Source organism: Sphingomonas tagetis, from assembly GCF_024211275.1.
Taxonomy (GTDB): Bacteria; Pseudomonadota; Alphaproteobacteria; order Sphingomonadales; family Sphingomonadaceae; genus Sphingomonas; species Sphingomonas tagetis.
This window is the reverse complement of record NZ_JAMLDX010000002.1, coordinates 1-53805: the sequence shown is the minus strand read 5'-3', so window position 1 is coordinate 53805 and position 53805 is coordinate 1. Positions and strand designations below refer to the sequence as shown.

63 protein-coding genes and 1 tRNA gene (1 of these 64 only partly in view) are annotated in these 53805 nt (G+C 68.0%); 37 read left to right on the top strand and 27 right to left on the bottom strand.

All coding sequences use genetic code 11. The features are described 5' to 3' along the window. The 10 genes from M9978_RS02935 to tatC form a co-directional block, all read left to right on the top strand. Positions 1 to 123, top strand: the final stretch of a protein-coding gene (locus M9978_RS02935) for an NAD(P)H-dependent flavin oxidoreductase (protein WP_254291367.1). It extends 1281 nt beyond the left edge of the window; only the last 123 of its 1404 coding nucleotides appear in the window; its start codon lies off the left edge, out of view; the stop codon is at positions 121 to 123. 88 nt (positions 124 to 211) lie between these two features. Beyond that, entirely contained in the window at positions 212 to 1129 is a 918-nt protein-coding gene (gene rarD / locus M9978_RS02930) for an EamA family transporter RarD (RefSeq protein WP_254291366.1), read from the top strand. Between the two features lie 55 nt (positions 1130 to 1184). Beyond that, positions 1185 to 2912, top strand: coding sequence for an arginine--tRNA ligase (gene argS / locus M9978_RS02925; RefSeq protein ID WP_254291365.1), 1728 nt, complete (start codon positions 1185 to 1187; stop codon positions 2910 to 2912). Next, positions 2912 to 3631, top strand: a complete 720-nt coding sequence (locus tag M9978_RS02920) for an SPOR domain-containing protein (protein ID WP_254291364.1) — start codon at positions 2912 to 2914, stop codon at positions 3629 to 3631. Before argS ends, M9978_RS02920 begins: the two co-directional genes overlap by 1 nt. Before the next feature lie 38 nt (positions 3632 to 3669). Then, positions 3670 to 4671, top strand: coding sequence for a glycoside hydrolase family 3 N-terminal domain-containing protein (locus tag M9978_RS02915; RefSeq protein WP_254291363.1), 1002 nt, complete (start codon positions 3670 to 3672; stop codon positions 4669 to 4671). 124 nt (positions 4672 to 4795) lie between these two features. Continuing rightward, complete coding sequence (locus M9978_RS02910; RefSeq protein WP_254291362.1) at positions 4796 to 5530, top strand: segregation and condensation protein A; 735 nt, start codon at positions 4796 to 4798, stop codon at positions 5528 to 5530. After that, positions 5527 to 6120, top strand: coding sequence for an SMC-Scp complex subunit ScpB (gene scpB, locus M9978_RS02905; protein WP_254291361.1), 594 nt, complete (start codon positions 5527 to 5529; stop codon positions 6118 to 6120). Before M9978_RS02910 ends, scpB begins: the two co-directional genes overlap by 4 nt. A gap of 28 nt (positions 6121 to 6148) precedes the next feature. Then, positions 6149 to 6385 carry a twin-arginine translocase TatA/TatE family subunit gene (locus tag M9978_RS02900; RefSeq protein WP_254291360.1) on the top strand — a complete coding sequence of 79 codons (237 nt, stop codon included), beginning with the start codon at positions 6149 to 6151 and terminating at the stop codon, positions 6383 to 6385. 47 nt (positions 6386 to 6432) lie between these two features. Further along, the gene (gene tatB, locus M9978_RS02895) at positions 6433 to 6849 is read left to right on the top strand and encodes a Sec-independent protein translocase protein TatB (RefSeq protein WP_254291359.1); all 417 of its coding nucleotides are present in this window, start codon (positions 6433 to 6435) and stop codon (positions 6847 to 6849) included. After that, positions 6843 to 7625, top strand: coding sequence for a twin-arginine translocase subunit TatC (tatC, locus tag M9978_RS02890; RefSeq protein WP_436977164.1), 783 nt, complete (start codon positions 6843 to 6845; stop codon positions 7623 to 7625). The genes tatB and tatC overlap by 7 nt, the downstream gene beginning before the upstream one ends. Positions 7626 to 7629: 4 nt before the next feature. Here the strand turns inward: tatC and M9978_RS02885 are convergent, their stop codons facing one another. Together M9978_RS02885 and pyk are read right to left on the bottom strand one after the other, a co-directional pair. After that, positions 7630 to 7758: an entericidin A/B family lipoprotein gene (locus tag M9978_RS02885; RefSeq protein WP_254291357.1), complete on the bottom strand. Its 129-nt coding sequence runs from the start codon at positions 7756 to 7758 to the stop codon at positions 7630 to 7632. A gap of 70 nt (positions 7759 to 7828) precedes the next feature. Further along, positions 7829 to 9283 carry a pyruvate kinase gene (pyk, locus tag M9978_RS02880; RefSeq protein ID WP_254291356.1) on the bottom strand — a complete coding sequence of 485 codons (1455 nt, stop codon included), beginning with the start codon at positions 9281 to 9283 and terminating at the stop codon, positions 7829 to 7831. Positions 9284 to 9357: 74 nt separating this feature from the next. Here pyk and M9978_RS02875 point away from each other — a divergent pair, with 74 nt between their 5' ends. The 3 genes from M9978_RS02875 to M9978_RS02865 all read left to right on the top strand — a co-directional run bounded on the left by M9978_RS02875 (position 9358) and on the right by M9978_RS02865 (position 12279). Next, complete coding sequence (locus tag M9978_RS02875; protein WP_254291355.1) at positions 9358 to 9732, top strand: DUF1244 domain-containing protein; 375 nt, start codon at positions 9358 to 9360, stop codon at positions 9730 to 9732. Between the two features lie 54 nt (positions 9733 to 9786). Then, on the top strand, positions 9787 to 11115 hold the full coding sequence (locus M9978_RS02870; protein WP_254291354.1) for a metal-dependent hydrolase family protein: 1329 nt from the start codon (positions 9787 to 9789) through the stop codon (positions 11113 to 11115). Between the two features lie 486 nt (positions 11116 to 11601). Continuing rightward, positions 11602 to 12279 (top strand): energy transducer TonB, encoded by a 678-nt coding sequence (locus M9978_RS02865; RefSeq protein WP_254291353.1) that lies wholly within the window; start codon positions 11602 to 11604, stop codon positions 12277 to 12279. Positions 12280 to 12294: 15 nt separating this feature from the next. On the opposite strand, the gene aroB is transcribed toward M9978_RS02865, so the two are convergent. After that, positions 12295 to 13383 (bottom strand): 3-dehydroquinate synthase, encoded by a 1089-nt coding sequence (gene aroB / locus M9978_RS02860; protein ID WP_254291352.1) that lies wholly within the window; start codon positions 13381 to 13383, stop codon positions 12295 to 12297. Beyond that, the gene (locus M9978_RS02855) at positions 13380 to 13883 is read right to left on the bottom strand and encodes a shikimate kinase (RefSeq protein WP_254291351.1); all 504 of its coding nucleotides are present in this window, start codon (positions 13881 to 13883) and stop codon (positions 13380 to 13382) included. Before M9978_RS02855 ends, aroB begins: the two co-directional genes overlap by 4 nt. A 117-nt stretch (positions 13884 to 14000) precedes the next feature. Between M9978_RS02855 and M9978_RS02850 the strand changes: the two genes are divergently transcribed. From M9978_RS02850 to M9978_RS02835, 4 genes are read left to right on the top strand one after another with little or no spacing between them, the layout of a single operon-like run. Then, complete coding sequence (locus tag M9978_RS02850) at positions 14001 to 14138, top strand: hypothetical protein (RefSeq protein WP_254291350.1); 138 nt, start codon at positions 14001 to 14003, stop codon at positions 14136 to 14138. A gap of 25 nt (positions 14139 to 14163) precedes the next feature. Beyond that, positions 14164 to 15933 carry a hypothetical protein gene (locus tag M9978_RS02845; protein ID WP_254291349.1) on the top strand — a complete coding sequence of 590 codons (1770 nt, stop codon included), beginning with the start codon at positions 14164 to 14166 and terminating at the stop codon, positions 15931 to 15933. Beyond that, on the top strand, positions 15930 to 16850 hold the full coding sequence (locus tag M9978_RS02840; protein WP_302053768.1) for a tyrosine-type recombinase/integrase: 921 nt from the start codon (positions 15930 to 15932) through the stop codon (positions 16848 to 16850). Before M9978_RS02845 ends, M9978_RS02840 begins: the two co-directional genes overlap by 4 nt. A 9-nt stretch (positions 16851 to 16859) precedes the next feature. Then, complete coding sequence (locus tag M9978_RS02835) at positions 16860 to 17807, top strand: acetyl-CoA carboxylase carboxyltransferase subunit alpha (protein ID WP_254291348.1); 948 nt, start codon at positions 16860 to 16862, stop codon at positions 17805 to 17807. A 62-nt stretch (positions 17808 to 17869) separates the two neighbouring features. Here the strand turns inward: M9978_RS02835 and M9978_RS02830 are convergent, their stop codons facing one another. From M9978_RS02830 to M9978_RS02820, 3 genes are all read right to left on the bottom strand, one after another. Then, complete coding sequence (locus M9978_RS02830) at positions 17870 to 18031, bottom strand: Flp family type IVb pilin (RefSeq protein WP_254291347.1); 162 nt, start codon at positions 18029 to 18031, stop codon at positions 17870 to 17872. A 193-nt stretch (positions 18032 to 18224) separates the two neighbouring features. Continuing rightward, positions 18225 to 18392, bottom strand: a complete 168-nt coding sequence (locus M9978_RS02825; protein ID WP_254291346.1) for a Flp family type IVb pilin — start codon at positions 18390 to 18392, stop codon at positions 18225 to 18227. Between the two features lie 261 nt (positions 18393 to 18653). After that, a complete protein-coding gene (locus tag M9978_RS02820) occupies positions 18654 to 18836 on the bottom strand; it encodes a Flp family type IVb pilin (RefSeq protein WP_254291345.1) in 183 nt (60 codons plus the stop codon). A gap of 61 nt (positions 18837 to 18897) precedes the next feature. On the opposite strand from M9978_RS02820, the gene M9978_RS02815 reads away from it, so the two are divergent. After that, complete coding sequence (locus M9978_RS02815) at positions 18898 to 19320, top strand: (deoxy)nucleoside triphosphate pyrophosphohydrolase (RefSeq protein WP_254291344.1); 423 nt, start codon at positions 18898 to 18900, stop codon at positions 19318 to 19320. On the opposite strand, the gene M9978_RS02810 is transcribed toward M9978_RS02815, so the two are convergent. Further along, on the bottom strand, positions 19317 to 20153 hold the full coding sequence (locus tag M9978_RS02810) for a class I SAM-dependent methyltransferase (RefSeq protein WP_254291343.1): 837 nt from the start codon (positions 20151 to 20153) through the stop codon (positions 19317 to 19319). The genes M9978_RS02815 and M9978_RS02810 overlap by 4 nt on opposite strands. A 310-nt stretch (positions 20154 to 20463) precedes the next feature. On the opposite strand from M9978_RS02810, the gene M9978_RS02805 reads away from it, so the two are divergent. From M9978_RS02805 to M9978_RS02785, 5 genes are all read left to right on the top strand, one after another. Further along, positions 20464 to 21201 (top strand): ComF family protein, encoded by a 738-nt coding sequence (locus M9978_RS02805; RefSeq protein ID WP_254291342.1) that lies wholly within the window; start codon positions 20464 to 20466, stop codon positions 21199 to 21201. Between the two features lie 35 nt (positions 21202 to 21236). After that, positions 21237 to 21491: a glutaredoxin 3 gene (gene grxC / locus M9978_RS02800; protein ID WP_254291341.1), complete on the top strand. Its 255-nt coding sequence runs from the start codon at positions 21237 to 21239 to the stop codon at positions 21489 to 21491. Then, positions 21491 to 22318 carry a carbon-nitrogen hydrolase family protein gene (locus M9978_RS02795; protein WP_254291340.1) on the top strand — a complete coding sequence of 276 codons (828 nt, stop codon included), beginning with the start codon at positions 21491 to 21493 and terminating at the stop codon, positions 22316 to 22318. The genes grxC and M9978_RS02795 overlap by 1 nt, the downstream gene beginning before the upstream one ends. Further along, entirely contained in the window at positions 22315 to 22752 is a 438-nt protein-coding gene (locus tag M9978_RS02790; protein ID WP_254291339.1) for a DUF1178 family protein, read from the top strand. The genes M9978_RS02795 and M9978_RS02790 overlap by 4 nt, the downstream gene beginning before the upstream one ends. Before the next feature lie 33 nt (positions 22753 to 22785). Then, a tRNA-Arg gene (locus M9978_RS02785) sits at positions 22786 to 22859 on the top strand. 183 nt (positions 22860 to 23042) lie between these two features. On the opposite strand, the gene M9978_RS02780 is transcribed toward M9978_RS02785, so the two are convergent. After that, positions 23043 to 23432, bottom strand: coding sequence for a glycine zipper 2TM domain-containing protein (locus tag M9978_RS02780; protein ID WP_254291338.1), 390 nt, complete (start codon positions 23430 to 23432; stop codon positions 23043 to 23045). Positions 23433 to 23804: 372 nt separating this feature from the next. On the opposite strand from M9978_RS02780, the gene M9978_RS02775 reads away from it, so the two are divergent. Continuing rightward, positions 23805 to 24776: an esterase-like activity of phytase family protein gene (locus tag M9978_RS02775; protein ID WP_254291337.1), complete on the top strand. Its 972-nt coding sequence runs from the start codon at positions 23805 to 23807 to the stop codon at positions 24774 to 24776. A gap of 110 nt (positions 24777 to 24886) precedes the next feature. On the opposite strand, the gene rpmB is transcribed toward M9978_RS02775, so the two are convergent. After that, positions 24887 to 25180: a 50S ribosomal protein L28 gene (rpmB, locus tag M9978_RS02770; protein ID WP_254291336.1), complete on the bottom strand. Its 294-nt coding sequence runs from the start codon at positions 25178 to 25180 to the stop codon at positions 24887 to 24889. A 155-nt stretch (positions 25181 to 25335) separates the two neighbouring features. On the opposite strand from rpmB, the gene M9978_RS02765 reads away from it, so the two are divergent. From M9978_RS02765 to M9978_RS02755, 3 genes are all read left to right on the top strand, one after another. Next, positions 25336 to 25611, top strand: coding sequence for a hypothetical protein (locus M9978_RS02765; protein ID WP_254291335.1), 276 nt, complete (start codon positions 25336 to 25338; stop codon positions 25609 to 25611). A 62-nt stretch (positions 25612 to 25673) separates the two neighbouring features. Continuing rightward, positions 25674 to 26102, top strand: coding sequence for a nucleoside deaminase (locus M9978_RS02760; protein WP_254291795.1), 429 nt, complete (start codon positions 25674 to 25676; stop codon positions 26100 to 26102). 46 nt (positions 26103 to 26148) lie between these two features. Next, a complete protein-coding gene (locus M9978_RS02755; protein WP_254291334.1) occupies positions 26149 to 27453 on the top strand; it encodes a hemolysin family protein in 1305 nt (434 codons plus the stop codon). Positions 27454 to 27623: 170 nt separating this feature from the next. On the opposite strand, the gene M9978_RS02750 is transcribed toward M9978_RS02755, so the two are convergent. After that, positions 27624 to 29426 carry a vWA domain-containing protein gene (locus M9978_RS02750; RefSeq protein WP_302053766.1) on the bottom strand — a complete coding sequence of 601 codons (1803 nt, stop codon included), beginning with the start codon at positions 29424 to 29426 and terminating at the stop codon, positions 27624 to 27626. A 107-nt stretch (positions 29427 to 29533) separates the two neighbouring features. Next, entirely contained in the window at positions 29534 to 30418 is an 885-nt protein-coding gene (gene phhA, locus M9978_RS02745) for a phenylalanine 4-monooxygenase (protein ID WP_254291332.1), read from the bottom strand. Positions 30419 to 30528: 110 nt separating this feature from the next. Here phhA and M9978_RS02740 point away from each other — a divergent pair, with 110 nt between their 5' ends. Next, positions 30529 to 31275 carry an alpha/beta fold hydrolase gene (locus tag M9978_RS02740; RefSeq protein WP_254291331.1) on the top strand — a complete coding sequence of 249 codons (747 nt, stop codon included), beginning with the start codon at positions 30529 to 30531 and terminating at the stop codon, positions 31273 to 31275. Here M9978_RS02740 and M9978_RS02735 read toward each other — a convergent pair. After that, the gene (locus M9978_RS02735; protein WP_254291330.1) at positions 31245 to 31532 is read right to left on the bottom strand and encodes a hypothetical protein; all 288 of its coding nucleotides are present in this window, start codon (positions 31530 to 31532) and stop codon (positions 31245 to 31247) included. The two genes, M9978_RS02740 and M9978_RS02735, sit on opposite strands and share 31 nt — an antisense overlap. Positions 31533 to 31553: 21 nt before the next feature. Next, complete coding sequence (locus M9978_RS02730) at positions 31554 to 32597, bottom strand: glycerophosphodiester phosphodiesterase (protein WP_436977162.1); 1044 nt, start codon at positions 32595 to 32597, stop codon at positions 31554 to 31556. Between the two features lie 63 nt (positions 32598 to 32660). On the opposite strand from M9978_RS02730, the gene M9978_RS02725 reads away from it, so the two are divergent. The 3 genes from M9978_RS02725 to M9978_RS02715 are packed head-to-tail and all read left to right on the top strand — an operon-like array spanning position 32661 to position 35020. Beyond that, on the top strand, positions 32661 to 33587 hold the full coding sequence (locus tag M9978_RS02725; RefSeq protein ID WP_254291329.1) for an XdhC family protein: 927 nt from the start codon (positions 32661 to 32663) through the stop codon (positions 33585 to 33587). Beyond that, a complete protein-coding gene (locus tag M9978_RS02720) occupies positions 33584 to 34156 on the top strand; it encodes a nucleotidyltransferase family protein (protein ID WP_254291328.1) in 573 nt (190 codons plus the stop codon). Before M9978_RS02725 ends, M9978_RS02720 begins: the two co-directional genes overlap by 4 nt. A gap of 6 nt (positions 34157 to 34162) precedes the next feature. Then, positions 34163 to 35020, top strand: coding sequence for an EamA family transporter (locus M9978_RS02715; RefSeq protein ID WP_254291327.1), 858 nt, complete (start codon positions 34163 to 34165; stop codon positions 35018 to 35020). Here the strand turns inward: M9978_RS02715 and M9978_RS02710 are convergent, their stop codons facing one another. Genes M9978_RS02710 through M9978_RS02695 form a run of 4 tightly spaced genes read right to left on the bottom strand, consistent with a single transcriptional unit; the run spans position 35021 to position 39783 of the window. Continuing rightward, complete coding sequence (locus M9978_RS02710; protein ID WP_254291326.1) at positions 35021 to 36229, bottom strand: ABC transporter permease; 1209 nt, start codon at positions 36227 to 36229, stop codon at positions 35021 to 35023. Next, complete coding sequence (locus M9978_RS02705; RefSeq protein ID WP_254291791.1) at positions 36229 to 36939, bottom strand: ABC transporter ATP-binding protein; 711 nt, start codon at positions 36937 to 36939, stop codon at positions 36229 to 36231. The genes M9978_RS02710 and M9978_RS02705 overlap by 1 nt, the downstream gene beginning before the upstream one ends. A gap of 4 nt (positions 36940 to 36943) precedes the next feature. Beyond that, positions 36944 to 38350 (bottom strand): efflux RND transporter periplasmic adaptor subunit, encoded by a 1407-nt coding sequence (locus tag M9978_RS02700; RefSeq protein ID WP_254291325.1) that lies wholly within the window; start codon positions 38348 to 38350, stop codon positions 36944 to 36946. Then, positions 38350 to 39783 carry an efflux transporter outer membrane subunit gene (locus M9978_RS02695; RefSeq protein WP_254291324.1) on the bottom strand — a complete coding sequence of 478 codons (1434 nt, stop codon included), beginning with the start codon at positions 39781 to 39783 and terminating at the stop codon, positions 38350 to 38352. The genes M9978_RS02700 and M9978_RS02695 overlap by 1 nt, the downstream gene beginning before the upstream one ends. A gap of 181 nt (positions 39784 to 39964) precedes the next feature. Here M9978_RS02695 and acs point away from each other — a divergent pair, with 181 nt between their 5' ends. Both acs and M9978_RS02685 read left to right on the top strand, forming a co-directional pair. Beyond that, positions 39965 to 41902: an acetate--CoA ligase gene (acs, locus tag M9978_RS02690; RefSeq protein WP_254291323.1), complete on the top strand. Its 1938-nt coding sequence runs from the start codon at positions 39965 to 39967 to the stop codon at positions 41900 to 41902. A gap of 60 nt (positions 41903 to 41962) precedes the next feature. Beyond that, a complete protein-coding gene (locus tag M9978_RS02685; protein WP_254291322.1) occupies positions 41963 to 43996 on the top strand; it encodes a M13 family metallopeptidase in 2034 nt (677 codons plus the stop codon). A gap of 95 nt (positions 43997 to 44091) precedes the next feature. Here the strand turns inward: M9978_RS02685 and M9978_RS02680 are convergent, their stop codons facing one another. Next, complete coding sequence (locus tag M9978_RS02680) at positions 44092 to 45690, bottom strand: peptide MFS transporter (RefSeq protein WP_254291321.1); 1599 nt, start codon at positions 45688 to 45690, stop codon at positions 44092 to 44094. Positions 45691 to 45872: 182 nt separating this feature from the next. On the opposite strand from M9978_RS02680, the gene M9978_RS02675 reads away from it, so the two are divergent. Both M9978_RS02675 and M9978_RS02670 read left to right on the top strand, forming a co-directional pair. Next, on the top strand, positions 45873 to 46469 hold the full coding sequence (locus tag M9978_RS02675) for a nitroreductase family protein (protein WP_254291320.1): 597 nt from the start codon (positions 45873 to 45875) through the stop codon (positions 46467 to 46469). A gap of 52 nt (positions 46470 to 46521) precedes the next feature. Continuing rightward, positions 46522 to 46878: a GntR family transcriptional regulator gene (locus M9978_RS02670; protein WP_254291319.1), complete on the top strand. Its 357-nt coding sequence runs from the start codon at positions 46522 to 46524 to the stop codon at positions 46876 to 46878. On the opposite strand, the gene M9978_RS02665 is transcribed toward M9978_RS02670, so the two are convergent. Beyond that, complete coding sequence (locus tag M9978_RS02665; protein ID WP_254291318.1) at positions 46875 to 47366, bottom strand: hypothetical protein; 492 nt, start codon at positions 47364 to 47366, stop codon at positions 46875 to 46877. The two genes, M9978_RS02670 and M9978_RS02665, sit on opposite strands and share 4 nt — an antisense overlap. Positions 47367 to 47390: 24 nt before the next feature. Here M9978_RS02665 and M9978_RS02660 point away from each other — a divergent pair, with 24 nt between their 5' ends. Both M9978_RS02660 and M9978_RS02655 read left to right on the top strand, forming a co-directional pair. After that, a complete protein-coding gene (locus M9978_RS02660) occupies positions 47391 to 48335 on the top strand; it encodes an L-threonylcarbamoyladenylate synthase (protein WP_254291317.1) in 945 nt (314 codons plus the stop codon). A 55-nt stretch (positions 48336 to 48390) separates the two neighbouring features. Beyond that, positions 48391 to 48957: a hypothetical protein gene (locus M9978_RS02655; protein ID WP_367305036.1), complete on the top strand. Its 567-nt coding sequence runs from the start codon at positions 48391 to 48393 to the stop codon at positions 48955 to 48957. On the opposite strand, the gene M9978_RS02650 is transcribed toward M9978_RS02655, so the two are convergent. The 7 genes from M9978_RS02650 to M9978_RS02620 all read right to left on the bottom strand — a co-directional run. After that, entirely contained in the window at positions 48943 to 49632 is a 690-nt protein-coding gene (locus tag M9978_RS02650) for an ATP12 family chaperone protein (RefSeq protein WP_254291315.1), read from the bottom strand. The two genes, M9978_RS02655 and M9978_RS02650, sit on opposite strands and share 15 nt — an antisense overlap. Before the next feature lie 16 nt (positions 49633 to 49648). Further along, positions 49649 to 49867 carry a hypothetical protein gene (locus tag M9978_RS02645; RefSeq protein WP_254291314.1) on the bottom strand — a complete coding sequence of 73 codons (219 nt, stop codon included), beginning with the start codon at positions 49865 to 49867 and terminating at the stop codon, positions 49649 to 49651. Next, on the bottom strand, positions 49864 to 50523 hold the full coding sequence (locus M9978_RS02640; protein ID WP_254291313.1) for an HAD-IA family hydrolase: 660 nt from the start codon (positions 50521 to 50523) through the stop codon (positions 49864 to 49866). The genes M9978_RS02645 and M9978_RS02640 overlap by 4 nt, the downstream gene beginning before the upstream one ends. Positions 50524 to 50686: 163 nt before the next feature. Further along, on the bottom strand, positions 50687 to 51823 hold the full coding sequence (locus M9978_RS02635; protein WP_254291312.1) for an RluA family pseudouridine synthase: 1137 nt from the start codon (positions 51821 to 51823) through the stop codon (positions 50687 to 50689). Continuing rightward, positions 51820 to 52197: a fluoride efflux transporter CrcB gene (gene crcB, locus M9978_RS02630; RefSeq protein ID WP_254291311.1), complete on the bottom strand. Its 378-nt coding sequence runs from the start codon at positions 52195 to 52197 to the stop codon at positions 51820 to 51822. Before crcB ends, M9978_RS02635 begins: the two co-directional genes overlap by 4 nt. A 94-nt stretch (positions 52198 to 52291) precedes the next feature. Continuing rightward, entirely contained in the window at positions 52292 to 53041 is a 750-nt protein-coding gene (locus M9978_RS02625; protein WP_254291310.1) for a hypothetical protein, read from the bottom strand. 59 nt (positions 53042 to 53100) lie between these two features. Continuing rightward, positions 53101 to 53805, bottom strand: a 705-nt coding sequence (locus tag M9978_RS02620) for a DUF885 domain-containing protein (protein WP_254291309.1), incomplete at its 5' end; no start/stop codon positions are given.

The following is a 53805-nucleotide window of genomic DNA, read 5'->3' as shown; positions in this document are numbered from 1 at the left end:
ACCGACCAGAATCTGATGTTCGCGGGCCATGCCGCCTATAATTTCAAGCGCGATCCCTTCTATTCCAACGGGTTCGTGCCGAGCGTGAAGCAGCTGGTGGATCGCATTCTCACCGGCGACTGAGCGGAAGTTTCATCGGCGACAGCTTTGCTTCGCGGCGCGATAGGCGGCTTACCTTGTTGCGCCGCAGCATCGACCCTATTTGCCCGGCATGGCCCGCGCCGATCCCCCCGCAGCGCCCGAGCGTCTCGACCGCACCGGGCTGATCCAGGGACTCGGCGCCTATGCCCTGTGGGGCGTGCTGCCGCTGTTCTTCTGGCTGCTGTCCGGCGTCGACGCGGGCGAGGTCGTAGCGATGCGCGTGCTGTGGTCGCTCGGGCTGCTCGCGGTTGTGACGCTCGCGCTGCGCCGCGCGCCGGCCCTGATCGCGGCGTTGCGCAGCCGGCGCGCGATGGCGCTGCTGGCGGCGAGTTCCGCGCTGATCTCGATCAACTGGCTGGTGTTCATCTGGGCGATCCAGCATCATCACGTGCTCGAATCGAGCCTCGGCTATTTCCTCAATCCGCTGGTCAACGTGCTGCTCGGCGTCGTGCTGTTGCGCGAACGGCTCGGCTGGCCGCAGATGGTCGCGGTGGCGCTGGCGGTGGCCGGCGTCGCCGTGCTCGCCTATGGCGCGGGGCAGGGCATCTGGATCAGCCTCGCGCTTGCCTTCAGTTTCGGCTTCTACGGGCTGGTGCGAAAGGTCGCCCCGGTCGGCGCGCTCGAAGGACTGGCGATCGAGACGGCGATCCTCACCCCGTTCGCCGCGATCTATCTCGTTTGGCTGTCAGGCGCGGCGGGGCTGTCGTTCGGAGCCGAGCCGGGCGTGACGGCGACGCTGATCGCATCTGGCGTGATCACCGCCACGCCGCTGCTGCTGTTCGCGGGCGCGGCGCGGCGGCTGCCCTATTCGACGCTGGGGCTGCTGCAATATATCGCGCCGACCATGGGCTTCATCTCGGCGATCACCTTCTTCGGTGAGGCGATGACGGCGGCGCATGCGATCTGCTTTGCGCTGATCTGGACCGGCCTTGCCATCGTGGCGATCCACGGCACGATCACCGCCCGGCGGCGACGCGTCACCGCGTGACGTGAGCGCGCGGGTGCGCTAGAGGCGCGCGCTTCGCCAACCATCGGACCGTGAAATGACGCTCTACCTCCGTTTCGCCGCTCATCTGAATGCCGCGCTCGATGCGCTGGTCGCCGCGGGCGACCTGCCTGCGGGGCTGGAGCGACGCGCGGTCACGGTCGAGCCGCCGCGTGACGTGACGCATGGCGACCTCGCCACCAACGCCGCGATGGTGCTGGCCAAGCCCGCCGGCACCAACCCGCGCGCGCTGGCCGAGAAGATCGCCGCCGAGCTGGAAAAGCTCGACGAGGTCGCCTCGGTCTCGGTCGCCGGCCCCGGCTTCATCAACCTGACACTGACCGACGACACCTGGCGCGACGAGCTTCAGGCGATCAACCTTGCCGCCGGCGACTATGGCCGCACCGACGGCGGTGCGGGCGTCACCGTCAATGTCGAATATGTCTCGGCCAACCCGACCGGCCCGATGCATATGGGCCATTGCCGCGGCGCGGTGGTCGGCGACGCGCTCGCCACCCTGCTTGAGGCGGTCGGAAACAAGGTCGTGCGCGAATATTATGTCAACGACGCAGGGGGGCAGGTCGACGTCCTCGCCCGCTCGGCGCATCTGCGCTACCGCGAGGCGCTCGGGCACGACATCGGCGAGATTCCCGAGGGGCTCTACCCGGGCGACTATCTCAAGCCCGTCGGCGAGCGGCTCGCGCGCGAGCATGGCGATGCCTTCGTCGACAAGCCCGAGCGCGACTGGCTCGCGCTGTTCCGCAAGGAAGCGGTCGCCGACATGCTGGTCATGATCAAGACCGATCTCGCCCTGCTCGGCATCCATCACGACCTGTTCTCGTCCGAGGCGGAGCTGCAGGCGGCGGGCAAGCCGGAAATCGCCGAAGCCTGGCTGCGCGAGCACGACCTGGTCTATGACGGCGTGCTCGAAGCGCCCAAGGGCGAGCTGCCCGACGATTGGGAGCCGGTCGAGCTGCCGCTGTTCCGCTCGAGCAAGTTCGGCGACGATCAGGACCGCCCGATCAAGAAGTCGAACGGGCAATGGACCTATTTCGGCGCCGACATGGCCTATCACTTCCAGAAGGCGCAAGCCGCCGACCAGCTGATCGACATCTGGGGCGCCGACCATGCCGGCACGGTCAAGCGGATCACCGCCGCGGTCGCCGCGCTGACCGGCGGCAAGACTCGCTTCGACGTCAAGCTGGTGCAGATGGTGCGCCTGTTGCGGGCGGGCGAACCGGTCAAAATGTCCAAGCGTTCCGGTAACTTCGTGACGCTTGCTGATGTCGTGAATGAAGTCGGCAGGGATGTCGTGCGCTTCACCATGCTGACCCGCAAGGCCGATGCCCAGATGGACTTCGACTTCGCCAAGGTGGTCGAGGCGTCGAAGGACAACCCCGTCTTCTACGTCCAGTACGCCCATGCCCGAGTCGCGTCGCTCCACCGCCGCGCGGCCGAGGCGAACATCGCATGCGGCACGCCCGACCTGTCCCAGCTCGACACACGCGAACTGGCGCTGGTCAAGCTCGCGGCGCAATATCCGCGCACCGTCGAGGGCGCCGCGGCGGCGCGCGAGCCGCATCGGATCGCCTTTTATCTCTATGACTTGGCAGCGGAATTTCATGCGCTGTGGAACATGGGCAACGACGATCCGTCGCGCCGCTTCCTGCTGCCCGACAATATCCCGGCCACCTGCGCACGGCTTTTCCTCGCCGACGCGATCGGGCAGGTTATCCGCAACGGCCTCGCCATCATGGGCGTGGAGGCGGTTCAGGAGCTGAACTGATGACGGCGGAAGCGACAGCGGACGAAGATATCGGCGAGGACCGGCTGCCCTGGCTGGAGACGGCGGACGAGGATTATGAGGAGCGTCCCTCGCCGTTGCGCGCCGTGGCGCTGGTCGCGCTTGGGCTGGCGATCCTCGCGGCGGTGCTCGGCGGCTGGTGGCTGCTTCAGCGCGGCAGCGGCGGTCAGGGCACCGGCGCGCTGATCAATGCGCAGGAAGGCGATTACAAGGTCAAGCCGGACGATCCCGGCGGGATGAAGGTCGATGGCGCGGGCGACACCGTGTTCGCCGCCAGCGAGGGCGCAACCACCAACGGCTCGGTCGATGTCGGCGCGACGCCGGAAACGCCGGTGTCCGGCAAGGCCGCGCCCAAGGCCGCTCAGAAGCCCGTCACGGGCGCCAGCCGCGTCACCGCGGCGGTGCCGTCGGCGATCGACCGCGCGACCGCGCCCGCGCAGAAATCGCCGGGCGCCTCGGCGAACAGCTCGGTGATCCAGCTCGGCGCCTTCCCCAATGAGGCGGAAGCGAACACCGCCTGGGCGCGGCTGTCGAAGCGCTTCAACTATGTCGCGCCGCTCGGCAAATCGATCGAGAAGGCGGACGTCAACAGCAAGACCGTCTATCGCCTGCGCGTCAACGCCGGCAGCAACGGCCAGGCGCGCGAGCTGTGCGGAAAGCTCAAGGCGGCGGGCGAGGCGTGCTTCCTGGCGGCCAGCTAGGTCTTTCCGGGGTCCGGCGGGATCGTTAGACGGGGGGCATGAAGCCCGTCATCTTCGGCCTGTCCGGCCCGGTTCTCACGCCCGACGAACGCGATTTCTTCCGCGAGGCGGACCCGCTCGGCTATATCCTGTTCGGTCGCAATTGCGTCGACCGCGGCCAGATGCGCGCGCTCACCGACAGTCTGCGTGAGCTGTCCGGCCGCGATGATCTGCCGATCCTGATCGATCAGGAGGGCGGCCGCGTCGCGCGGATGAAGCCGCCCGAATGGCCCCCATTTCCGGCAGGCCCCGCCTTCGACAAGCTCTACGATCTAGCGCCGTCCTCGGCGATCGAGGCGGTGCGCGCGAATGCGCAGGCGCTGGCGCTGATGCTGGCCGACGTCGGCGTCAACGTGAACTGCGCGCCTTTGCTCGACGTGCGCCAGCCCGAGACGACGGCCGCGGTGGGCGAGCGTACCTTCGGCAGCGACCCGATGCGGGTCGCCGCGCTTGGCCGGGTGATGCTCGACGGGCTGGCCAAAGGCGGGGTTGTCGGCGTGATCAAGCACATGCCCGGCCATGGCCGCGGCGTGGTCGACAGCCATTACGAATTGCCTGTGGTCGCCGCGTCGGATGCCGAGCTGGAGCGCGATATCGAGCCGTTCCGGACGCTCAGCGATGCGCCGATGGGGATGACCTGCCATGTCGTGTTCAAGGCGTGGGATGCTGAGAACCCCGCCACGCTCTCGCCGGCGGTGATTTCGGAGGTGATCCGCGGCCGCATCGGTTTCGACGGGCTGCTGATGACCGACGATATCGACATGAAGGCGCTGTCGGGCAGCGCCGGCGAGAAGGCGGCGGCGGCGGTCGCGGCGGGCTGCGACGTCGCGCTCGACTGCTGGGCGAGGATGCCGGAGATGGAGGATATCGCCGGACGGCTGGGCGATGCGCCGCCGCAGACGCTGGCACGGCTCGAACGGGCGATGGCCAGCATCAGGCCTGAACCCGGCGAGATGACCGCACTGATCGCCAAGCGCGACGAGCTGCTGGCTCTCGTCTGATCCAATTTCGTCACCCCGGCCTTGTGCCGGCGTCCACCGTGCCGCAAGCTGTGCCGATGGAGGCGATGCGGCATCGAGGGCGGCTTGATGGACCCCGGCACAAGACCCGGGTGACGGCTGTTTCATGACCGCCGACAGCGAAACCCTCACGATCGATATCGACGGCTGGGAAGGGCCGCTCGATCTGTTGCTGGCGCTCGCGCGCAACCAGAAGGTCGATCTGCGCCAGCTCTCGATCCTGCAACTGGTCGACCAGTATCTCACCTATGTGAACGAAGCGCGCGAGCTGAAGCTCGAGGTCGCCGCCGACTATCTCGTGATGGCGGCGTGGCTCGCCTATCTCAAATCGGCGCTGTTACTGCCGCGCGATCCGGAGATCGAGCCGAGTCCCGAGGAACTGGCGCTGCGGCTCCAGCTGCGCCTCGAACGATTGAACGCGATGCGTGACGCCGGGGCGCGGCTGGTGGCGCGCGACCGGATGGGCCGCGACGTCTTCCCGCGCGGGGCGCCCGAGGGGCTGCGGGTGGTGCGCAAGTCGCGCTACGCGGCGGAGATCTACGATCTGATCGCCGCCTATGGCCAGATCAGCGCGCGCACGCGCCCGGTGATGCACATCGTCGCCGTGCGGCCGGTGATGACGCTGGAGGACGCGATTTCGCGGGTTTCGGCGCTGGTCGGCGAGCGGATCGACTGGTCGACGATCGAGAGCTTCCTGCCGGTCGAGGCCGAGGGGCTGTACCGCAGGTCGGCGCTGGCCTCGTCCTTCGTCGCCGCGCTCGAGCTCGCGCGGCAGGGACGGGTCGAGCTTCGCCAGAAATCGGCGTTCGCGCCGCTCTACCTCAAGGCTGCCGAGGCATGACGCTGCCCGACGAAACGATGCGCGCGGTCGAGGCGGTATTATTCGCGGCGGACCAGCCGCTGACGCTCGCCGATCTCCGCGCCTATGTCGGTGCGGAGGCCGATGTCCCGGCGGCGCTGGAGGCGCTGGCCGAACATTATGCCGGGCGCGGGATCGAACTGGTCGAGCGCGGCGGGCGCTGGCATTTCCAGACCGCTGCCGACCTCGCCAATTTCCTGCGCCGCGACCGCGAGGACAGCCGCAAGCTCAGCCGCGCCGGGATCGAGACGCTGGCGATCATCGCCTATCACGAGCCGGTGACTCGCGCCGAGATCGAATCGATCCGCGGGGTGCAGATCAGCAAGGGTACGCTCGACGTGCTGATGGAGGCTGGCTGGATCCGCCCCGCAGGCCGTCGCGAGGTGCCGGGACGGCCGCTGACGTTCGCGACGACGGGCGAATTCCTCACCCATTTCGGCCTCGCCAGCCGCCGCGACTTGCCCGGTATCGACGATCTGCGGGCCGCCGGGCTGCTCGACCCCGTCGATTTGGCGTTCGAGGCGGCGCATTCTGGTGAGGAAGTCATGGAAAGTGCGCACGAAGACGACTAGATGAGCGCGGAATCAACGGAGAGTTCCGATGGGTAGCATGAGTCTGATGCACTGGCTGATCGTCGGTGTTCTCGTAATCCTTCTGTTCGGGGGCAGCCGCTTCTCGAACATGATGGGTGACGTCGCCAAGGGCATCAAGCAGTTCAAGAAGGGCATGGCGGAAGAGGAAGAGACGGCCGCCAAGCCCGCCGAGATCGAAGCCAAGCGAGTCGCCGATCCGCAGCCGCAAGCGCAGACCGAAGCGCGCCCGGCGGACAAGCAGTAAGTTTCGCGCCGCGGCCCCGCGCCGCGGCTGACCGGGCCGCACGATAGATGCTCGATTTCAATGCGCCCGAATTTCTGGTGGTGGCGATCGTCGCGCTGCTGGTGATCGGGCCGAAAGATCTGCCCAAAGCGATGCGCTTCGTCGGCCATTGGGTCGGCAAGGCGCGTGGCGTCGCGCGCCAGTTCCGCAGCGGTTTCGACAATATGGTGCGCGAGGCCGAACTGGCCGAGATGGAAAAGAAATGGGCGGAAGAAAATGCGCGGATCATGCGCGACTATCCGCCCGAGAAGTCGCTGCCTGCGCCGGTCTATGACCCCAGTCCCGAAGGCGCCGAGCCGGCGATGGTCGAACCGGAGGACATGCCGCCGGTGATGACCGAACCGCCGGCGTTGAAGCCCGGCGGCGATGTCGAGCCGGCGCCCAAGCCGAAGCGCAAGCCGCGCGCTAAGAAGGCGGCATCGTGAGCGACGACGAACTCGACGGCACCGAAGCGCCGTTGCTCGATCACCTGATCGAGTTGCGGCGGCGGCTGTTCTATTGCGTGGTGTCGTTGGTGCTGACCTTCGCGGTCGCCTTCTACTTCGCCAAGCCGATCTTCGGTTTCCTGGTTCACCCGCTGGCGGCGGCGGGGCAGGACCGGCTGATCTTCACGCAGATCTTCGAAGCCTTCATGGTGCAGATCAAGGTCGCCTTCTTCGCGGCGATGATGGTCTCGTTCCCGGTGATCGCCAACCAGCTGTGGCAGTTCGTCGCGCCGGGCCTGTACCGCAAGGAAAAGCGGGCGTTGCTGCCATTCCTGCTGGCGACGCCGGTGCTGTTTACGATGGGCTGCGCGTTGGCGTATTTCTTCGCGATCCCGGTGGCGCTCAAATTTCTGCTGGGGCTCGAGGGCGATCTTGGCGGCGGGGTGAAGCAGGAAGCGTTGCCCGCGGTCGGCAATTATCTCGATTTCGTGATGCAGTTCCTGTTCGCCTTCGGCATCTCGTTCCTGCTGCCGGTGCTGCTGATGCTGCTGGAGCGGGCGGGCGTCGTGACCTATGAACAGTTGAAGGGGGCGTGGCGCTATGCGGTGGTCGCGGCGTTCGCGGTCGCGGCGGTGCTGACGCCTCCGGATATCGGCTCGCAGCTGCTGCTCGCAGGACCCTTGTGCGGGCTTTATTTCCTGTCGCTGGTGGCGATCTGGTTCACGCGGCGGCGGCGTGACAAGGACGCGGCGGCCGAAGCCGCCGCCGGGGAATAGGAACTTATTTGGCGCCGTCGGCGGTGTCGGCGACGGTTTCACCCGCCGACTTCACGTCCTTACCGACGCCTTCGATCGTATTGCAGGCCGACAGGACCAATCCCGCCAGCGCCAGGGCTACAAGCTTACGCATCACTTCCTCCATCGAGAGTCGTCGGCGTTAAAATGCACGAGCGAGCGTAATCGTTCCGCCTGCGTTGCGTCTAGGCCCGGCCCTTGAGCTCGTCGCCGAGGATGCGGACGACGTGGAGGACGTTGGTCGAGCCGGGCGTGCCGAAGGGGACACCGGCGCAGACGATGACGCGGTCGCCGGCCTTGGCGATGCCGTGGCGCAGCGCCATGCGCTTGGCCTTGGCGACCATCTCCTCGAACGAGTCGACATCGCGCGTATGGACCGCGTGCGTGCCCCACAGGATGCCCATGCGGCGCGCGGTCTCGGTCTTGGGCGTCAGCACCAGGATCGGCACCGCCGGGCGCTCGCGGGCGATGCGGCGCGCGGTCGAGCCGGACATGGTGAAGCAGATGATCGCGACCGCCGAGACCGTCGCGGCGATCGACTTGGCCGCTTCGGCGAGCGCGTCGGCGGTGGTCGGATCGGGCTTGGTGACGGTGAAGTGGACGCGGTCGCCATGCGCGGGGTCGCGTTCGACCGAATCGGCGATGTCGTTCATCATCGTGACCGATTCGACCGGCCAGTCGCCCGCCGCGCTTTCGGCCGAGAGCATGATCGCGTCGGCGCCGTCATAGACCGCGGTGGCGACGTCCGACACCTCAGCGCGGGTTGGCGAGGGCGAACTGATCATCGATTCGAGCATCTGCGTCGCGACGATCACCGGGCGGCCCATGCGGCGCGCGGTCTCGACGATTCGCTTCTGCAGCGGGGGCACGTTCTGCGGCGGCAGTTCGACGCCGAGGTCGCCGCGCGCGACCATCACGCCGTCGCACGCTTCCATGATCTCTTCGAGCCGGGTGACGGCGCTCGGCTTCTCGATCTTGGCGAGCAATGCCGCGCCGCCGCCGATCAGCCGGCGCGCTTCGGCGAGATCCTCGGGGCGCTGGACGAAGGACAGGGCGATCCAGTCGACCTTCTGCTCGACCGCGAAGGCGAGGTCGCTGCGGTCCTTGTCGGTCAGCGCGGCGAGCGGGAGCACCATGTCGGGGACGTTGAGCCCCTTCGAGTTGGAGAGCGTGCCGCCGACCTCGACGCGCGTCTCGATCCAGTCCATGCCATAGCGGGTGACGCGCAGCACCATCTTGCCGTCGTCGAGCAGCAGTCGCGCGCCTTCCGCCACCGCCTCGAAAATCTCGCGGTGGGGCAGCTCGACGCGGGTCGCGTCGCCGGGCGCCGTGTCGCGGTCGAGGCGGAAGGTGGCGCCGGTCTCGAGCTGCACCTTGCCCCCGGCGAACTTACCGACGCGGAGTTTCGGTCCCTGAAGGTCGGCGAGGATCGTGCTGGGGCGGCCGGTGGTCTTTTCGAGCGCGCGGATTGCTTGGATGACCGGGATCTTCGACGCCTGATCGCCATGGCTCATGTTGATGCGGAAGGCATCGGCGCCGGCGGCGTGGAGCGCGGCGATCATCTCGGGCGTGTTGCTCGCCGGGCCGAGCGTGGCGAGGACGCGGACCTTGCGGGAGCGCGGGTGCATGGACTTGGTCATCGCGCATCGTCTCCGGCTTGTGCCGTGCGGTTCCTAACGGCAAATGCGGTTCGTTCAACCGGGGAGAGATAATTATGCCAGCGCTGGACAAGCTCGACGACCGAATCGCGGCGGCGGCATTCCGCCGGCTGGTGCGGCATCTGCGCCACCGCACCGACGCGGAAAATATCGAGCTGATGGGGCTGGCGGGCTTCTGCCGCAACTGCCTGAGCGACTGGGTGGCCGAGGCGAGCGAGGGCGAGATCGGCAAGGAGGCGGCGCGCGAGGCGATCTATGGCATGCCCTATGCGCAGTGGAAGGCGCAGCATCAGGGCGAGGCGGCGCCCGAGCAGATCGAGCGGATGAACGCCAGCGTCGCGAAGAACAAGGCGGATGCCGAACTGGACGCCGAACTCCGCGACAGCTTTCCGGCAAGCGATCCGCCATCGATCACCCAGCCGGGCGGGTGAGGCTGGCGCGGTTTCCGATTGCTGCCTAAGCTGGCGGTAACAGGGGAGACCAATATGCGCCGTTTTGCCGCCATCGCCGCCGTTCTGCTCGCCGCCACGCCGCTGGCGGCGCAGACCGCCCCCAAAACGACCTACATTCACGCCGGGGCGCTGCTGGCCAGACCGGGGGAAGCGCCGCGCGGGGCGAGCACGGTGATCGTGCGCGGCGGCAAGATCGCCGAGGTGCGCGACGGCCATGTCGCGCCGGAGGCGGGGGCGGAGCTGGTCGATCTCAGGGACCGGTTCGTACTGCCCGGGCTGGTCGACATGCATGTCCATCTGTGGGGGATCGGTGGCGATCCGTTGCAGGATCGGCTGACCGCGCTCAACCGCGACGATGCCGACGACATGATGTGGGCAGTGGGCAATGCGCGGGTGACGCTCGACGCGGGGTTCACCACGGTGCGCGACCTGGGCGGCGACGCGCGCGGGATGCGGGCGCTGCGCGAAGGCGTCGAGCGCGGGGTGATCGCCGGGCCGACCATCGTCAATGCCGGGGCGCCGATCTCGGTCTCGGGCGGGCATGGCGACGGCACCAACGGCGCGGCGGCGGTGTTCGCCGACGCGATCCACAGGCATCAGGTCAACACCTGCGACGGCCCCGACGATTGCCGCCGCGCGGTGCGCCAGCAGGTCGCGCTGGGTGCGCAGGTGATCAAGTACATGTCGACCGGGGGCGTGCTGTCGAACGTGTCGGGCGGGCTCGGCCGGGCGATGACCGACGAGGAGATGCGCGCGATCGTCGACACCGCGCACGGGCTGGGCCGCAAGGTGGCGACTCACAGCCATGCCGCGGCGGGAACCAAGGCGGCGGTGGCGGCGGGCGTCGATACGATCGATCACGGCTCGTTCCTCGACGACGAGGCGATCAAGGCGATGAAGGCCAGGGGCACCTGGCTGGTGCCGACGATGATGGCGCCGCAGGCCGCGCTCAAGCAGGCGCGCGCCGGGATGCTGCCGCCCGCGGTGATTCCCAAGGCCGAGGAAGCGGCGGCGGCGGCGTTCGCCAGCCACAGCAAGGCGTTCGCGGCCGGCGTGAAGGTGGCGTTCGGCACCGACACCGGCGTGTCGAAGCATGGCGACAACGCCCAGGAATTCGCGCTGATGGTGAAGGCGGGGATGACCCCGGCGCAGGCGATCAAGGCGGCGACGGTGAATGCGGCGGAAGCGCTGGGGCGCTCGGCGTCGATCGGGAGCATCGAACCGGGTAAGGATGCCGACCTGATCGCGGTGGCGGGCAGTCCGCTGGAGGATGTGACGCGGATGGAGCGAGTCGAATTCGTGATGCGGCACGGCGTGGTGCACAAGGCCGGCGGCAAGCGGCAGGGCTTTCCGGCGGAGTGAGGGGCGGGTGTTCGGAAAGTTCAAAGAGCGCGAAACGGGTCCGTGTTGATTTGCCGTTTCGGTTTGTTTTCTTGAATTGTTTATAGCCAAATGGGATCGTGTAGGAAAGCGGCTCGCGGTTTTTGTCGGTTTTCTGCGGGTTTGCGGGGTGGTGGCTGGACGTGCCGGGAGCGCGTCGAAGGGCGTTTGGCGGCCGAAACCGGTAGTGCGGAAAATTCGTAAAGCGACAATGACGACGCACATGTTGTGATGGATCGCTGATCGGGAGTCGCGTTTGCCGAGGGGAATGTCGAATGGGTACAACGTTCTTGCGCCGAGATATGATACCTTCGGCGGCAAGAATGGCGACCTGAGGAGCTCATATGATCATCGCGTCCGCGGCAGCGCTGGTGCTCATCGGTGCAATGCAAGCGGCGCCAGCCGCTTCGGTGCCGCGATGGGCCTTGCGCGACGATCCGGCGCGCTGCGTGCTGGAGCGACACAGCGTTGACCCTCTTGCTAAGCTCTCGATCGAGACAACGCCGGGCAGCGACACTTATCTCGTGGCGATTTGCCAGCAAGGAGATCAAAGGCACCACAACACCGACTGTTGCATCGCTGAGCTTCCAGCCATCGCCAAGAGTCATCAAGGGGCGCGCCAGCGTTTCAAAATTGCCGGACGGCATGCACGCGATCTGGATGCAAGGCGTCTCGCCCGCAGTGCTGGACGGCCTTTCCGAGGCTCGGACGGTTGCGATAGCGGTCACGTCCGACATTTCGGGGGCAGTAGCGGTTCCCGCTGCAGCGAAGGCCGTTGCGGCGCTGCGGAAATGTGAAGCTGATCAGTTGATTGAATGGGGTGCCGATGCAGCCCAGTTCGCACCCGGCGGAAAAACACCCGTAGCTTTGAAAGATCGCGACGCGTGGCTGTCGAACACCGAATTGATGGCGGTTGCCAAGATATCCGGGCAATCCGTCGACGCGGTATTCCGCGTGGCTGTATCGACGTCAGGTGCCATCGACGACTGCTCGTTGGTCTCTACCAACGTCGATAAGGCGGTCGAAAAGGCCGCTTGCACGGCAGTGAGAAACCGGCGGCTGTTTACGCCGGCAACAGATGCCAGCGGCAACCCGGTACGCGGCGTCGCGACCTTTCGCGTCGCTCTGCTACGCCAGCCTGGATAAGCTGGTGCCTGCAATTTAGCGCGGCTGTTCGTCCAGAAATGCCGCCACCTCGGCCAAATCTACCGTCTTGTCCAAATATGTCTGCCCGATCCCGCGCGCGAGGAGGAACGGCAGGGTGCCGGCGTCCATCTTCTTGTCGTGGAGCATGTGTTCGACCAGCCGCGCGCCCGATGCGGTGATGCCGGCGGTCTTGAGGTCGTGGGGGAGGCCGATGGCAGCGAGGTGGGCGGCGACGCGGGTGGCGTCCCGGCCGGGGCAGAGGCCTTGCCGTGCCGAGAAGGCGAAGGCGAGGGCCATGCCCGCGGCGACGCCTTCGCCGTGGAGCAGCGCGTCGGAGAAGCCGGTCTCGGCCTCGAGCGCGTGGCCGAAGGTGTGGCCGAGGTTGAGCAGCGCGCGCTTGCCGGTGGTTTCGCGTTCGTCCTCGGCGACGATGCGCGCCTTGGCGGCGACCGAATGAGCAATGGCGTGGGTGCGGGCTTGCGGGTCGCCGTCGAGCAGCGCGGCGCCATTGCCCTCGCACCATTCGAAGAAGGCGAAATCGTCGATCAGGCCGTATTTGACGACCTCGGCATAGCCGGCGGCGGTTTCGCGCCGGGGGAGCGTGTCGAGCAGGTCGGGGTCGATCAGCACGAGGCTGGGCTGATGGAAGGCGCCGATCAGGTTCTTGCCCGCGGCACTGTTGATCGCGGTCTTGCCGCCGACGCTGCTGTCGACCTGTGCGAGCAACGTGGTGGGGATCTGGACGAAGTTGCAGCCGCGCTTGAGGATCGATGTGGCGAAGCCGACGAGGTCGCCGATCACGCCGCCGCCGAGCGCGATGACATGGTCGTTGCGCTCGATGCCGAGTTCCAGCAGCCGGTCGGTGAGCGTTTCGAGGTTGGCCCAGCTCTTGGTCGATTCGCCCGCCGGGAGCGTGATGATCTCCGCGCCGGGGAGGGTGGCGGCCAGCGTCTGTGCGTGCGGCGCGACATTGGTGTCGGTCACGATCACGAACGGGCGTTTGCGCGCAAAGGGGGCGAGGTGTTCGGCGGCGCGGGCGAGCAGCCCGGCCTCGATACGCACATCATAGCTGCGGTCGCCGAGCGCAACGGGGACGGTCTTCATAGCGCCAGTTTCTCGAGGATCGCGGTCACCGTGGTCTCGTGCGGGACGGCCTTGCTCGCGACATGGATCGGGGCGAGCGCGTAATAGGGGTTTCGCACCGCGGCGAGTTCGGTGAGCACGGCGAGCGGGTCCTTTCCGCGGAGCAGCGGGCGGTGGTCGCGCTTGGCGACGCGCTCCGCCAGGATGGTGGGATCGGCGTCCAGCCACACCGCGGTCGCCTGGTCAAGGATCAGCGCGCGCGTCTCGTCATTGACGAACGCGCCCCCGCCGGTGGCGATGACCTTGGGGCGGCCATCGATCAGCCGGGCGATGACGCGGCGCTCGCCATCGCGGAAATGCGCTTCGCCGAAGCGTTCGAAGATGTCGGCGATGGTCATGCCGGCGGCGGTCTCGATCTCGGCGTCCGCGTCGACAAAGGGCAGGCCGAGGCGCTGGGCGAGGCGGCGGCCGACGGTGGTCTTGCCGACACCCATCAGCCCGACGAGTACGATCGGGCGCATCGGCGGGATGGGTGCTGAGGGTTGGGTTTGCGCCATGATCGCGGGGGCTATACAGCGAGGGCCGCGCTCGGGCAAAAGGCCCGGCGCCTGTATGCAAAACCCGCTTTGAGGGGATCGATGTCCCGTTTGCTCGTCCTTGTGATCGCCGTCGTCATCCTGTTGATCGGCGGACTTTTTTTCCTTTCTGGCCGCGATACCGAGAAGCAGCCGGTGCGCGTCGAGAAGGTCGTGCCGCTTGAAAATCTCTCGAACTAAGCTGGTCGTCGGAACCGCGCTGGCCGTGATCGCCAGCGTCGGGATTCCGGCGCTGGGGCAGGATCGGCCCGAATCGCTGTTGCCGCCGGGATTCGACGATCCGGTGCCGGCGCCCGCGCCGACGCCGCGTGCGACGACCGCGCCGCGGCCGAGCCAGCCGGGGACGCCTGCCGCGCCTGCGCCGGTGAGCGGGGCACCAGTGGCCGGGGCGACGCCGTTGCCGGGCGGGACGCCGACGCCGGTGCCGAGCGCGATCGACCGCGATGGCGACGGGCAGACCGATTATGCGGTGATCGCGCGTTACGAGCTGCCCGACTTCGCCAAACGGTCGCTGGCGCAGGTGGGGCCATCCTCGCCCGCGAGCGACGGGCTGGCGGCGGATGCGTTCGGCACGGCGGATGGCAAGTTCCTGCAGATATTGATGCGGCGGACGAATGCGCCGGTGGCGTCGCGCTGGCTGTCGATCGCGCTGCGGCGCGCATTGCTGTCGCGCGTGAATACGCCGGCAGGGGTGCATGGCGCGGACTTTGCCGCCGAGCGCGCCTGGCTGCTGATCCGCATGGGCGAAGCCGATGCTGCGCGCGCGATGGTGCAGTCGGTCGATATCGAGAATTACAGCCCAAAGCTGTTTCAGGTCGGCATGCAGGCGATGCTCGCCGCCGCCGATCCGGGCGGCATGTGCGCGATGGTACACCCGGCGCTGCGCGCCTCGCCCGACCGCAACTGGCGGCTGGCCGAGGCGATCTGCGCCGGGCTGGCGGGCGATCCGGCCAAGGCCGGGCCGCTGATCGACGCCGCGCGGCGGCGGATGGGCGACGAAATCGACCTGCTGCTGGCCGAAAAGGTGGTCGGCATGGGCGTCGCGGGGCGGCGCGCGGTGACGATCGAATGGGATGCGGTCGACCGGTTGAGCGCGTGGCGCTGGGGGCTGGCGATGGCGTCGGCGACCGAGATTCCGGCGGCGCTGTATGACAGCGCGGGGCCGCAGGTGCGCTATTGGCGCGCGACCTCGCCCGCGGGCGGGTTGCGCGAGCGCGCCGAGCTGGCCGAGGCGGCGGCGGGGCAGGGCGTGTTCTCGAGCCAGGCGCTGACCGACCTGTATGGCGAGATCGAGGAGCAGGAGGACGCGGCGACCGCCGAGGTGGCGGTGGCGCGCGACTTGCGCACCGCCTTCATCGCCGCGACGCCGGCCGAGCGAGTCACGCAGATGCGCGGGCTGTGGGACGAGGCGCAGGGCGCGCGGGCGAAGTATAGCCGGCTGATCCTGACCGCGCGCGCGGCGGCGCGGCTGGAGCCGTCCGAAGCCTTGCGCGAGGACAGTGACCGGCTGATCGCATCGATGCTGAGCGCCGGACTCGATCGCGCGGCGATGCGCTGGCGCAGTCTCGCGCCGCGCGGGAGCGACGGGTGGGGCATGCTGCTGCTCGCCGATCCGTCGCGCGCGCAGGTCGCGGCGAGCGAGGTCGAGGCGTATAAGGGCGATGCGGCGAACCGGGCGATGCTGGTCGCGGCGATGGCGGGCATGGGTCGGCTGCCGGGCGGCGAGGGCGAGCGGCTGATGCGCGGCGCGGGCGTCGAGTTCGAGGCGGCCAATGCCTGGACGCGCGCGATCGCACTGGCGGCGGAACAGCGGCAGCCGGGGACGGTGGTGCTGCTGGCGGCGGTGGGGATGCAGACGCGCGTGTGGGAGGGCGTGTCGCCGGCCACGCTGTACCACATCACGCGGGCGCTGACCCGCGTCGGACTCGATGGCTATGCGCGGATGATCGCCGTCGAGGCGATCACGCGGCTTTGAGCGCCGCGGACGATGCCGCGCTGATCGAGCGCTTTCTCGAGATGATGGCGGCCGAGGCGGGGGCTTCGGCCAACACGATCGCGGCCTATGGCACCGATTTGCGGCTGGCGTCAGGCGTGCTGAGCGGCGGGCTGGCGGGGGCCGACAAGGCCGGGATCGAGCGGCTGGCGCAGGACTGGCGCGACCTGTCGCGGGCGACGGTGGCGCGCAAGTCGGCGGCGTTGCGGCGCTTCTATGCGTTTCTGGCGGATGAGGGGCTGCGCGCGGACGATCCGGGCAAGGCGCTGCCGCGGCCCGGGGCCGGGCGGTCTTTGCCCAAGACGCTGTCGGGCGGGGATGTCGAGCGGCTGTTCGCCGCGATCGAGGCGCGGATTTCGCGCGAGCCGAAGGACCCGCGCGATTTGCGGCTGCTGGCGCTGGTGGAGCTGCTCTATGGGTCGGGGCTGCGCGCGACCGAACTGGTGTCGCTGCCGCGCGGGGCGGTGCAGCCGGACAAGCCCTATCTGATCCTCAAGGGCAAGGGCGGACGCGAGCGACTGGTGCCGCTGTCGGACCGCGCGCGCGCGGCGGTGGCGGTGTGGCGCGAGCATGTCGATGCCAAGCGGCCGTGGCTGTTTCCGTCGGGCAAGGCGCATCTCTCGCGCGTGCGGCTGTTCCAGATGATCCGCGCGCTGGGGGCGGAGGCGGGGATTCCGCCCGACCGGATCAGTCCGCATGTGCTGCGCCACGCGTTCGCGACGCACCTGCTGGAGGGCGGGGCGGACCTGCGCGCGCTGCAGGCGATGCTGGGCCATGCCGATATCGCGACCACCGAAATCTACACCCATGTCGACAGCGCGCGGCTGGTGGCGTTGGTCAACGAGCGGCATCCGCTGGCGGACAAGCCGCGCGTTGACGTAGGCAAGCGGGACGCATAGGTGCCCGGAATGGCTACTTTCCTCGACTTCGAGAAGCCGATTGCCGAGCTTCAGAACCGTATCGACGAACTGCGCGACACCGCCGCGGGCGGCGAGGTGGATATCGAGGCCGAGGTCGCGAAGCTTCAGGGCAAGTCCGACAAGTTCCTCAAGGACGCCTATGCCAGGCTGACGCCGTGGCAGAAGACCCAGGTCGCGCGGCATCCCGAGCGCCCGCACTTCAAACATTATGTCGCGCGGCTGATCAGCGACTTCATGCCGCTGGGCGGCGACCGCGCATTCGCCGACGATCAGGCGATCCAGGGCGGGCTGGGGCGGTTTCGCGGGCGGCGGGTGATGGTGATCGGCCACGAAAAGGGCGACGACACCGCGAGCCGGCTCAAGCATAATTTCGGGATGGGCAAGCCCGAGGGCTACCGCAAGGCGATCCGGCTGGTCGAGCTGGCGAACAAGTTCGGGATTCCGGTGGTAACGCTGGTCGACACCTCGGGCGCATTCCCCGGCATGGAGGCCGAGGAGCGCGGGCAGGCTGAAGCGATCGCGCGCTCGACCGAGGCGTGCCTGAATGCCGGGGTGCCGATCGTCGCATCGATCCTGGGCGAGGGCGGTTCGGGCGGCGCGGTGGCGCTGGCGGCGGGCAATCGCGTGCTGATGATGGAGCATGCGGTCTATTCGGTGATCTCGCCCGAAGGCTGCGCGTCGATCCTGTGGCGCACCGCCGACAAGGCCGCCGACGCCGCCGAGGCGATGAAGGTGACCGCGCAGCATCTGAAGGAGCTGGGCGTGATCGACACGATCGTGCGCGAGCCGCTGGGCGGGGCGCAGCGCGACCATGGCGCGGCGATCGATGCGCTGGGCGATGCGATCGAAGCGGCGCTGGGCGAGCTCGACGGGCAGAGCGCCCAAGCGCTGCGCCAGAGCCGGCGCGCCAAGTTCCTGGCGATGGGCCGCGCCTGAACGCAAAAAGGGCGGCGGACCTGCGTCCACCGCCCTCTTGCTGTCCGATCGATTAAAGGCGCTTACGACGCCTTCATGTTCGCCGTTACGTTGCCGAACGTCGTGTTGAGCTGGTTGCCCAGCCCCTGCATGGCGGCGATCGCTGCGACCGCGATGAGTGCGGCGATGAGGCCGTATTCGATCGCAGTCGCACCCTTGCGACTGCGGAAAAGCGCACGAAACATGTGACGTCCCCCGCGAAGGCGAGCTGAATTGCCGCCCCCGGCGCTACCCACCATGACGACCGCGCCTTCACGTCCCGATAAGGTTCATGGACAAGATCGGGTTAATCGTTTCGGGTAGGTAATGAACGATACACATGAAAAGGGCGGCGAACCGAAGTTCGCCGCCCCACCATCTCGTTCGAAAGAAAGGGTCTTACGACGCCTTCATGTTCGAGGTCACGTTGCCGAAGGTCTTGTTGAGCTGGTTGCCCAGACCCTGCATCGCGGCGATCGCGGCGACGGCGATCAGCGCGGCGATCAGGCCGTACTCGATGGCGGTCGCGCCCTTGTTGTTGCGAAGGAAGTTGCGGATCTTCTGCATGTCGGTCTCCATCCTGTTCGTAAGCTTCAGTTCCCGGCTTCGCCGGATCGAGACCCGGTTCAGCAATTACGGAAATTACGGGGTGGAGGTTAACAAATGGTCTAGGTGAGGGAGCTTTTGTCGAACGCGCGAAAGAGCGCGTTCGAGTGCGGTTCCAGCCCGCTCCCCCACCCGGCCACCCATCAAAGATACCCTGAAGTGGGTGGCCGGGTGGGGGAGCGGGCCGGTGCCGTCTCGCGCCGCGAGGCGCGGCAAAAAAATTCAGCTCGCCTTCTGGACCTTGTCGTGGACATTGCCCCACATGCCGGTCGTGGCGCCGGCGAGGCCCTGGATGCTGGCGATGATCGCGATCACGATGAGCGCGAGGATGAAGCCATATTCGACCGCGGTCGCGCCCTTGCGGTCGCGAACCAGTCGTCGATATAGGCTTCCGAGCAGCCGCATTTCCGGCAATCTCCCAATCACGCGAGCTGAAACTACCGGGAAGAGCGTTAACGAAGTGTCGATGCCGGACCTCAAACTTCCTGAAACCAAGCTGCTGATCGTCGTCGCCGCGGCGATGGTCGATGCGCAGGGCCGCGTGCTGGTGCAGCAACGCCCGCCCGGCAAGCCGATGGCGGGGCTGTGGGAGTTTCCCGGCGGCAAGGTCGATGCGGGCGAACTGCCCGAGGCGGCGCTGTGCCGCGAACTGGAGGAGGAGCTGGGCGTTGCGGTCGATGGCGCGAGCCTGACCCCGGCGGCGTTCGCGAGCGAATCGCTGGGGGAACGGCACCTGCTGTTGTTGCTCTATACGTTGCGCGACTGGCAGGGGTCGCCCGAGGCGCATCATGCGACGGCGTTGAAGTGGGTGTCGCCGGCCGAACTGTATGCGCTGGACATGCCGCCGGCGGATTTGCCGCTGATCGGGCTGCTGGAGAGGTTGCTTTAGAGTTTGGGCTTGAGCGCGTCGGCGAGCGAGGTGGTGGCGGAGCCGCGGCGCGCGGGCTGGGGCTGCGAAGGGTCGGGCGCCCAGCCGGTGACGAAGATCGCGTCGAAGCGTTCGGTGGTGCGGCCCTCGGCATCGGCTCGGCTCGCGAATGCGGCGGCGGCGCGGGCGACGGTGTCGCGGGCGAGCGGCGGCGTGCCGGGGAGCAGGCTGGCCGCGCCCATGCCGCGCAGGTCGCGGACCAGATCGAACAGGCTGGCGTAGCGGACGTTGAGCGTCTCGACATCGGCGACGGGCAGCGCGAATCCCGCACGGACGAGCAGGTCGCCGGCCGAGCGCACATCGACCTGTGGGTGGATGCGCGCGGCGGGGCGGTCAGCCTCGGCCTCGAGCAGCACGGCGCGCAGGGTGGAAAGCGTGCCGCCGCCGAGGAACGCGCCGAGGAACAAGCCGTCGGGGCGCAATGCGCGGCGGACCAGCGCGAGCGCGCCGGGCAGGTCGTTGACGCTGTCGAGCACGCCCGCCGAGACGACGAGGTCGAAGCTGGCGTCCGGGAAATGCGGCTGATCCTCGTCGCCCTGAACGCTGCCAGTGCGTGCGGCGAAGCGCGCGCCGGCGTCGAGGCGGGTGACGTTCGCGCCGGGCGGCGGCGCGAAGCTGCCGTCGAAGGCGCCGAGATCGAGGACGTCGGTAAAGTCGCGGCGCACCGCGTCGAGCCGCTCGGCGATGCCCTCGACCATCCAGTCGCGGATGAAGGCGAACTCGGTGAAGCGCGGGGCGGCCCGGTCGCGGCGGATGCGGCGGCGAGCGCGGTCGAAGATATCGGGGGGACTCACGGGGCGGCTTGTGCCGCTTTCCCTCCCGCGCGACAAGGTTAAGGGTCTAAACTCAGTTGGAACGAGGATCGAGATCGCCCGTGGAAGGCCGCCGACAAGGAGCGCAGCGCAGACGCGTAGCTGAAGCTACGCGCAAGCGAGCGACGACGCTCGGCGGCCTTCCACGGGCGACCGCGCAGCGGCGGGCCGAATTTGGCGCCAGGCGTCGTCGCGCGTCGGTCACGATGCACCGCATCGCGCCCTCCTTGCTCCTGGCCTGGCGCCAAATTCGGCTCCGTCTCGACCTCGTTCCAACTGAGTTTAGACCCTAATGGAGGTCGGAAACTCAGTCGTGAAGCTCGTCGCACTGGCGCTGCCGCCGCGCTGCCCGGGTTGCGGCGAGGTGGTCGATGCCGATCATCGCTTTTGCGGGACCTGCTGGACCGGGCTGGCGATGATCGCGCCGCCGTGGTGCGCGGCGTGCAATTTGCCGTTCGACTTCGACCGCGGGCCGCACGCGCTGTGCGGCGAGTGTCTGGCGACGGCCCCGGTGCATGACGGGGTGCGGGCGGCGGTGGCCTATGGCCCGACCGCGCGGACGCTGGCGCTGCGGCTCAAATATGGCGGGCGAACGTCGCACGCGGCGACCGCGGCGCGGCTGATGGCGCGGCATATGCCCCAAGGCGCGGACCTGCTGGTGCCGGTGCCGCTGCACCGCTGGCGCATCTGGGGGCGCGGGTTCAACCAGGCGGCGCTGATCGCGCAGGGGCTGGCGCGGGCGAGCGGCGTGGCAGCGGAACTGGAACTGCTGCGGCGCGTGAAGGCGACGCCGGTGCTGCGCGGACTGGGGCCGCGCGGGCGGACCAAGGCGGTGGCGGGGGCGTTTGCGCTGGCGCCGGGCGCGAAGGAACGGCTCAAGGGGCGGTCGGTTGTGCTGGTGGACGATGTGTACACCAGCGGCGCCACCACCGATGCCTGTGTCCGGGTCTTGAAGCGGGCGGGGGCGGCGCGGGTGACCATCCTGTGCTGGGCGCGCGTGATCGAAGCCGAGGACAGCTGGGCGGATTGACAAGCGGCGGGCGCACACTCACCTGCGGAGACGATATGGCGAAGATCGAAATCTATACCAAGGCGTTCTGCGGCTATTGCGCGCGGGCCAAGGCGCTGCTCGACAGCAAGGGCGCCGATTATGAAGAGTATGACATCACGATGGGCGGACCCAGGCGGCCGGAGATGATCCAGCGCGCCGGCGGGCGCACAACGGTGCCGCAGATCTTCATCGACGACCGGCATATCGGCGGGTCGGACGAACTGGCGGCGCTGGAACGGCAAGGCGGGCTGGACCCGCTATTGACTTGATGAAGGCCGCGATCCTCCAGATGAGCAGCGGGATCGACCCGCTCGCCAATGCGCGCACGATGACCGACGGCATCGCGGCGGCGGCGGGCGAGGGCGCGGCGATGCTGTACACGCCCGAGATGTCCGGCCTGCTCGACCGCGACCGTAAGCGCGGCGCGGCGAACATCGTGGACGAGGCTGACGACCGCGTGCTCGCGGCGGTGCGCGACGCGGCGGCGAAGCATGGCCTGTGGGTGCATCTGGGGTCGCTGGCGCTGCGCGGCGGGGCGGATGGGCGGTTCGTCAACCGCGGCTTCGTGATCGACGGCGCGGGCGAGATCCGGGCGCGCTACGACAAGATCCATCTGTTCGACGTCGACCTGCCGACGGGCGAGCGCTGGCGCGAGTCCGACGCCTATGCGCCGGGCGCGCGGGCGGTGACGGTTGCGACGCCGCTCGGCGTGCTGGGGCTGGCGATCTGCTATGATCTGCGCTTCCCCGACCTGTTCCGCGCGCTGACCGATGCGGGGGCGACCCTGCTGGCGGTGCCGGCGGCGTTCACCCGGCCGACCGGCGCGGCGCACTGGCATGTGCTGCTGCGTGCGCGGGCGATCGAGGCGGGGGTGCATTTGATCGCGGCGGCGCAGACCGGCGAGCATGCGGACGGGCGCGCGACCTATGGCCACAGCCTGGCGGTGGATCCGTGGGGCGAGGTGCTGCTCGACATGGGCGAGGCGGCCGGGCTGGGCTTTGCCGAGATCGATGCGGCGCAGGTGGCCGAGGTGCGCGGGCGGGTGCCGGCGATCGATCACCGGCGCGCGATTCCGGCGGTGGAGTCGCTGACGTGATCGTGTTCGACCTCAAATGCGGCGGCGGCCATGTGTTCGAGGCGTGGTTCGGATCGAGCGGCGATTATGAAAGCCAGCGCGAGCGGACGCTGATCGCCTGCCCGATGTGCGGCGATACCGGGATCGAAAAGGCGGTGATGGCGCCCAATGTCGCGGCCAAGGGCAACCGGCAGGGGAATGTCGCGGCCGGCGGCAAGCCCGATCCCAAGCAGCTGATGGCGGCGCTGGCGCAGGCGCAGGCGAAGATGCTCGAGGGGTCGACGCATGTCGGGCTGGCCTTCGCCGACAAGGCGCGGGCGATGCATCTGGGTGAGGAGGCGCATGCGCCGATCCACGGTCAGGCGAGCATCGAGGACGCGAAGGCGCTGATCGACGAGGGCGTGGCGGTCGCGCCGCTGCCGCTGCCGGTGGTGCCGCCCGAACAGCGGAATTGACCGCTCACGGCGTGCGTTCTAACCCGGCGACGCGCACCCGTAGCTCAGCAGGATAGAGCATCAGATTCCTAATCTGGGGGCCACTGGTTCGAATCCAGTCGGGTGCACGTTATTTGTTTGGCCTCAAGCGCCGGCGCGGGCATCCGCCCGCTAGGCTTTTCCTCGCATAAGCTCGGGCGGCCGTTCGGCCTTGCGGACCCTGCGGGTCGGGACCGGCCATTCTTACGCAAGCCCAAACAAAAAGGCCGACCCCGCGAGGGACCGGCCTTTCCGTTATTGAGATCGTTGAATCAGCGGTTGCGGCGGCAATAGCCGGGCTGGCCCGAGCGGTCGATTTCGCGGCCGGCGAGCGCGCCCACCGCGCCGCCCAGGATCGTGCCGATCGTGCGGTCGCCGCGGCCGGCGACGCCGTTGCCGATCAGGCCGCCGGCGATCGCGCCGACGATGGTGCCCGCGCTGGAGTCGCAACGCTGGCTGGTGCGCGAGCGATAACGGCGGTCGCCACGGTCATACTGGCGGTAGCCGCGGTCGCTATAGCCATAGCGGTCGCCATAGTAGCCCTGGTCATAGCCGCGGTCGCGATACTCGTAGCGGCTCTGGGCCTGTGCCTGGGTGGCGGGAATGATCGCAGTGCCGGTCATCGCCAGCGCGGCGCCGATCAGGGAAAGTTTCTTGAACATCGGTCGTCTCCTTGTTCCTGGCGATGCGGCGAGAGGCCGTCATCACGTTGAACAAGGGATTCGCACATTGGCGGCGAACCGATGCTGAATGCGCCGGTTATCCTGCGTTCAGATAAGTTGCCGAGGCGTAACGAACGCACGCAGAGGCCGGTGCGGCTCGAAACACTTGGGGGTCTTGGGGGATGCCGCAGTCCCGATACGCAACACGGGAATACGGACAGGGCGTCTGCGGACGCGCACCGGAACTCTGGCAAGCGCGTCGCCGCGCTCGCTGGCTGTCCGCTAGATGAACGCGGTTGAGCGCTGGATGAACATGGCTGTTATCCAATGTTCAGCTTTGCGGCGCGAATGCGGCCGTTAAGAGGGGCGGCGATGCGTATCCTGTTGTCGATAATCCTGCTGCTGGCGTTGCTCACCGACTATTCGGGCGAGACGCGGCTGAAGCTGCTTCCGCCCGATACGGCCGTCATGGCGGAGCCGGTCGCGCTCGACTGGCGCGACCCGGCGCGCACGAAGCTGGGGGCGCTGACCTTTCTCGGCGGGGTTTGGTTGACCAGTCCGGAACCGCATTTCGGCGGCTTCTCGGCGATGGCGGTGGACGGCAATCGCTTCACGCTGCTGAGCGACGGCGGGAATGTCGTGCGCTTCCGGCTGGATTCGCGCTGGCGGGTGAGCGAGGCGCACGCGTTCGCGCTGCCCGATGGGCCGGGAACGGGCTGGTCGAAGCTCGACCGCGATACCGAATCGCTGACGCGCGATCCCGCCACCGGGCAGCTATGGGTCGGGTTCGAGCGCGCGAACCAGATCTGGCGCTATGATGCGGCGCTGCGCCGCGCCGAAGCGCATGCCGAGCCCGCGCAAATGGCCAGCTGGCCCGAAAATGGCGGGGCCGAATCAATGGTGCGGCTGCGCGACGGGAGCTTCATCGTGCTGGCGGAGAGTGCGAAGGGCGATCCCAAGGCATCGCGGCCGGCCTTGTGGTTCGCGACGGACCCGGTACGCGATTCGCGCGGCGTCGCCTTCACCTATCGCGCGCCGTCCGGGTACAAGCCGACCGACATGACCGAACTGCCCGACGGGCGGCTGGTGGTGATTCACCGCAGGGCTTCGCTGCGCACGGCGTTCACTGCGGTGCTCACGATCGTCGACCGCCGGGCGATTCGGCCGGGCGCGACGGTCACGGGACGCGAGATCGCGCGGTTCGAGGCGCCGGTGGTGCACGACAATTTCGAGGCGGTGGCGGCGGTTCGCGAGGGCAAGGACACGATCCTGTGGATCGCGTCGGACGACAATCAATATTTCTTCCAGCGCTCGCTGCTGCTGAAATTCAGGCTGGACGACTAGCTATTGCTGCCGCACCAGCCCGCTGGTGCGGCAACCACATAAACGCCGAACGGCCCGCATCCCCTGAGGGAGCGGGCCGGTCGGGTAACTCGAACGCTCGAAAGCGCGAATCAGGCCGCGGCGGGGACGGCCTTCTTGGCGATCTCGCGCTTCAGGCGGCGCGCGCGCAGCGAGAGCTTGTCGTCGCCGGTCTTGAGCAGCCAGTTGTCGAGGCCGCCATTATGCTCGACCGAACGCAGGCCGTGGGTCGACACGCGCAGGCGGATCGAGCGCTCCAGCGCCTCCGACATCAGCGTCACATTCTGCAGGTTGGGCAGAAAGGTGCGCTTGGTCTTGTTGTTGGCGTGGGAAACATTGTGGCCCACCTGCCGGCCCTTGCCGGTCAGCTCGCAAATGCGCGACATCGCTTAATTCCTAAGGTTCATGCCTGTCCCGGGTCGCCCCGGAAAGAGCGCGCCGATAACGCTCTGGGGGCTTTTCGTCAACCTCGATCCACCAATGCAACTTCGATCGAGCCTGCGGCGTTATTACGCAAACGATCCGATAGGGAGACAAAGCGATGCGTGCAATCCTGGCCATATTGGGCCTTGCCGCCGTCGTCGTGGTGGTGATGGCATCGCTCGGCATGCTCAATCTGAACCTGCAATCGGGCTCGCTGCCCGAGGTGAAGCTGGAGGGCGGCAAGGCGCCCGCGGTGCAGGCCGATGTCGGCGAGGTCGGCATGGGCACGACCAACAAGACGATCCAGGTGCCGACCGTGGTGATGGAGAACAAGGTGATCCAGGTGCCCACGGTCGAGGTCGAGAGGGCGCAGCCGGCGCCTGCCGCGAAGTAATCGCTTCGCGTGAGCGCGGGTGTTCGGTTTATAGCGGGGCGATGTTCCCGCTGCCCGAACCGATGCGCGCCGCGCTGGAAGCCGCCCGCGCCGCCGCCGAATCGGGCGAGGTGCCGGTCGGCGCGGTGGTGATGCGGGGCGAAGAGGTGGTGGCGGCGGCGGCAAACGCGCCGCGCACGCTCCACGATCCGACCGCGCATGCCGAGATGCTGGCGATTCGCGCGGCGGCCGCGAAACTGGGCCGCGACCGGCTTGAGGATTGCGACTTGTGGGTGACGCTGGAGCCGTGCGCGATGTGCGCGGGGGCGATCGCGCATGCCCGCATCGCGCGCGTCTATTATGGCGCGGCGGATCCCAAGGGCGGGGCGGTCGAGCATGGGCCGCGCTTCTTCTCGCAGCCAACCTGCCATCACCGGCCCGAGGTCTATGGCGGGATCGGCGAGGGTGAGGCGGGTGCGCTGCTGCGCGATTTCTTTGCGGCGCGGCGTTAGATCATTGTGCGGCCGGGCTGATTCCGCCTAAGGACGATGCAGGCCAATGGACCCGCTTCCCGCATTTCCCTGGATCGATGTCGCGATCATCCTGGCGCTGGTCGCGCTCAATGGCGTGTTCGCGATGTCCGAACTCGCCATCGTCTCGGCGCGCCGGGCGCGGCTGGACGGGCTGGCGCGGGCGGGCAAGCGCGGCGCGCAGACCGCGATCGACCTGGCTTCGGACCCCGGCAAGTTCCTCTCCACCGTGCAGATCGGCATCACGCTGATAGGGGTCATCGCCGGCGCCTATTCGGGCGCGAGCCTCGGCATGCCGACCGCGGCGCGGATCGAGCTGCTGGGCGTCGAGAAGGAAACCGCGGAGACGATCGGCTTCGCCATCGTCATCGCGCTGACCACCTATGCCTCGCTGATCGTCGGCGAGCTGGTGCCCAAGCAGTTCGCGTTGCGCTCGCCCGAGCCGATCGCGGTGATCATGGCGACGCCGATGCTGTGGCTCTCGAAGATCACCGCGCCGTTGGTGTGGCTGCTCGACCAGAGCAGCGCGCTGATCTTCCGCCTGCTCGGCATGAACCGCGAGTCCGAAAATCACGTCACCGCCGAGGAGCTGCACATGCTGGTCGCGCAGGCGACGCATTCGGGCGTGATCGAGGAGCATGAGCGCTCGATCATCTCGGGCGTGGTGCGGCTCGCCGACCGGCCGGTGCGCGAGGTGATGACGCCGCGCACCGAGGTCGACTGGATCGACGCCAATCTGGATGAGGCAGGCATCCGCAAGGCGCTGGCGGAGACGCCGCACACGCGGCTGCCGGTGGCGGAGGGATCGGTCGATCAGGTGATCGGCGTGGTGCAGGCGCGCGACGTGGTGAGCGCGCTGATCCGCGGCGAGCCGCTCGACCTGCGCGTGCTGCTGCATCAGGCGCCGGTGCTGCCCGATCAGGTCGATGCGATGGACGCGCTCGGCGCGCTGCGGCGGGCGGCGGTCCCGATGGGCTTCGTGCATGACGAATATGGGCATTTCGAGGGGCTGGTGACGCCGGCCGACCTGCTCGCGGCGATTGCCGGCGAGTTCGCGTCGGACGCCGATGCCGGGGATCACCCGGCGATCACCGTGCGCGAGGACGGCTCGTTGCTGGTGTCGGGGCAATTGGGCGCCGACGCGCTGGCCGAGCGGATCGGCATCGATCTGCCCGATGACCGCGATTTCGCCACCGTGGCGGGGCTGGCGCTGGCGGTACTCAAGCGGCTGCCCGAGGAAGGCGAGAGCTTTGTCGAGCAGGGCTGGCGGTTCGAGATCGTCGATATGGACGGGCACAAGATCGACAAGCTGCTGGTGAGCGAGGCGGCTTAGGGTGCGGGCGGCTCGTGCTGCCCGGTCCCTCCAACCGTCACCCCGGCCTCGTGCCGGGGTCCACCAAGCCGCTTGAGATGCCCTTCGAGCCTCTTGCGGCATAGCTTGCCGCCGGGTGGACCCCGGCACATGGCCGGGGTGACAGGGTGGGGTTAGGGGATAGGTTCGGCCTAATCCTTCGACGCTGTCCTGACTTCCTGCACCGCCGCCAGCTGCGCCAGCTTCAGGAACTCGTTGCGCCAATAGCCCTGCGGGTTGCCGGCGAGGCCGCGGATGTCGGCATAGCTGTAACGGCCGAGATATTTGTCGCCGCGCAGCTTCTGGCCGAACGCGGCGACGGCGCAGGCGAAGGCCATGTCGCCCGACGGAGCGCCGGCGGTGCGCAGCAGGCCGGCGGCGATCGGCTTTTCGATCAGCTTGGAGGTCTCCTCGCCCGGCAGCTTGTAGCGCAGGCGGACATAGGCGAGCCCGCTGCCCCTGGCCGGCGCCATGGCCGGCTTGTTGCCGTCATAGCGGCGCTCGGGCAGCCAGCCTTTGGCGCCGGTGGGGACGACTTCGTAGATCGCGGTGACCTGATGCCCGGCGCCGATGTCGCCGGCATCGACCGCGTCATTGTCGAAATCCTCCTCTGCCAGCGCGCGGTTCTCGTAGCCGATCAGCCGGTATTCCTTGACCTGCGCCGGGTTGAACTCGACCTGGACCTTGACGTCCTTGGCAATGGTGAAGAGCGAGGCCGACAGCTCGTCGTCGAGCACCTTCTGCGCCTCCATCGCGCTGTCGATATAGGCATAGTTGCCGTTGCCGAGGTCAGCGATGCGCTCCATCAGCGCCTCGTTGTAATTACCTTCGCCAAAGCCGAGCGTGGTCAGCGTGATGCCGTCGTCGCGGTTCTTCCTGACCAGCGCTTCGAGCTGTTTGTTGTCGCTGACGCCGACGTTGAAGTCGCCGTCGGTGGCGATGAAGATGCGGTTGATCCCGCCCCGCACGTAATTGGCGCGGGCGATGTCATAGGCCATCTGGATGCCCTGCGCGCCCGCGGTCGAACCGCCGGCTTCGAGGCAGCCGAGCGCCGCCTTGATATGCTGCTTGCTCGCGGTGGGTTCGAGCACGACGCCGGCGGCGCCGGCATAGACGACGATCGAGACCTTGTCCTTTGACGTCAGCTTGTCGGCCAGCATCATCATCGCCTGCTTGACCAAAGGCAGTTTGCCCTCGCTGCTCATCGAGCCGGAGACGTCGATCAGGAAGACGAGGTTGGCGGCGGGGCGGCCCTGCGCGGTCACGTCATAGCCGCGCAGCCCGACGCGGACGAGGCGCGTGTCCGGGTTCCACGGCGTGGCGGCGACGTCGGTGGTGACGCTGAACGGCTGTTGCCGGGTCGCGGGGAGGGGATAGTCGTAGCGGAAATAGTTGACCATTTCCTCGGTGCGGACGGCTTCGGCGGGGACGGCGGCACCCTTTTGGAGGAAGCGGCGGACGTTGGAATAGGCGCCGGTGTCGACATCGACCGAGAAGGTCGAGACGGGCGCAGTGGCGACCGACTGGATCGCGGCGACCTCCTTGCCTTCGTAGCGCTCACGATTGCCCGGCGCGCCATAGGGCGCGGTCTGCGGGGCCATCTTCGCGGCCTGAGTCTGCGCCTGACGGCGGGCTTCGCGGGCGACGGTGGCGTCGGCGGCGGAGCCGGGGACCGGGGCGGCCATCACCGGCGGCGGTGGTGCCATCGGTGGGGGTGGCGGCGGGGGCGGTGGCGCATAAGCGGGTGCCGCCGGCAGCGGCGCGCTGCGGCTGCCGCCGAAGCCATAGGTTTGTCCGCGGCTGAAATTACGGTCGTAGCGACCGGCGCTCATCTGGCAGCGGACGGGCGAATCATTGTCGGCCTGGGGCGGCGGACGGCGGACCTGCGTTGGCGCGGGCGGCGCGGCGGCACCGAGCAGGAGCGAGAGGGTGACGAGACTGGCGGTGCGTTTCATGGCGGGAACCCCATGTCGTTGCGGACGCGGCAAGGGGTGCGCCTCGTCAGATGAGCCGCAGATGAACAGGATATACTATATCATCGACTTGTCTGAATCTGTCAGACTCAGGCCGCGCCCTCGCTCCACCCGCGCTCGCGGGCATAGGCCTGGGTGCCGTGGGTGATGACGCGGTCGCCGGGCTCGATCCGCGCGATCGGAATGTCGGGCTGGGCGAGGATATCGGCGTAGAGCGGCGCGAAGTCGGTCTCGACGGTGGCGCGGAGCAGTGCGTCGAAGCTGGGGATGACGAAGTAATTCTGCTGGAAATCGTCGATTCGGTATTCGGTGCGCATCACGCGCTTCAGGTCGAAGCCGATGCGGTTGGGGCTGTCGCTTTCAAGCGCGAAGCGGCTCTCGGCAAAGCTGGAGACGATCCCCGAGCCATAGATGCGCAGCCCGTCGGCCTCCTCGATCAGGCCGAACTCGACGGTGTACCAATAGAGGCGCGAGAGGTGCTTGAGCGCGCCCAGCTCCATCGCGCGGCGGCCGCCGCGGCCATAGGCGGCCATGTAGTCGGCGAACACCGGGTCGGCGAGCATCGGGACGTGGCCGAACACGTCGTGGAAGACGTCGGGTTCCTGCAGATAGTCGAGCTGGTCGGGGCGGCGGATGAAGTTGCCGGCAACGAAGCGGCGGTTGGCCATATGGTCGAAGAACACGTCGTCGGGGACGAGACCGGGCACGGCGACGACCTGCCAGCCGGTGAGCTTCATCAGCCGTTCGGAAAGATCCGTGAAATTGGGGATGCCGGCGTCGGACAGCTTGAGCAGGTCGAGTCCGCGCAGCCACGCCTGTGACGCGCGGCCGGGGAGGAGGGCGATCTGGCGCGCGTAGAGCGTGTCCCACACGGCATGTTCTTCTGCCGTGAAAGCATCCCAATTCTGCGGAATCGTCCAGTCGGCCGCAGCGCCTTCGGGCGGATGATCGAGGACGTGGGTGTCGCTGCTCATGGTTCAGCATAGCATGACGCCGGGCGGTGCGAGAATAGTTGCAGATGTGACTTTTTCTTTGCCGCTGGAACTTCCTGATTTGGCCACCATTTGCTTCTATGAGGTGATCGATGGCGCTGAATGTGGATGCCAAGGCCCCGCCCAGGGGCGTGATGTTGAGCGAGTGGCCGCGCGCGGCGATGCGCCTCGGCATGCTGCCTTTCGCCTGGCGCGAGCTGATGAGCGCGCCGCGCGGCGACGGGCGGCCGGTGCTGGCGCTGCCGGGCCTGGTCAATGGCGACAATTCGAATCTGGTGTTGAGGCACTATCTCAACACGCTGGGTTATCGCGCTTTTCCGTGGGAGCTGGGGCGCAATTTCGGGCCGCGCGCGATCGGGGTGGAGGGCGAGCGGCTGTTCGAGCGGATCGCTGCGATCCATGACGAGACCGGCGAGAAGGTGACGCTGGTGGGCGTGAGTCTGGGCGGGATCATGGCGCGGGTCGCGGCCCACCGCGCGCCCGATCTGGTGCGCGAGGTGATCACGGTCTGCTCGCCCTTCGCAGGGCTGCCCAGCGCGACCAATGTCTGGCGCGTGTTCGAGTTGGCGTCGGGACAGCGCGCCGACGATCCGCTGGTACGGGCATTTCTGGAAGAGGCGTCCGAGCCGCTGCCGGTCCCGGCGACCGCGATCTGGAGCCGCAGCGACGGGCTGGTCAATGGCGAGGTGTGCCATGAGGCCGAGTGCGACGCAGCGCGGTCCGTCGAGGTGAGCAACGGGCATTTGCTGGCGCAGATGTCGCCCGAGGTGTTGCGCGCGGTCGCCGAGACGCTGGCGCGGGCCGGCGATCAATCGTCTTCGGGATCGCCCGCGCGATAGCCCTGATAGGGGCCGCAATTTTCGGGGTCTTTCTTGCAGGCCTTTTCATGCTCCTGGCGCTCGCGGCCTTCGCGCGCTTCCTGCTTGCGCAGCTTGCGGCCGGCATTGCGGTCGGCTTCTTCCTGGCTGGTGGTCGCCCAGTCTGCGGCCTGGCCCGCTGCCTTGAACGGCGCCTTGACCACGCTTACGGCCGTGCCGATGCAACCGCCCGAAACCAGTGGCAGCATGGCCGCCAAGATGACCAACCCCTTACGCATTCGATATTCTCTCCAAGGCGTTTAGCGCTTATGCCGATCGCGTGCCTGCGCGCCGATGTACGGGAAATCGGTGAAGAAACCATCCACCCCGGCGGCGATATGGCGCGAAATCTCTTCGTCCAGCCGTCCGTGGCCCGTCGGGTTGATGCCGGCGCGCAGACCGCCGGGAAGAAAGAAGTTTTCGGCGCGGAAGGTCCAGGGATGGACCTTGAGGCCCACCGCATGCGCGTCCGTGACGAGCGCGGTGACGGTGCCGTCATTCCTGACCACCAGCGATTTGTGCGGACCGATCCCCGTCGCATAGGCGGCGATGGCCTTCAGCCCCTCCGGCGTGATCATCGCGGCGTAGCTGGGGTGCGCGGCGTCGGCGGGACCGCCTTCGGCGTCGAGCAGTTGGATCAGCGGCGCTTTCGTCAGCCGCCTGAGCGCCTCGAGGTTGTTGACCTCGAACGACTGGATGAACACCGGCGCATCGGCGCGGTCCCAACCGGCGGCCTTGAGCTCGGCGACGAGTAGCGCCTCCATCGGCAGGCCGATGCCGGCGAAATAGCTCGGATGCTTGGTTTCGGGATAGATGCCGATGGTGCGGCCGGTCTTCTTGCTGGCTTCCTTGGCAAACGCGATGATCTCGCGAAGCGTCGGGATTTCGAACTGGCCGTCATAGGCCTTGTTGGCCGAGCGGAGCAGCGGGAGGCGCTCCTTCGCGCGCAGCGTCTTGAGTTCGGCGAGGGTGAAATCCTCGGTGAACCAGCCGCTGTGCTTCTTGCCGTCGATCACCTTTGCGGTCTTGCGGTCTTTGAACTCGGGGCGCGAGGCGATGTCGGTGGTGTCGGTGATGTCGTTCTCGTGCCGCGCGACGAACTGGCCGTCCCTGGTCATCACCAGATCGGGTTCGATGAAGTCGGCGCCCTGATCGATTGCGAGGTTGTAGGCGGCGAGCGTGTGCTCGGGGCGTTCGCCGCTGGCGCCGCGGTGAGCAATGACGATTGGCATGGTCGCGTCCTTGGCGGCGGCGGGAGCGGCGATCATAAACAGCGCGAGCGCGGCTCGCCACATGCGCGGCATCGTCCTATCTCCCTGAAATCCGCGGATCGGCTAGCCGATTCGAGTGACAGCAATGAGGCGGCCTTGGCGGACAACGATAGCGTCATCACGGCGGCGAGGGAGTGGGCGGGAAGTCCGATGGCGCTGGCGACGGTCGTATCGACCTGGGGCTCGGCGCCGCGGCCGCGCGGCTCGCATCTGCTGATCCATGCGGATGGGCGGTTCGAGGGATCGGTGTCGGGCGGCTGCGTCGAGGCCGATATCATGGCGGTCGCGGCAGAGGTGATCGCGGGCGCGGGGTTCCAGCGGCGGCGCTATGGCGTGGCCGATGCGGCGGCGTGGGAAGCCGGGCTGCCGTGCGGCGGCGAGATCGAGGTGATGGTGCAGCCGGTCGGCGCGAACGGGTTCGATCCGGCGCTGTTCGAGGCGATCGCGGCAGCGCGCACGGAGGGGGAAGCGCTGGAGGTGGTCACCGACCTGGCCAATGGGCGCAGCGGACTGGAGCGACCAGCGGGCGAGGCGTTCATCAACCGCTACGAGCCGCCGCGGCGCCTGCTCATCGTCGGCGCGGTGCAGATCGCGCAGGTGCTGGCCGGGCTGGCGCGCGAAATGGGGATCGCGACGATCGTGATCGATCCGCGCGGGCGGTTCCTGACCGAAGCGCGGTTTCCGAACGTGACGCTGGACGATCGCTGGCCGGACGAGGCGGTGGCGGCTTGGCGGCCCGATGGCGCGACCGCGGTGGTGACGCTGAGCCATGACGCCAAGATCGACGATCCGGCATTGGTCGCGGCGCTCAAGGGCGGGGCGGGTTATGTCGCGGCGCTGGGATCGCGGCGGAGCCATCAAGCACGGCGCGAGCGGTTGGCGGCGGTGGGGCTCTCCGGGGAGCAGATCGACCGGATCGACGGGCCGGCGGGGATCGATATCGGCGCGGTCGGGCCGGCGGAAATCGCGCTGTCGATCGCGGCGGGGATGGTGAGGGCGTTGCATGATCGAGGTTGCCAATGATTTCTGCTGAGCGCGTTGCACTGGTGCTGCTGGCGGCGGGCCGCTCACGGCGGTTCGGGGACGAGGACAAGCTGATGGCGCCCTATCTCGGGCGGCCGCTGGGCTTGCACGTCGTGGTCGCGCTGGAGGCGGTGCCGTTCTGCGCGCGGGTTGCGGTGATCTCCGACACCAAGCTCGATCTGGCGTCGTGCGGCTATGAGATCGTCCGCAACGACGACCCGGCGGCGGGACTGGGACGGTCGCTGCGGCTGGGTGTCGAGGCGGCGTGCGCTGGCGGTGCGGAGGCCGTGCTGATCGCGCTGGCCGACATGCCGCGCGTGACCGCGACTCATATCTACCGCCTGCTCGACCGCGCCGAAGGACCTGAGGCGATTGTCGCGTCGAGCGACGGCGTCGATCCGCGCCCGCCGGTGCTGTTCGGCTGCGAGCATTTCGCGACGCTGCGGCGGAGCGAAGGCGATATGGGCGCACGCGAACTGGTGCGGCACGGCCATCATGTCGTGACCTCGCCTGCCGAGCTGGTCGATGTCGATACGCCCGAGGAGCTGGCGGCGCTGATCCATGGATAGGCGTTCGTGAGCGTTCAGGCGCTGGCGATCGGACTGGGGCTGTTCGCGGCGCTGACGCTGGCCTTGGCCAATGTCGCGGTCAAGAAGGGCGAGGATATCCTGGTCGGCCGGGCGATGCTGTCGGGCTGCGCGGCGTTGCTGGTGGTGCCGGCGGCGTTCTTCCTGCCGCTGCCCAACGACGCAACCTGGCGGCTGCTGGCGTGCTCGGTGCCGGCGCATTTCTTCTACCAGATCTGCCTGATCCGCTCGATGCAGCGGGGCGACCTGAGCCTCGTGTTTCCCGTGATGCGCGGCGCGGCGCCGTTGCTAACCGCGGGATTCGCGGTGGTGGTGCTCGGCGAGCATCTGCCGGCGGTGGCGTGGCTGGGGCTGGTGCTGGCGACCGGGGCGGTGCTGGTATTCGCATTGCCCGCGCGCGGGGTGAGCCTGCGCGCGCACCCCGACAAGGCGGCATTGGGCTGGGCGCTGGCGACGGCGCTGGGCATTGCGGTCTATAACATGATCGACGCGAGCGGGGTGCGCGCGGCGCCCGAGCCGCTGACCTATATCGTGTGGCTGTTCATGCTCGACCCGCTGGGTATCGTCATCACCGCGCTGGTTTTGCGGCGGCGCGAATTGCGGCGCGCGGTGTCCGAGGGCTGGCGCACCGGCGTGGCGGCGAGCCTGTTGTCGACGCTTTCGTTTGGCTCGGCGCTCTATGCCTATTCGCTGATCGAGGTGGCGAAGGTGTCGGCGCTGCGCGAGACGGCAGTGGTGTGGGCGGCGCTGATCGGGAGCGTCTATCTGGGCGAGGGATTCGGGGCGCGGCGGATCGTCGCGGCGGTGGTGCTGGCGGGCGGGCTGGTGCTGCTCCAGTTCACCTGATCATTCGTGCCGCAGCGCGTCGATCGGGTTGAGGCTGGCGGCGCGGCGGGCGGGGAAGAAGCCGAACACCACGCCGATCACCGCCGAGATAGCGAAGGCGACGATGTTGATCTGAAGGTCGAACATCCACGGCACCTGCATGATCGGGGTGATGATCGCGATGGCGACCTGCGCCAGCACGAGGCCCATCACCCCGCCCAACAGTGACAGCACGATCGCCTCGACCAGAAACTGCATCAACACTTCGCTGGCGATGGCGCCGATGGCGAGCCGGATGCCAATCTCGCGCGTGCGTTCGGTCACCGACACCAGCATGATGTTCATGATGCCGATCCCGCCGACGATCAGGCTGATCCCCGCCACGGCGGCGACGATCCGGGTAAGCAGGGTGGTGCTGCCGGTCAGCGTCGCGCTGATCTGCGCAGTGTCGAAGATGTTGAAGTTGTCCTCGGCGCCAGCTTCGATATTGCGGCGCTCGCGCAGCAGGTCGCTGAGCGACGACTGGACCTGTGCGCTGTCATAAGTCTCGTCGACGCCGACCAGCATCAGGCGGATGTCGCGGTTGCCGGTGAAGCGGCGCTGGACCGCCTTGATCGGCATGATGACGGTGTCGTCCTGATCGCCGCCGAAGCCGGCCTGCCCGCGGCGCGAGAGCGTGCCGATGACGTCGCAAGAGACGCCGCCGATGCGGAAACGCTCGCCGACGGCCTGGCGGTTGCGAAACAGATTTTGCTGCACCGTCGCGCCGATGATGCACACCGCCTTGCCGGCGGCTTCCTCGGCCGGGGAGAAGGTCCGTCCGGCGGTCAGCGGCCAGGGCTGGACGGTGAAGAAGGCGCTGGTGGTGCCGTTGATCGTGGTCGACCAGTTGGCGCCTTCATGGATCGCGGTGGCGGTGGACTGGGCCTGCGGGGCGACCGCGGTGACGCCGGCGACCTGCTCGCGCACCGCCTCGACATCGCTTTCCTCGAAATCGGGCGGACGCGGTCCGCCGCCGCCCCGGCCGAAGCCTTGCCCCGGGCGGACTTGCAGGATGTTGGTGCCGAGGCTGGCGATCTGCTGCTGCACGGCGGCGGTGGTCGCCTTGCCGAGCGTGACCATCGCGACCACCGCCGCGACGCCGATGATGATGCCGAGCGTGGTCAGGAACGAGCGCAGCTTGTGGCGCAGGATCGAGCGGATCGCGAGGGTAAAGGTGGTGCCGAGCATCAGGCGTCGACCCGCGCGCGCATGCCGGTCTCGATCCGCTCGACCAGCCCATCCTTGAAGTGGACGATCGTATTCGCGAACGCCGCCATGTCGGGCTCGTGCGTGACCATCAGCACGGTGATGCCGCTTTCCTGATTGAGTTGGGTGAGCAGCTTCATGATCTCGACCGAGCGCTCGCTGTCGAGATTGCCGGTGGGCTCGTCGGCGAGCAGCACGTCGGGGTTGGTGACGATCGCGCGCGCGATGGCGACGCGCTGCTGCTGGCCGCCGGAGAGTTCGGCGGGGGTATGGTCCCACCATTTATCGAGGCCGACCTTTTCGAGCGCGGCCATGCCCATGTCATGCCGCGTCTTCTTGTCCTCGCCGCGATAGAGCAGGGGCAGTTCGACATTTTCGAGCGCGCTGGTGCGGCTCAAGAGGTTGAAACCCTGAAACACGAAGCCGAGATATTTGCGGCGGACGAGCGCGCGCTGGTCGCGGTCGAGCGTCTCGATATGGACGTCCTTGAACATGAATTCGCCGTCCGTCGGTACGTCGAGGCAGCCGAGGATGTTCATCGTCGTCGACTTGCCCGACCCCGAGGGGCCCATCACCGCGACGAAATCGCCGCCGGTGATGTCGAGATCGACGCCCTTCAATGCCTGAAACGCCGTCGCGCCCTCGCCATAGGTCTTGGTGACGCCGCGCAGGCGGATGATCGGGTCGGCCACGCGCTCAGCCACCCTGGCCTCCGCCCGCGCCGCCCTGACGGCGCTGGCCGCCGCCCGCGCCGGACTTGCGCTGGCTCGAACCCGAGGATTCGCCGGCATATTGCCCGGTAATGACTTCCATGCCTTCCTTGAGGCCACCGGCCAGGACTTCGGTGACCTGACCGTTGGTGTCGCCGGTAGTGACCTGGATCGGCTGCGGCTGGCCGTCATCGCCCTTCACATAGACGGTCTGGGTCGCGCCACGGCCGATCGTCGCCGATTTTTCCGCGCCGCCGCCACGGCGGCGGCCGCCGCGCGGGACGAGTGCGCCGGTGACACCGCCGGCCTTTTGCTGGCTGTCGCCCGCGCTTGGGCTGAAGCGCAGCGCGGCGTTGGGGACGAGCAGGACGTTCTTCTTCTCCAGCGTGACGATCTCGGCAGTCGCGGTCATGCCGGGGCGGAGTTGCTGGCCCGGGTTGGCGACCGAGAGGATCGCGCCATAGGAGACGACCTGGCCGGTGGCGCTCGACGTGCTGGACGACGAGGAGGTCGTGCTCTGTGCCGACAGGTTCGAGCCGACATCGACTCGCTGGATCGTTGCCGGGAAGGTGCGGCCGGGGAAGGCGTCGACGGTGAAGTTGGCCTTCTGCCCGTCCTTGACCTGGCCGACATCGGCTTCGTCGATCGCGACTTGCAGCTCCATCGAGCCGAGGTCCTCGGCGATCACGAACAAAGTCGGGGTGTTGAACGAGGACGCGACCGTCTGGCCCGGCTCGACCTGCCGCGCGAGCACCACACCGTTGACCGAGGAGCGGATCACCGCCTTGTTGCGCTGGGTGATGCTGGAGCGGAGGCCCGCCTGTTGCGAGGTGACCTGCGCCTGCGCGGCGCGCAGCGTGGCGTTGGCGCGGGCGACGGCGGCGCGGGCGTTGTCCAATTCGGTCTTTGCCGGGACGCGGCCGCCGGAGAGGCGGCTGACCTCTTCGAAGCGGTTGAGCTGCGAGCGCGCCTCGGTGACGGTCGCCTGATTCTGCGCGACGGTCGCCTGCGCGGCGGCGACGGCGGCGCGGCCCTGCGCGATTTCGTCGTCGAGCCGCGACGGGTCGATCAGCGCGAGCGGCTGGCCGGCGGTGACTCGATCGTTGACATCGACCAGCACCTTGGTGATCAGCCCCGACAGTTCCGAGCCGACCTGAACCTGATTGGTCGGGGCGAGCTTGCCGGTGGCCGAGACGGTGACGGTGAGCGAACCCTTCTCGACCTTGCGGGTGGCGTAGCCGGCCTCCTCGCTGCTGCCGAAGAACTTCCACGCGGTGAGCAGCAGGACGAGCACGAGCAGCCCGGCCCCGATCCATTTGGCGTAGCGCTGCCAGGCCGGCGCGACCTTGCCGCCGAGGAAATCGTCGAGCTTGGGGTTCGTGGGTTCGGCCATCAGTTCGATCCGGATGCGGGGGTGGGGACGGTGTCGGGGGTCGGCGTCGCGCTCGCATCCCAGCCGCCACCGAGCGCGAGGTAGAGCTGGATCAGCGCCGCCGCCTTGTCCGAGCGCGCGCCGACCAGGCCGTTGCGCGCCGAGATCAGCGAGGCTTCGCTCTGGTTGAGCGTGAGAAAGTCGGCGAGGCCGGCGCGGTAGGAGCTGCGCGAGAGGATCGCGCTGTTGGTGGCGGCGTCGAGCGCGATCATGAACTCGCGCTCGCGGCGCTGGGCCGATTGCAGCGCGACCACGGCATTCTCGACATCCTCGAGCGCGGTCAGCACGGTCTGCTTGTAGGCGAGCAACGCGCCGTCCGCCGCCGCCTGCGCCGAGCGGACCTGCGAGCGGTTGCGGCCGGCGTCGAAGATCGTCTGGGCGAGGCTGGCGAAGATGCGGCCGGTGATCAGGTCGAAAATACCGCCGATATTGGCCGCATTGCTGTCGATGCTGCCGCCGAGCGAGAGCTGCGGGTAGAGCTGTGCCTCGGCCACGCCGATATTGGCGACCGCGGCGGCGAGATTGCGTTCGGCCGACCGCACATCGGGGCGCTGGCGCAGCGTATCGGTGGGGATGCCGACCGCGACGCTCGCCGGGCCTTGCGGGATCGGCCGGACCGCTTCCATCTCGCCCTTGAGCGCGCCCGGCGCCTGCCCCGTCAGCACGCCGAGGCGCGACACGGCGCTGTTGTAGCTCGCCTCGATCGACGGGATCGAGGCGGCGGTCTGCGCGCGGCTGGCGCGGGCCTGTTCCTGATCGAGCGACGAGACGAGCCCAGCCTGAACGCGGAAGCCGGCGATCTCTAGATTGTCGTCCTGAATGGCGAGGCTCTGCCGGGCGTTGGCGAGTTGCGCCTGTGCCGCACGGGCGAGGATATAGTTGCGCGCGATCTCGGCCTGGGTCGAAACGAGGACGGTGGCATAGTCATAGCCCGAGGCTTCGAGCTGCGCGCGGCTCGCCTGCACGCCGCGGCGGATGCCGCCGAACAGGTCTGCCTGATAGTTCACGTCCGCGCCGAGCGAGAGGCTGGTGCTGCCGCCCGCGCCGCCGGTGATCGCCTGCGTGCGCGATGCGCTGGCGCCGGCATCGACCGTCGGCAATAGCGACGCGCGCGACTGGACGAGCGATTCGCGCGCCTGCCGCAGCCGGATGACGGCCTGCGCCAGGTCCAGATTCTGGGACGCGGCCTGCTCGACCAGCCGCGTCAGCAGCGGATCGTTGAACGCGGTCCACCACTGGCGCAGGTCTTCCTGCGCTTCCTGCCGCGCCGCCACCGAATATGCAGGCGGCACGCCGAGCTCCGACGCCGCGCGCGGCCGGTAGTCGGGGCCGACGGTGCAGCCTGCCAACGGGACCGCGATGAGCGCCAGCAAGGTGATCGGACGGTTCATCATGCCCCTCGAAATGGGCGGCGGGCGCCGCGTCGTCCAATGAAATAGTGTCGCGAATTGTAAGCGTGACGGTCGAAACGCGCACGTAACGGGCGAGTTGCAAAGCTTTTGCGGGTGAAAGCGAACGCTCACTTGCGCGCCCCCGATGCTGACCGATATGACGCGCCACAAGAGGAGAGACCAGATGACTCAGGACGTCTATCCCGTACCCGCCGAATGGGCGCGGACGGCGCGGTACGATCAGGCGGGCTATGAGCGGCTGCACGGCCGCTCGCTTGCCGATCCGGGCAGCTTCTGGCTCGAACAGGCAAAGCGACTCGACTGGATCAAACGGCCCGAGATGGCGGGCGACTGGTCGTTCGACGAGGCCGATTTCCGCATCAACTGGTTCGCCGACGGCAAGCTCAACGTCGCGGCCAACTGCATCGACCGGCATCTGGCGAGCCGGGGCGGCGATGTGGCGATCATCTGGGAGCCGGATGATCCCGCCGAGGAACCGCGCCGGATCACCTATCTCGAGCTCCACCAGGAAGTCTGCCGCTTCGCCAATGTGCTTAAGGCGCAGGGCGTGAAGCGCGGCGACCGGGTGACGGTCTATCTGCCGATGATTCCCGAGGCGGCGTTCGCAGTGCTGGCGTGCGCGCGGATCGGGGCGATCCACTCGGTGGTGTTCGGCGGCTTCTCGCCCGAGGCGCTGGCCGGACGCATCACCGATTGCGACAGCGCGGTGGTGGTAACCGCCGACGAAGGCCGGCGCGGCGGCAAGCGTGTGCCGTTGAAGGCCAATGTCGATGCCGCCGCCGAGCGCGCGCCGGCGCTGCAGACGGTGATCGTCGTCAAGGCGACCGGCGGCGAGGTCGCGATGAGCGAAGGCCGTGACATCTGGTATCACGAGGCCGCGGCCACCGTGTCCGCCGACTGCCCGGCCGAGCCGATGGGGGCGGAGGATCCGCTGTTCATCCTCTATACCTCGGGATCGACCGGCAAGCCCAAGGGCGTGCTGCACACGACCGGCGGCTACCTCCTCTGGGCCAGCCTGACGCACGAGCTGTGCTTCGACTATCGCCCCGGCAATGTCTGGTGGTGCGCGGCGGATATCGGCTGGGTCACCGGGCACAGCTATATCGTCTATGGCCCGCTTGCGAACGGCGCGACGACGCTGATGTATGAAGGGCTGCCCAACTGGCCCGACGCCAGCCGCATCTGGCAGATCTGCGACCGGCACAATGTCCACACGGTGTTCACCGCGCCCACGGCGCTGCGCGCGCTGATGAAGGATGGTGACGAGTTCGTCACCAAGACCTCGCGCCAGTCGCTGAAATTGCTCGGCACGGTCGGCGAACCGATCAATCCCGAAGCGTGGCGCTGGTATCATGAGGTGGTGGGCGAGGGGCGTTGCCCGATCATCGACACCTGGTGGCAGACCGAGACCGGCGGCGCGATGATCGCCCCGATGCCGGGCGCGACTGACCTGAAGCCCGGATCGGCCACCAGGCCGATGCCCGGCGTCGATCCCCAGCTGGTCGATGAGAAAGGCAACGTCCTGCACGGCGCGACCGAGGGCAACCTCATTATCACGCGCAGCTGGCCAGGCCAGATGCGGACGGTGTGGGGCGATCACGAGCGCTTCTTCCAGACCTATTTCACGACCTATCCGGGCAATTACTTCACCGGCGACGGCTGCCGCCGCGACGAGGACGGCTATTACTGGATCACCGGGCGCGTCGATGACGTGATCAACGTCAGCGGGCACCGCATGGGCACCGCCGAGGTCGAGAGCGCGCTGGTGCTGCACCCCAAGGTCGCCGAGGCCGCGGTGGTCGGCATGCCGCACGAGGTGAAGGGACAGGGCATCTACGCCTATGTCACGCTCAACGCCGGCTGCGCGGCGGACGATGCGTTGCGCGCCGAGCTGGTCAAATGGGTGCGGACCGAAATCGGGCCTATCGCGACTCCCGACGCGGTCCAGTTCGCGCCGGGCCTGCCCAAGACGCGCTCGGGCAAGATCATGCGCCGCATCCTGCGCAAGATCGCCGAGGGCGATGTGTCGTCGCTGGGCGACACCTCGACGCTGGCGGACCCGGGCGTGGTCGACGATCTGGTGGCGAACCGGGTGTCCTAGCCGTTGCACCACCCCCGACTCAGCGTTATGCTACGGCAATACACTGCATAGGGGTTCCGCATGAAGATCAATGTCCTGGCTCGCCTGGCGCTCGGCGCTGCGGCGCTTTCGCTCACCGTGCCCGCACTGTCGCAGACCGCGGGTCCGAAATATGGCGGGTTCGGCGTCGATCTCGCCGCGCAGGACAAGGGCGTGAAGCCGGGCGACGATTTCTGGGCCTATGTCAACGGCAGCTGGGCGAAGAACACGCCGATCGCGCCGGACCGCAGCTCGGCCGGCGCCAGCGTCAAGCTGGCTGACGGGGCCGAGGTTGCGGTGCGCGCGATCCTCGACGACATGGCAAAGAATCCCGGCCAGTTCGGCGCCAAGGGCAAGCAGATCGGCGATCTCTATGCCAGCTGGATGGACGAGGCGGCGATCGAGAAGCGCGGCACTGCGCCGCTCAAGCCCTATCTGGCGAAGATCGCCGCGGCGAACGACCGCGTCAAACTGCAGGCGCTATTCGTCGAGCAGGGCTATGCCAGCCCGGTCAATATCGGGATCATCCCTGATCTCGCCAACCCGACCCAATATACCGCGATCGCCGGGCAGGGCACGCTGGGTATGGCGCGCGATTACTATCTGCTCGAAGGCGCCAAATATGACGGCTTCCGCGCCGCCTATCGCGCCTATATCGCCAAGGTGCTGACGCTCGCCGGGATCGGCGACGCCGCGGCCAAGGCGGACAAGATCGTGGCGTTCGAGACCGCGATGGCCAAGGTCCACTGGACGCCCGAGCAGAACCGCAACATCCCCGCGCTGTACAAGCCGATGGACCGCGCCGGCATGGCCAAGCTCGCGCCGCAGTTCGACTGGCCCACCATGATGAAGCTCAGCGGCCTCGAAGCGATGCCGATGATGATCATGGGCAATGACACCGCGCTGGCGGCGCTGGGCAAGCAGTTTGCGGAAGTGCCGGTCTCGACCTGGCAGGACTGGATGACGTTCCACTTCATCTCGTCGAGCGCGCCCTATCTGCCCAAGGCGTTCGACGACGCGTCGTTCGACTTCTTCCAGAAGACGCTGGCGGGCACCCCGCAGAAGCGCGAGCGGTGGAAGCGCGGCATTCAGCTGGTCAATGGCGCGCTGGGCGAGTCGGTCGGCCAGATCTATGTCGCGCGCCACTATCCGCCCGAGAGCTCGGCCCAGATGGGCGAGCTGATCGCCGATTTGCGCGCGAGCCTCGACGAGCGGCTCAAGGGCAATCAGTGGATGGACGCCGTGACCAAGGAGAAGGCGCTGGCCAAGCTCGCCGCCTTCGACCCACGCGTCGGCCACCCCACCAAGTGGATCGACTATTCGGCGATGAAGATCAGTCGCGGCGACCTGCTCGGCAACATCATGGCGTCGCAGGACTGGGGCTGGAAATACCAGCTCTCGCAGCTCGGCAAGCCGGTCGACCGCACGCTGTGGGCAATGACGCCGCAGACGGTGAACGCCTATTACAGCCCGCTGACCAACCAGATCACCTTCCCGGCGGCGATCCTGCAGGCGCCGTTCTTCGATCCCAAGGCGGACGCGGCGGTCAATTACGGGGCGATCGGCGCCGTAATCGGGCATGAGATCGGCCATGGTTTCGACGATCAGGGCAGTCAGTTCGGGCCGGACGGCAAGTTCGCCAACTGGTGGACGCCGGAAGCGAAGGCCGCGTTCGGCAAGCGCACCGCGGTGCTGGTCGAGCAGTTCGGCGGCTATGAGCCGATTCCGGGCACCAGGATCAACGGCAAGCTGACGCTGGGCGAGAATATCGGCGACCTTGGCGGCATCGAAATGGCCTATGGCGCGTACCAGCGCTATCAGGCGAAGCACGGCAAGGCGCCGGTGATCGGCGGGCTGACCGGCGATCAGCGCTTCTTCCTGGCCTATGCCCAGGCTTGGCAGACCAAGGTGCGCGAGGACGCCGAACGCTCGCGGCTGCTGACCGACACGCACAGCCCGGCCAAGTATCGCGTCAACGGCATCGTGCGGAATGTCGACGCCTGGTACGCGGCGTTCGACGTCAAGCCGGGCGACAAGCTGTATCTGCCGCCCGAGCAGCGGGTGAAGATCTGGTGATCGCGCGCTGATCGATACGAAAATGGGCCGGTCCGCCAAGGACCGGCCCCTTTTTTGTGCATCGCTCCTCCCGCTTGCGGAAGGCGCTAAAAGCCTCAGCCCGGCTTGGTCTCGAGGTCGGGGCGGATGCCGGCGGCCTGTTGTTCGCCGATCTCGCGCTGGCCGGCCAGACCGTCGTCCTTGAGCGTGTCGAGATGCATCATCTTCTTGACCAGCGGCGACACCAGGCACACCGCGACACCGATGCCGATCGTCCACCAGCCGATGGTGTTGTAGATCGCGAGCGTCGCTTCCTTGGTCATTTCGCCGCCTTCGCCGCCGGTGGCTTCACCGATCTTGCCCGCGACGAAATTGCCGACCGCGGTCATGTAGAACCACGCGCCCATGATGAGCGAGGCCAGCGTCTTGGGCGCGAGGCGGTTCATTGCCGACAGGCCGACCGGCGACAAACAGAGCTCGCCGGTGGTCTGCAGCAGGTAGATCAGGAAGACGAAGAGGACCGGGGTCATCGCCGCGATGCCGACCGAGTGCGCGCCCCACACGAAGACGAGGAACGAGAGGCCGACCTGAAGCAGCGCGATGCCGAATTTGGCGGGCGCCGAGGGTTCCCAGCCCTTCTTGCCGAGCCACACCCACAGCGCCGCGAACACCGGGCCGAGCAGCACGATGTAAATCGGGTTGATCGACTGGAACAGCGAGGCGGGGACGCCGGCGCGGTCGACGAAACGGTCGGTGTAGAGGTTAAGGCTGCCGCCCGCCTGCTCGAACAGGCCCCAGAAGACCGGGTTGAGCGCGATCAGGAAGAGGACGACGAGCAGCCGGTCGCGGGCATGCGGCTCGAGCCGGAAGGCCGAGTAGAGCACATAGCCGAGCAGGCCGACGCCCGAGACGATCAGCAGCGTCTGGATGACGTCCTGATACTGGACCAGCGCCCAGATCACGCCGACTGAGGCGAGACCGACAGCATAGAGGCCCCATTCGAGGCCCTTGGTCAGCGCGCGCGGCGCTTCGCCCTGGCCCATCAGCAGCGGCTTGCCGAGGATAAACACGATCAGGCCGAGCAGCATGCCGACGCCCGCCGCGCCGAAGCCATAGGCCCAGCCATAGGTCTGGCCGAGCCAGCCCGCGAGGATCGTGCCGATCGCGGCGCCGACGTTGATGCCGACATAGAAGATCGTATAGGCGCCGTCGCGGCGCACGTCGGTGAGGCCATAGAGCTGGCCGACGATCACCGAGATGTTGGCCTTCAGGAAGCCCGAGCCGACGATGATGAAGGCGAGCGCGAGCCAGAAGACGTTGATCGTCGCATCCGCCTGACCGCCATCGCCCTCGACCGCCATCAGCACATGGCCGAAGGTCAGCAGCACCGCGCCGAACAGCACCGCCTTGCGCTGGCCGAGGAACTTGTCGGCGAGATAGCCGCCGAGCACCGGGGTGATGTACACCAGCGAGGTGTAGGCGCCGTAGATCAGGTTCGACTTGCTGTCGCTGAACAGCCAGTGCTGAGTCAGGTAGAAGATCAGCAGCGCGCGCATGCCGTAATAGGAGAAGCGCTCCCACATTTCGGCGAAGAAGAGGACGTACAGGCCCTTTGGATGGCCGGCGAACTCGTTGCCCGGTTTGAGGGCGATCAGCCCGCCACCGGCGAGCAACAGAATGAGAAATCCAAGTGCGATTGCGGGAATGATGTCCACGCGCCTACCCCTTTGAACTGCGCGGCCTCCATGGGCCTGCGCCTTGATGGGTTGGAACCTAGCGGCGAAAACCGCCGTGTGAAGCAATATTGTGTCGCTTGAAACTGAACCTCGGATGAGCGCGATCGATTTTGTGCGACCGGCGCTTTTGTCCGGCGCGGAAAGTCCCTAACTGCGCGGCCATGACCTTCAACGACCGCTCGACGCCGCTTTCGCTGCTCGCCACCCGCCGTTCCGCCAAGGCGCGCGACATGATCGCGCCGGGGCCGGATGCAGGCGAGCTACGGCAGATCCTCGAAATCGCGGCGCGCACGCCCGATCATGGCAAGCTGGCGCCGTGGCGGTTCGTGGTGGTGCCGGCCGAAGCGCGCGACGCGCTCGCGGCGGCGCTGGTCGCGGCGTATCGCGCGGACAAGCCCGAGGCGGGGCGGCTCGAGATCGAGGCGATGGACTTTTTCGCCCGGCAGGCGCCGACCTTGGTGGTGGTGCTGGCCTCGCCCAAGGTCGAGAGTCACATTCCGCTGTGGGAGCAGGAGCTGTCGGTCGGCGCGGCGGCGATGAATCTGGAACACGCCGCGCATGCGTCGGGCTATGCCGCGTGCTGGCTGACCGGCTGGGCGGCCTATAGCGAACGGGTGCGCGACCTGTTCGGCGCGGCGCCCGAGCGGATCGCCGGATTCGTGTTCATCGGCACGCCGTCGCGGCCGCTGGACGAGCGGCCCCGGCCCGGGTTTGACAAGGTGGTCTCGACCTGGAACGGCCCGACTGACGGTATCTGACGAAACCGCATTCGCGCTGGCACTTCATTGCCCCATGCTGTATTAAGGCACCATGACAGCGCTCGAGCATGAAGACAGCCCGGTTTACCTGAAGCTGCGTGCGATTATCGCCTCGGCGATTCTGCGCGGCGAATACCGCGCGGGGGACCAGTTGCCGTCGGTGCGCGCGCTCGCGGCCGAGCATGGCGCGAACCCGCTGACTGTGGCCAAGGCCTATCAGAGCTTTCAGGACGACGGCTATGTCGAGGTGCGGCGCGGGGTCGGCATGTTTGTGCTGCCGGGCGCGGTCGAGCGGCTCAAGATCGCCGAGCGCGACCGCTTCCTCACCAGCTATTGGCCCAAGGTGCGCGACCATATCGCGCTGCTGGGGTTGAGCGCGCACGAATTGCTCGACCGCGAGATCGCCTAGCTTTTCGGCATTCGCCAATAATCCTCGATGACATCGACGAAATAGACGCCGTCGCGCGTGCGGATGTCGCGCGGCACGGCGGGGCCGCGGCGCATCACGAGCAAATGGCGGACTCGGTCGGCGGGATCGCGCGGGTCGAACACGATGCTGTGGTCGGAGGGATCGTCGATCATGCCGACCACATCGACCCAGGGCAGCGCGGCAGGGCGAGCGCTGTAGGGGTTGACGACGAGGCCGGCGGCGTGGGCGCGCAGCGCGGGGCCGAGCCAGGGCCAGCGGCGGCGCCAGTTGACATAGATGCCGGCGGCCAACAGCAGCGATGTCCCGGCGAACGGCGCGGCGTAGCGCGCTTCGCTCAGCGCAGCGCGGCCGAGCAGGATGGCGATCACCGCGAAGAACGCGACCGGCCATTGCGCGAGCCAGCCCGGCGGCGGCGCGTAGAACAGCCGCTCGGGCGGTGGGGTCGATCGTCTGCGCTTGCCGGGCATATCGGCGCGTTATAGCGAGGGCCGATGACCGCTCCAACCGACACCCGAACCTTGCCCTATGGCGACGCGGCGATGGCCGAGGCGGCGGCGGTGATCGCGGCTGGCGGCTGTGTCGCGGTGCCGACCGAGACGGTCTATGGGCTGGCTGCGGACGCGACCGACGCGAACGCGGTGGCCGGGATCTATGCGGCCAAGGGGCGGCCTTCATTCAATCCGCTGATCGTGCATGTGCCCGACCGGCAGGCCGCGGAGAAGATCGCGCTGTTCGACCGCGATGCGCGCGCGCTCGCCGACGCATTCTGGCCGGGGCCGCTGACATTGGTGCTGCCGCTGCGGCCCGATGCGGCGATTGCCGGGCTGGTGACGGCGGGGCTGGAGACGGTGGCGATCCGCGTGCCGCAGCATCGCGCGATGCAGGCGTTGCTGGCGGCGGCGGGCAAGCCGCTCGCGGCGCCCTCGGCCAATGCCAGCGGGTCGATCAGCCCGACGCGGGCGGCGCATGTCGCGGCGAGCCTGGGTGGGCGCATCCCGCTGATCATCGACGACGGCGCGACCAGCGGGGGGATCGAATCGACCATCGTCGCATTGGGCGGCTCGCCGCGCTTGCTGCGGCCCGGCCCGATCGCGGCGGAGGCGATCGAGCGCGAGATCGGGCGATGGTTGGGGCGCGGTGCGGACGGCAAGGTCGAGGCGCCGGGGCAGCTGGCGAGCCATTATGCGCCGTCCAAGCCGGTGCGGCTGGAGGCGACCGAGCGTTGCGCCGATGAATGGATGATCGGGTTCGGCGCGGTGGCGGGCAACGACACGCTGTCGGCGAAGGGCGATCTGACCGAAGCGGCCGCGCGGCTGTTCGATGCGCTGCACCGGGCGGATGACTCCGATGCGGCGGCGATCGCGGTGGCGCCCATTCCCGACATCGGGATCGGCATCGCGATCAACGATCGCCTGATGCGGGCGGCGCATCGCTGATTGCATCGCCGCGCGATCGGCGTAGCCTGACCTTCGCAACAAGGGGAGACGGATGATGGCGCGCGTGATCCTGGGCGGGCTGCTGGGCGGGCTGGCGATGTGGTTCGTGGGGTTCATCTTCTGGGGCACGCCGCTGAGCCTGCTGGCGCTGAGCAATGCTGGCGACGCGCAAAGTGTCGCGGTGCAGGCGGCGCTGGCGCAGAATCTGGGGCCGGGCGGAACCGGCGCCTATGCGATCCCGTGGCCGGGCACCGCGGCTGGCACTGCCGCTTATGGGCAGGGACCGGTGGCGCTGGTGCTGTTCAACGCGAGCGGTTTCGCCAATCCTGACATGAGCGCGCTGGTCGGCGGGCTCGTGCTGGGTATCGTCTGCACCTTGCTGCTCGCGGTCGGATTGCGGATGGCGGGCGAGGCGAGCCTTGGGCGGCGGTTGACGCTGGTCGCGATCTTCGCGGTGGCGATCACCGCCTATAGCCAGATCGGCCAGCCGATCTTCAACCACGCGCCGTGGGGCTATTTCATCTATCTGTGGATCAGCGAGATCGTCGGCTGGATCGCGGCGGGGGCGATCATCGCGAAGCTGTTGCCGGCAGCGGCGCCGGTCGCGTCACAGCAGCTCTAGCAACCGCACGCCAGCGTCGAAATCGGCGTGGCGGGTGGCGCGGGCCTGGCGGGCGAGGTCGTCCTCGCCCCAATGCTCGACCTGCCAGTCCTCGTCGAGATTGATGGCGGACCAGATGTCGTCGGGCGTCGCGGCGCGTTCGAGCAGCGCGAGTGCGGCGATCAGCGAGCCACTGACGGTGACGAGCGGGGACAGCGCGGCGAGCTCGAACGGCGAACGCGCCGCCACCGCCTCGGATAGCGCCGTGAGGCTGGCGGGCGGCTGGGCGCGGTGCATGATCCCGGTCGCGGTGACCAGCGGGGCGCCATAGCGCGTCTTCGCCCAATCGAGCAGCGGGTCCCACGACGCCTGCTGCCGGAGTTGCAGTTCGAGCGGGTGATCGGCGCGATAGCAGAGGAGGTCGCTCTCGCCATATTGCGCGAGTCCAGCGGCGAAGGTCGCGGGATCGGCCGCGATGCGGTCGATCGCGGCGTTGGCGAGGCCGGTGAGCGGCATCGCGCGCGGGTCGACATCCTTGTCCACCGCGCGCCATTCCTCGGCGACCGCTTGTGCGAGCGCGGGGCTGGGCAGCGTCAGCGGCGCGCGGCCAGGGGTGCGCACCGGGCGACCGTCGAGATGGATGTCGTGGCCGCCGTCCACTGCGACGGTGGCGACGTCTTTCCAGAAGCGTTTCATGACTTACTCGACAGCTTCAATCCGTGGGGGGTGGCGTGCGCCATTTGCGCGCCATCGCACGCGGCACCACGGCCATGACATAGAGGCCGGAGATCAGGATCGCGCCGCCGAGGATCGTCTGGAACCAGCCGGTGGCGCGGCCCATCAGCACCAGCCCGAACACCGCGCCGATCACCGCGAGCAACTGCACGCCGATCATCGCGAAATAGCGGTTGCGGGCAGGGTCGTCGGTCACAGCGCCTCCAGCAGCGCGGGCAAGTCGCGTGCGTGGGTCACCACATCGCGCGCGCCCGCCGCATGCAATTCATGCGCGTCGTGATAACCCCACGCAACCCCGATCGGGTGCGTCCCGGCCGCGACCGCCATCTCGATGTCGAAGCTGGTGTCGCCGATCATCGCGGTGGTTTCGGGAACCGCGCCGGCCTCGGCAATACAGGCTTCGAGCATGGCGGGATGCGGCTTGGACGGGTGGCGGTCGGCGGTGTGGAGCGTGACGAAACGGCTCGTCAGGCCGTGATGGTCGAGGATATGGCCGAGCCCGCGATCGGACTTGCCGGTGGCGACGCCGAGCTTCCAGCCGGCATCGTACAGCGCCTCGATCGCCTCGGCGACGCCGTCGAACAGCGGCTCGGGATCGAGCGAGCGGTCGCTGCGCATCGCCCAGAAGGCGCGCTTATAGGCATCGGCCATGTCCGCGTGCTGCCGCGCCTCGGCCGCGGGGGCGAGCAGGGCGATGGCGGGGATGAGGCTCAAGCCCACGATGCGCCGGATCGCGTCGCGCCCGGGCGGGTCGAGCCGGTGCTCGACGAAGCACGCCTCCATCGCGCGGCAGATATTCGCCTGCGAATCGACGAGCGTGCCGTCGCAGTCGAAGACGGCGAGGCGAGTCATGCGTTCGTCCCAATTCCTCCCCCGGAGGGGGAGGGGGACCGCCGCGAAGCGGTGGTGGAGGGGTGGTTAGCCGAACAACGACCGGCTCGCTCGTGGAGGCTACCCCTCCACCAGCTTCGCTGGTCCCCCTCCCCCTCCGGGGGAGGAATGAAGTGCGTGCCGATCATTTCTTCTTTTTCTCGGGCTTCTTCACCGGCTTTTCCGCCTTGTCGCCGCGTCCGCGCCTCTCGCCGCGGCGCTCCTTGCGGACGGTCTTGGCGTGCGCCTTGGCCTGCGACTTCTTCTGTTCGCGCGTCATCGGCGCGCGTTCGTCGGGCGGCATGTTGTCGCCGGTCGCGATGTCGAAGCCGAGCTGCGCGAGCGTCTCGGCGAAATGCGTCGGCAGGTCCGCCGTCACGTCGAGCTTGTCGCCGTCGGGATGGGGAATGCGGATACGGCGGGCGTGGAGGTGCATCTTGCGGCTGATGCTGCCCGTCAGGAACGCTTCCGCGAGACCGTATTTGCCGTCGCCGACAATCGGGTGGCCGATCGCCGCCATGTGGACGCGCAGCTGGTGGGTGCGGCCGGTGTGCGGCTGAAGCTCGACCCAGGCGGCGCGGTCGCCGGCATTGTCGATCACGCGATAGCGCGTGCGGGCGACCTGCCCGTCCTTCATGTCGACCTGCATCTTCTCGCCGCCCGTGCCGGGCTGCTTGCAGAGCGGCAGGTCGATATAGCCGTCCTCGACGTCGGGCATGCCCATGACGATCGCCCAATAGGTCTTGCGCGCGGTGCGGCCCGAGAAGTTCTTGGCGAAATAGGCGGCGGCGCGCGCGGTGCGGGCGAGGACGAGCGCGCCCGACGTGTCCTTGTCGAGCCGGTGGACGAGCTTGGGCCGCGTATCGAGGTCGAAATAGAGGCCGTCGAGCAGCTGATCGACATGGTCGTGAGTCTTGGTGCCGCCCTGTGTCGCGAGGCCGGGCGGCTTGTTGAGCACGATCGCCTGCGCGTCGCGGTGGATCACCATCGATTCGGCGAATTCGATCTGCTCGGGCGTGAGCTGGGGGCGCGCCTTTTTGGGCTTGGCCGTGCCCGGCTCCGGCGCTTCGGCGGGCGGGACGCGGATGATCTGGCCGGCCTGGATGCGGTCGCCCGGCGTGGCGCGCGCGCCATCGACGCGGAGCTGGCCCGTGCGCGCCCAGCGCGAGACGAGGTTGAAGCTGGTGTCGGGCAGATGCCGCTTGAACCAGCGGTCGAGCCGGATGCCGTCATCGTCGAGCGCGACGGTGAACTGGCGGACGTTTTCGGCAAGCTTGGTCATGCGAAGGCTCGCGAAAGCTGGAGGCCGGCGAACAGCGCGACGATCGAGCCGACCACCGAGGCGAGGATATAGGCGAGCGCGACGCCGTGGTCGCCGCGCTGGAGCAGCTGCGCCGCGTCGAGCGAGAAGGCCGAGAAGGTGGTGAAGCCGCCAAGCACGCCGACGCCGAGCAGATAGCGCATCGCCTCGTTGCCGCCGCTGCGCGCGGCGAGCCAGGAGACGAGCGCCCCCATCGCGAAGCCGCCGAGCAGGTTCACGATCAGCGTTCCCCAGGGGAAATCGGGTCCCCACAAAGCGAGCGCGGCGCGGCCGGTGAGGTGCCGTGCGCCGGAGCCGATCGCGCCGCCGAGCATGACGAGAAGAAGATGGGACATCGCGCCGCCCTAGCGCGGTTCGCTCGCGGGGACCAGCCTCGCCCGAGCTCGGGTTGGGGACGGAGCAACAGCTCCGTCCCCCGGGAGAGCCCGGTTACTTGCCGCCGTCGGCGAGCAAGTCGATATCGGTGCCGCCGCCGGGGCGGTCGGACAGGAAGATCAGAAACGCCGCGCCGTCGCTCTTGCGCGTGCCGCCGAGCAGGTGCGTGCCGTCCTTGAGCTGATGCTCGGCGGTGTAGCCGCCCTTGATTGCGCGGGTGTAATACCAGTCGATCATCGTCTGCAGTGGCTGCGGGGCGGAGAAGGTGACGGCGCGCAGCGAGCAGCCATCGGCCTGCGTCCCTGCCGCCTCGACCACGCGGGCCTGCGGGTGGAGCGGGATCGCGGCGGGCATGCGCGCGGCCCAGCCTGCCGAATAGGCGAGCTTGGCCGCGCACGACGCAGTGCGTGGGTTCTTCTGGCGCGCGGCGAGGCCGCCGAGCGTGGCGGCCTGTTCCTGAGCGGCGAACGCGCCGGCCTTGGCGGCGGTCGGGGCGGGAGCCTTCATCAGCTCGCCATCCTTGGGCATTGCGGTCTTGCCGGCGGCGACCGTTTCGGCAGGGAGCGGCGCGGAATAGGGCTGGCTGGGCGGGCGGATCGCGTCCTTGTTCGATTGCTGCGCGAGCTGCGGATCGACCATGATCTGGTCCTGCAGCGCGCCCATCAGCGCGGGATCGGCGCCATTTCCGGCGAGTTCGTCGTCGAGCGCGGCGACATTGTTCTGCGGCGCCTCTTCACCACCGCTGCACGCGGCGAGCGCGAGCGGGGCGAGGAAGACGGCAATGGCTTTGACGGTGCGGGTCACGGTCGCGCTCCAAAATCCGGAAGCTGCGTGATGCCAGCACAGGGTTAAGGAAGCGTTTGCTATCCCTTGGCTTTCTCGCTCGCGATCCAGCTTTCGATCTGCACGTCGAGTATGTCGAGCGGGACCGCGCCCTGGCCGACCACGGCGTCGTGAAAGCCCTTGAGGTCAAACTTCGGCCTGAGCGCGGTTTCGGCGTGCTTGCGCAGCTCGCGGATCTTGAGCTCGCCGAGCTTGTAGCCGAGCGCTTGCCCCGGCCAGCTGATATAGCGATTGACCTCGGCATCGATATTCGCCGCCGACAGCGCGGTGTTGTCGAGCATGAACTTGACCGCCTGTTCCTTGGTCCAGCCCTTCGAATGGATGCCGGTATCGACCACCAGCCGGCAGGCGCGCCACATTTCGTAGCTGAGGCGCCCCATCTGCTTCTCGGGCGTGTCGTACAGTCCCATCTCGATCCCGAGATATTCCGAATAGAGTCCCCAGCCTTCGGTGAAGGCGGTGAAGCTGGCGAGGTGGCGACGGAACTTGCTCGTTTCCAGCTCCTGCTGGAGCGCGATCTGATGGTGGTGCCCCGGCACCGCTTCGTGCGCGGTCAGCGCCGGCAGCTCGTAGAGCGGGCGCTGATCGAGTTTCGAGGTGTTGATCTGTAATTTGCAGTTGCTTGGCGGTTGTCCCTTGAGGGTCTCAAGGATCTGTCCGCACTCGCCGGCCGATGGGTCGGTGGTGCTGTATCGGGTCTCACAAGGCCGGACGTTGCATTGACT

Excerpts from the sequence above, each read along its gene's own strand:
- rarD (WP_254291366.1), top strand. The coding sequence starts at position 212 with ATGGCCCGCGCCGATCCCCCCGCAGCGCCCGAGCGTCTCGACCGCACC.
- argS (WP_254291365.1), top strand. The coding sequence starts at position 1,185 with ATGACGCTCTACCTCCGTTTCGCCGCTCATCTGAATGCCGCGCTCGAT.
- M9978_RS02920 (WP_254291364.1), top strand. The coding sequence starts at position 2,912 with ATGACGGCGGAAGCGACAGCGGACGAAGATATCGGCGAGGACCGGCTG.
- M9978_RS02915 (WP_254291363.1), top strand. The coding sequence starts at position 3,670 with ATGAAGCCCGTCATCTTCGGCCTGTCCGGCCCGGTTCTCACGCCCGAC.
- M9978_RS02910 (WP_254291362.1), top strand. The coding sequence starts at position 4,796 with ATGACCGCCGACAGCGAAACCCTCACGATCGATATCGACGGCTGGGAA.
- scpB (WP_254291361.1), top strand. The coding sequence starts at position 5,527 with ATGACGCTGCCCGACGAAACGATGCGCGCGGTCGAGGCGGTATTATTC.
- M9978_RS02900 (WP_254291360.1), top strand. The coding sequence starts at position 6,149 with ATGGGTAGCATGAGTCTGATGCACTGGCTGATCGTCGGTGTTCTCGTA.
- tatB (WP_254291359.1), top strand. The coding sequence starts at position 6,433 with ATGCTCGATTTCAATGCGCCCGAATTTCTGGTGGTGGCGATCGTCGCG.
- M9978_RS02885 (WP_254291357.1), bottom strand. The coding sequence starts at position 7,758 with ATGCGTAAGCTTGTAGCCCTGGCGCTGGCGGGATTGGTCCTGTCGGCC.
- pyk (WP_254291356.1), bottom strand. The coding sequence starts at position 9,283 with ATGACCAAGTCCATGCACCCGCGCTCCCGCAAGGTCCGCGTCCTCGCC.
- M9978_RS02875 (WP_254291355.1), top strand. The coding sequence starts at position 9,358 with ATGCCAGCGCTGGACAAGCTCGACGACCGAATCGCGGCGGCGGCATTC.
- M9978_RS02870 (WP_254291354.1), top strand. The coding sequence starts at position 9,787 with ATGCGCCGTTTTGCCGCCATCGCCGCCGTTCTGCTCGCCGCCACGCCG.
- aroB (WP_254291352.1), bottom strand. The coding sequence starts at position 13,383 with ATGAAGACCGTCCCCGTTGCGCTCGGCGACCGCAGCTATGATGTGCGT.
- M9978_RS02855 (WP_254291351.1), bottom strand. The coding sequence starts at position 13,883 with ATGCGCCCGATCGTACTCGTCGGGCTGATGGGTGTCGGCAAGACCACC.
- M9978_RS02850 (WP_254291350.1), top strand. The coding sequence starts at position 14,001 with ATGTCCCGTTTGCTCGTCCTTGTGATCGCCGTCGTCATCCTGTTGATC.
- M9978_RS02835 (WP_254291348.1), top strand. The coding sequence starts at position 16,860 with ATGGCTACTTTCCTCGACTTCGAGAAGCCGATTGCCGAGCTTCAGAAC.
- M9978_RS02830 (WP_254291347.1), bottom strand. The coding sequence starts at position 18,031 with ATGTTTCGTGCGCTTTTCCGCAGTCGCAAGGGTGCGACTGCGATCGAA.
- M9978_RS02825 (WP_254291346.1), bottom strand. The coding sequence starts at position 18,392 with ATGCAGAAGATCCGCAACTTCCTTCGCAACAACAAGGGCGCGACCGCC.
- M9978_RS02820 (WP_254291345.1), bottom strand. The coding sequence starts at position 18,836 with ATGCGGCTGCTCGGAAGCCTATATCGACGACTGGTTCGCGACCGCAAG.
- M9978_RS02815 (WP_254291344.1), top strand. The coding sequence starts at position 18,898 with ATGCCGGACCTCAAACTTCCTGAAACCAAGCTGCTGATCGTCGTCGCC.
- M9978_RS02805 (WP_254291342.1), top strand. The coding sequence starts at position 20,464 with ATGGAGGTCGGAAACTCAGTCGTGAAGCTCGTCGCACTGGCGCTGCCG.
- grxC (WP_254291341.1), top strand. The coding sequence starts at position 21,237 with ATGGCGAAGATCGAAATCTATACCAAGGCGTTCTGCGGCTATTGCGCG.
- M9978_RS02795 (WP_254291340.1), top strand. The coding sequence starts at position 21,491 with ATGAAGGCCGCGATCCTCCAGATGAGCAGCGGGATCGACCCGCTCGCC.
- M9978_RS02780 (WP_254291338.1), bottom strand. The coding sequence starts at position 23,432 with ATGTTCAAGAAACTTTCCCTGATCGGCGCCGCGCTGGCGATGACCGGC.
- M9978_RS02775 (WP_254291337.1), top strand. The coding sequence starts at position 23,805 with ATGCGTATCCTGTTGTCGATAATCCTGCTGCTGGCGTTGCTCACCGAC.
- rpmB (WP_254291336.1), bottom strand. The coding sequence starts at position 25,180 with ATGTCGCGCATTTGCGAGCTGACCGGCAAGGGCCGGCAGGTGGGCCAC.
- M9978_RS02765 (WP_254291335.1), top strand. The coding sequence starts at position 25,336 with ATGCGTGCAATCCTGGCCATATTGGGCCTTGCCGCCGTCGTCGTGGTG.
- M9978_RS02760 (WP_254291795.1), top strand. The coding sequence starts at position 25,674 with ATGCGCGCCGCGCTGGAAGCCGCCCGCGCCGCCGCCGAATCGGGCGAG.
- M9978_RS02755 (WP_254291334.1), top strand. The coding sequence starts at position 26,149 with ATGGACCCGCTTCCCGCATTTCCCTGGATCGATGTCGCGATCATCCTG.
- M9978_RS02750 (WP_302053766.1), bottom strand. The coding sequence starts at position 29,426 with ATGAAACGCACCGCCAGTCTCGTCACCCTCTCGCTCCTGCTCGGTGCC.
- phhA (WP_254291332.1), bottom strand. The coding sequence starts at position 30,418 with ATGAGCAGCGACACCCACGTCCTCGATCATCCGCCCGAAGGCGCTGCG.
- M9978_RS02740 (WP_254291331.1), top strand. The coding sequence starts at position 30,529 with ATGGCGCTGAATGTGGATGCCAAGGCCCCGCCCAGGGGCGTGATGTTG.
- M9978_RS02735 (WP_254291330.1), bottom strand. The coding sequence starts at position 31,532 with ATGCGTAAGGGGTTGGTCATCTTGGCGGCCATGCTGCCACTGGTTTCG.
- M9978_RS02730 (WP_436977162.1), bottom strand. The coding sequence starts at position 32,597 with ATGCCGCGCATGTGGCGAGCCGCGCTCGCGCTGTTTATGATCGCCGCT.
- M9978_RS02720 (WP_254291328.1), top strand. The coding sequence starts at position 33,584 with ATGATTTCTGCTGAGCGCGTTGCACTGGTGCTGCTGGCGGCGGGCCGC.
- M9978_RS02710 (WP_254291326.1), bottom strand. The coding sequence starts at position 36,229 with ATGCTCGGCACCACCTTTACCCTCGCGATCCGCTCGATCCTGCGCCAC.
- M9978_RS02700 (WP_254291325.1), bottom strand. The coding sequence starts at position 38,350 with ATGGCCGAACCCACGAACCCCAAGCTCGACGATTTCCTCGGCGGCAAG.
- M9978_RS02695 (WP_254291324.1), bottom strand. The coding sequence starts at position 39,783 with ATGATGAACCGTCCGATCACCTTGCTGGCGCTCATCGCGGTCCCGTTG.
- acs (WP_254291323.1), top strand. The coding sequence starts at position 39,965 with ATGACTCAGGACGTCTATCCCGTACCCGCCGAATGGGCGCGGACGGCG.
- M9978_RS02685 (WP_254291322.1), top strand. The coding sequence starts at position 41,963 with ATGAAGATCAATGTCCTGGCTCGCCTGGCGCTCGGCGCTGCGGCGCTT.
- M9978_RS02675 (WP_254291320.1), top strand. The coding sequence starts at position 45,873 with ATGACCTTCAACGACCGCTCGACGCCGCTTTCGCTGCTCGCCACCCGC.
- M9978_RS02670 (WP_254291319.1), top strand. The coding sequence starts at position 46,522 with ATGACAGCGCTCGAGCATGAAGACAGCCCGGTTTACCTGAAGCTGCGT.
- M9978_RS02665 (WP_254291318.1), bottom strand. The coding sequence starts at position 47,366 with ATGCCCGGCAAGCGCAGACGATCGACCCCACCGCCCGAGCGGCTGTTC.
- M9978_RS02660 (WP_254291317.1), top strand. The coding sequence starts at position 47,391 with ATGACCGCTCCAACCGACACCCGAACCTTGCCCTATGGCGACGCGGCG.
- M9978_RS02655 (WP_367305036.1), top strand. The coding sequence starts at position 48,391 with ATGGCGCGCGTGATCCTGGGCGGGCTGCTGGGCGGGCTGGCGATGTGG.
- M9978_RS02650 (WP_254291315.1), bottom strand. The coding sequence starts at position 49,632 with ATGAAACGCTTCTGGAAAGACGTCGCCACCGTCGCAGTGGACGGCGGC.
- M9978_RS02640 (WP_254291313.1), bottom strand. The coding sequence starts at position 50,523 with ATGACTCGCCTCGCCGTCTTCGACTGCGACGGCACGCTCGTCGATTCG.
- M9978_RS02635 (WP_254291312.1), bottom strand. The coding sequence starts at position 51,823 with ATGACCAAGCTTGCCGAAAACGTCCGCCAGTTCACCGTCGCGCTCGAC.
- crcB (WP_254291311.1), bottom strand. The coding sequence starts at position 52,197 with ATGTCCCATCTTCTTCTCGTCATGCTCGGCGGCGCGATCGGCTCCGGC.